The 57,671-nt window shown below is 72.3% G+C and carries 44 protein-coding genes and 1 pseudogene (1 of these 45 running past the window's edge); 24 read left to right on the top strand and 21 right to left on the bottom strand.

What is annotated here, in order from left to right; genetic code table 11:
* A protein-coding gene (locus AB0F04_RS34800) for a glycoside hydrolase family 18 protein (protein WP_362049439.1) crosses the window boundary here: on the bottom strand, positions 1-1,033 show its 5' portion. It extends 227 nt beyond the left edge of the window; only the first 1,033 of its 1,260 coding nucleotides appear in the window; its start codon is at positions 1,031-1,033; its stop codon lies beyond the left edge, outside the window.
* 332 nt (positions 1,034-1,365) lie between these two features.
* Between AB0F04_RS34800 and AB0F04_RS34795 the strand changes: the two genes are divergently transcribed.
* Complete coding sequence (locus AB0F04_RS34795) at positions 1,366-2,538, top strand: acyl-CoA dehydrogenase family protein (protein ID WP_362049436.1); 1,173 nt, start codon at positions 1,366-1,368, stop codon at positions 2,536-2,538.
* Positions 2,539-2,955: 417 nt separating this feature from the next.
* Here AB0F04_RS34795 and AB0F04_RS34790 read toward each other — a convergent pair whose 3' ends face one another.
* Positions 2,956-3,384 carry a hypothetical protein gene (locus tag AB0F04_RS34790; RefSeq protein ID WP_362049433.1) on the bottom strand — a complete coding sequence of 143 codons (429 nt, stop codon included), beginning with the start codon at positions 3,382-3,384 and terminating at the stop codon, positions 2,956-2,958.
* Positions 3,385-3,653: 269 nt separating this feature from the next.
* Here AB0F04_RS34790 and AB0F04_RS34785 point away from each other — a divergent pair, with 269 nt between their 5' ends.
* The 4 genes from AB0F04_RS34785 (at position 3,654) to fxsA (ending at position 7,787) form a co-directional block, all read left to right on the top strand.
* Positions 3,654-4,094, top strand: coding sequence for an Lrp/AsnC family transcriptional regulator (locus AB0F04_RS34785; protein WP_006136660.1), 441 nt, complete (start codon positions 3,654-3,656; stop codon positions 4,092-4,094).
* A gap of 95 nt (positions 4,095-4,189) precedes the next feature.
* Positions 4,190-5,791 carry an amidohydrolase gene (locus AB0F04_RS34780; RefSeq protein WP_362049430.1) on the top strand — a complete coding sequence of 534 codons (1,602 nt, stop codon included), beginning with the start codon at positions 4,190-4,192 and terminating at the stop codon, positions 5,789-5,791.
* 533 nt (positions 5,792-6,324) lie between these two features.
* Positions 6,325-7,128 carry a polyprenol monophosphomannose synthase gene (locus AB0F04_RS34775; protein WP_362049427.1) on the top strand — a complete coding sequence of 268 codons (804 nt, stop codon included), beginning with the start codon at positions 6,325-6,327 and terminating at the stop codon, positions 7,126-7,128.
* An 83-nt stretch (positions 7,129-7,211) separates the two neighbouring features.
* Positions 7,212-7,787, top strand: a complete 576-nt coding sequence (gene fxsA, locus AB0F04_RS34770; RefSeq protein ID WP_362049424.1) for an FxsA family membrane protein — start codon at positions 7,212-7,214, stop codon at positions 7,785-7,787.
* Between the two features lie 149 nt (positions 7,788-7,936).
* Here the strand turns inward: fxsA and AB0F04_RS34765 are convergent, their stop codons facing one another.
* From AB0F04_RS34765 to AB0F04_RS34750, 4 genes are all read right to left on the bottom strand, one after another.
* Positions 7,937-8,311, bottom strand: coding sequence for an RNA polymerase-binding protein RbpA (locus tag AB0F04_RS34765; RefSeq protein ID WP_361932691.1), 375 nt, complete (start codon positions 8,309-8,311; stop codon positions 7,937-7,939).
* Between the two features lie 266 nt (positions 8,312-8,577).
* Positions 8,578-9,924, bottom strand: a complete 1,347-nt coding sequence (locus tag AB0F04_RS34760) for an MFS transporter (protein ID WP_362049421.1) — start codon at positions 9,922-9,924, stop codon at positions 8,578-8,580.
* A gap of 47 nt (positions 9,925-9,971) precedes the next feature.
* Positions 9,972-10,739 carry a glycerophosphodiester phosphodiesterase gene (locus AB0F04_RS34755; protein WP_362049418.1) on the bottom strand — a complete coding sequence of 256 codons (768 nt, stop codon included), beginning with the start codon at positions 10,737-10,739 and terminating at the stop codon, positions 9,972-9,974.
* Positions 10,736-11,389 carry a hypothetical protein gene (locus AB0F04_RS34750; protein ID WP_362049415.1) on the bottom strand — a complete coding sequence of 218 codons (654 nt, stop codon included), beginning with the start codon at positions 11,387-11,389 and terminating at the stop codon, positions 10,736-10,738. The genes AB0F04_RS34755 and AB0F04_RS34750 overlap by 4 nt, the downstream gene beginning before the upstream one ends.
* Positions 11,390-11,488: 99 nt before the next feature.
* Here AB0F04_RS34750 and AB0F04_RS34745 point away from each other — a divergent pair, with 99 nt between their 5' ends.
* Positions 11,489-12,988, top strand: a complete 1,500-nt coding sequence (locus AB0F04_RS34745) for a PLP-dependent aminotransferase family protein (RefSeq protein WP_362049412.1) — start codon at positions 11,489-11,491, stop codon at positions 12,986-12,988.
* A gap of 91 nt (positions 12,989-13,079) precedes the next feature.
* Here the strand turns inward: AB0F04_RS34745 and AB0F04_RS34740 are convergent, their stop codons facing one another.
* On the bottom strand, positions 13,080-14,873 hold the full coding sequence (locus AB0F04_RS34740) for a hypothetical protein (protein ID WP_362049409.1): 1,794 nt from the start codon (positions 14,871-14,873) through the stop codon (positions 13,080-13,082).
* Positions 14,874-14,925: 52 nt separating this feature from the next.
* On the bottom strand, positions 14,926-15,120 hold the full coding sequence (locus AB0F04_RS34735; protein ID WP_030843336.1) for a hypothetical protein: 195 nt from the start codon (positions 15,118-15,120) through the stop codon (positions 14,926-14,928).
* A 297-nt stretch (positions 15,121-15,417) separates the two neighbouring features.
* On the opposite strand from AB0F04_RS34735, the gene AB0F04_RS34730 reads away from it, so the two are divergent.
* The 5 genes from AB0F04_RS34730 (at position 15,418) to AB0F04_RS34710 (ending at position 21,038) form a co-directional block, all read left to right on the top strand.
* Entirely contained in the window at positions 15,418-15,810 is a 393-nt protein-coding gene (locus tag AB0F04_RS34730; RefSeq protein WP_362049406.1) for an ankyrin repeat domain-containing protein, read from the top strand.
* 300 nt (positions 15,811-16,110) lie between these two features.
* Entirely contained in the window at positions 16,111-17,529 is a 1,419-nt protein-coding gene (locus AB0F04_RS34725; protein ID WP_362049403.1) for a HEAT repeat domain-containing protein, read from the top strand.
* 196 nt (positions 17,530-17,725) lie between these two features.
* Positions 17,726-18,853, top strand: coding sequence for a glycosyltransferase family 1 protein (locus AB0F04_RS34720; protein WP_362049400.1), 1,128 nt, complete (start codon positions 17,726-17,728; stop codon positions 18,851-18,853).
* Between the two features lie 83 nt (positions 18,854-18,936).
* Entirely contained in the window at positions 18,937-20,130 is a 1,194-nt protein-coding gene (locus AB0F04_RS34715) for a glycosyltransferase (protein WP_362049561.1), read from the top strand.
* A gap of 23 nt (positions 20,131-20,153) precedes the next feature.
* The gene (locus AB0F04_RS34710; protein ID WP_362049397.1) at positions 20,154-21,038 is read left to right on the top strand and encodes an SGNH/GDSL hydrolase family protein; all 885 of its coding nucleotides are present in this window, start codon (positions 20,154-20,156) and stop codon (positions 21,036-21,038) included.
* 145 nt (positions 21,039-21,183) lie between these two features.
* Here the strand turns inward: AB0F04_RS34710 and AB0F04_RS34705 are convergent, their stop codons facing one another.
* The 5 genes from AB0F04_RS34705 to AB0F04_RS34685 are packed head-to-tail and all read right to left on the bottom strand — an operon-like array spanning position 21,184 to position 25,572.
* Positions 21,184-22,053, bottom strand: a complete 870-nt coding sequence (locus AB0F04_RS34705; protein ID WP_362049394.1) for a biotin-dependent carboxyltransferase family protein — start codon at positions 22,051-22,053, stop codon at positions 21,184-21,186.
* Positions 22,050-22,676, bottom strand: coding sequence for an allophanate hydrolase subunit 1 (locus tag AB0F04_RS34700; RefSeq protein ID WP_362049391.1), 627 nt, complete (start codon positions 22,674-22,676; stop codon positions 22,050-22,052). The genes AB0F04_RS34705 and AB0F04_RS34700 overlap by 4 nt, the downstream gene beginning before the upstream one ends.
* A complete protein-coding gene (locus tag AB0F04_RS34695) occupies positions 22,673-23,431 on the bottom strand; it encodes a 5-oxoprolinase subunit PxpA (RefSeq protein WP_362049389.1) in 759 nt (252 codons plus the stop codon). Before AB0F04_RS34695 ends, AB0F04_RS34700 begins: the two co-directional genes overlap by 4 nt.
* A gap of 15 nt (positions 23,432-23,446) precedes the next feature.
* Positions 23,447-24,274 carry a putative hydro-lyase gene (locus AB0F04_RS34690; RefSeq protein WP_362049386.1) on the bottom strand — a complete coding sequence of 276 codons (828 nt, stop codon included), beginning with the start codon at positions 24,272-24,274 and terminating at the stop codon, positions 23,447-23,449.
* A complete protein-coding gene (locus AB0F04_RS34685; protein ID WP_362049383.1) occupies positions 24,271-25,572 on the bottom strand; it encodes an MFS transporter in 1,302 nt (433 codons plus the stop codon). The genes AB0F04_RS34690 and AB0F04_RS34685 overlap by 4 nt, the downstream gene beginning before the upstream one ends.
* Before the next feature lie 183 nt (positions 25,573-25,755).
* On the opposite strand from AB0F04_RS34685, the gene AB0F04_RS34680 reads away from it, so the two are divergent.
* The 4 genes from AB0F04_RS34680 to AB0F04_RS34665 all read left to right on the top strand — a co-directional run bounded on the left by AB0F04_RS34680 (position 25,756) and on the right by AB0F04_RS34665 (position 33,717).
* Entirely contained in the window at positions 25,756-26,451 is a 696-nt protein-coding gene (locus AB0F04_RS34680; protein ID WP_362049380.1) for a GntR family transcriptional regulator, read from the top strand.
* Positions 26,452-26,520: 69 nt separating this feature from the next.
* Positions 26,521-28,047: a hypothetical protein gene (locus AB0F04_RS34675; RefSeq protein ID WP_362049377.1), complete on the top strand. Its 1,527-nt coding sequence runs from the start codon at positions 26,521-26,523 to the stop codon at positions 28,045-28,047.
* Positions 28,048-28,156: 109 nt separating this feature from the next.
* Positions 28,157-29,038: a hypothetical protein gene (locus AB0F04_RS34670; RefSeq protein ID WP_362049375.1), complete on the top strand. Its 882-nt coding sequence runs from the start codon at positions 28,157-28,159 to the stop codon at positions 29,036-29,038.
* A 35-nt stretch (positions 29,039-29,073) separates the two neighbouring features.
* Complete coding sequence (locus AB0F04_RS34665) at positions 29,074-33,717, top strand: hypothetical protein (RefSeq protein ID WP_362049372.1); 4,644 nt, start codon at positions 29,074-29,076, stop codon at positions 33,715-33,717.
* Between the two features lie 43 nt (positions 33,718-33,760).
* Here AB0F04_RS34665 and AB0F04_RS34660 read toward each other — a convergent pair whose 3' ends face one another.
* Complete coding sequence (locus tag AB0F04_RS34660) at positions 33,761-35,323, bottom strand: amino acid permease (RefSeq protein WP_362049369.1); 1,563 nt, start codon at positions 35,321-35,323, stop codon at positions 33,761-33,763.
* 115 nt (positions 35,324-35,438) lie between these two features.
* Positions 35,439-36,020 carry a hypothetical protein gene (locus AB0F04_RS34655; protein WP_362049366.1) on the bottom strand — a complete coding sequence of 194 codons (582 nt, stop codon included), beginning with the start codon at positions 36,018-36,020 and terminating at the stop codon, positions 35,439-35,441.
* A gap of 400 nt (positions 36,021-36,420) precedes the next feature.
* Between AB0F04_RS34655 and AB0F04_RS34650 the strand changes: the two genes are divergently transcribed.
* Genes AB0F04_RS34650 through AB0F04_RS34630 form a run of 5 tightly spaced genes read left to right on the top strand, consistent with a single transcriptional unit; the run spans position 36,421 to position 44,643 of the window.
* Positions 36,421-39,501, top strand: a complete 3,081-nt coding sequence (locus tag AB0F04_RS34650) for a nitrate- and nitrite sensing domain-containing protein (protein ID WP_362049363.1) — start codon at positions 36,421-36,423, stop codon at positions 39,499-39,501.
* Positions 39,498-39,932 (top strand): roadblock/LC7 domain-containing protein, encoded by a 435-nt coding sequence (locus AB0F04_RS34645; protein ID WP_362049360.1) that lies wholly within the window; start codon positions 39,498-39,500, stop codon positions 39,930-39,932. The genes AB0F04_RS34650 and AB0F04_RS34645 overlap by 4 nt, the downstream gene beginning before the upstream one ends.
* A gap of 9 nt (positions 39,933-39,941) precedes the next feature.
* Entirely contained in the window at positions 39,942-40,337 is a 396-nt protein-coding gene (locus tag AB0F04_RS34640) for a DUF742 domain-containing protein (RefSeq protein WP_104778870.1), read from the top strand.
* Positions 40,338-40,361: 24 nt separating this feature from the next.
* On the top strand, positions 40,362-44,057 hold the full coding sequence (locus AB0F04_RS34635) for a hydantoinase B/oxoprolinase family protein (RefSeq protein ID WP_362049357.1): 3,696 nt from the start codon (positions 40,362-40,364) through the stop codon (positions 44,055-44,057).
* Positions 44,038-44,643: an ATP/GTP-binding protein gene (locus AB0F04_RS34630; RefSeq protein WP_362049354.1), complete on the top strand. Its 606-nt coding sequence runs from the start codon at positions 44,038-44,040 to the stop codon at positions 44,641-44,643. The genes AB0F04_RS34635 and AB0F04_RS34630 overlap by 20 nt, the downstream gene beginning before the upstream one ends.
* Positions 44,644-44,730: 87 nt before the next feature.
* Here the strand turns inward: AB0F04_RS34630 and glpK are convergent, their stop codons facing one another.
* From glpK to AB0F04_RS34615, 3 genes and pseudogenes are all read right to left on the bottom strand, one after another.
* Positions 44,731-46,251: a glycerol kinase GlpK gene (gene glpK / locus AB0F04_RS34625; protein WP_362049350.1), complete on the bottom strand. Its 1,521-nt coding sequence runs from the start codon at positions 46,249-46,251 to the stop codon at positions 44,731-44,733.
* 19 nt (positions 46,252-46,270) lie between these two features.
* Positions 46,271-47,068: an MIP/aquaporin family protein gene (locus AB0F04_RS34620; RefSeq protein WP_362049347.1), complete on the bottom strand. Its 798-nt coding sequence runs from the start codon at positions 47,066-47,068 to the stop codon at positions 46,271-46,273.
* A 751-nt stretch (positions 47,069-47,819) separates the two neighbouring features.
* Positions 47,820-48,151, bottom strand: a pseudogene (locus tag AB0F04_RS34615) (diguanylate cyclase); the annotation flags it as partial.
* A 90-nt stretch (positions 48,152-48,241) separates the two neighbouring features.
* Here AB0F04_RS34615 and AB0F04_RS34610 point away from each other — a divergent pair.
* Together AB0F04_RS34610 and AB0F04_RS34605 are read left to right on the top strand one after the other, a co-directional pair.
* Positions 48,242-48,790, top strand: coding sequence for a M15 family metallopeptidase (locus AB0F04_RS34610; RefSeq protein WP_362049344.1), 549 nt, complete (start codon positions 48,242-48,244; stop codon positions 48,788-48,790).
* Positions 48,791-48,837: 47 nt separating this feature from the next.
* On the top strand, positions 48,838-49,374 hold the full coding sequence (locus AB0F04_RS34605; RefSeq protein WP_362049341.1) for an NUDIX domain-containing protein: 537 nt from the start codon (positions 48,838-48,840) through the stop codon (positions 49,372-49,374).
* A 28-nt stretch (positions 49,375-49,402) separates the two neighbouring features.
* Here the strand turns inward: AB0F04_RS34605 and AB0F04_RS34600 are convergent, their stop codons facing one another.
* The gene (locus AB0F04_RS34600; protein ID WP_362049339.1) at positions 49,403-51,769 is read right to left on the bottom strand and encodes a glycoside hydrolase family 31 protein; all 2,367 of its coding nucleotides are present in this window, start codon (positions 51,767-51,769) and stop codon (positions 49,403-49,405) included.
* A gap of 211 nt (positions 51,770-51,980) precedes the next feature.
* Between AB0F04_RS34600 and AB0F04_RS34595 the strand changes: the two genes are divergently transcribed.
* Together AB0F04_RS34595 and AB0F04_RS34590 are read left to right on the top strand one after the other, a co-directional pair.
* Positions 51,981-53,948, top strand: coding sequence for an acetoacetate--CoA ligase (locus AB0F04_RS34595; RefSeq protein WP_362049336.1), 1,968 nt, complete (start codon positions 51,981-51,983; stop codon positions 53,946-53,948).
* Between the two features lie 157 nt (positions 53,949-54,105).
* A complete protein-coding gene (locus AB0F04_RS34590; protein ID WP_362049333.1) occupies positions 54,106-54,996 on the top strand; it encodes a hypothetical protein in 891 nt (296 codons plus the stop codon).
* Positions 54,997-55,063: 67 nt separating this feature from the next.
* Here AB0F04_RS34590 and ptsP read toward each other — a convergent pair whose 3' ends face one another.
* Positions 55,064-56,734 carry a phosphoenolpyruvate--protein phosphotransferase gene (ptsP, locus tag AB0F04_RS34585; RefSeq protein ID WP_362049330.1) on the bottom strand — a complete coding sequence of 557 codons (1,671 nt, stop codon included), beginning with the start codon at positions 56,732-56,734 and terminating at the stop codon, positions 55,064-55,066.
* A gap of 78 nt (positions 56,735-56,812) precedes the next feature.
* The gene (locus AB0F04_RS34580) at positions 56,813-57,262 is read right to left on the bottom strand and encodes a PTS glucose transporter subunit IIA (RefSeq protein ID WP_362049327.1); all 450 of its coding nucleotides are present in this window, start codon (positions 57,260-57,262) and stop codon (positions 56,813-56,815) included.
* Between the last annotated feature and the right edge of the window lie 409 nt (positions 57,263-57,671).

The following is a 57,671-nucleotide window of genomic DNA, read 5'->3' as shown; positions in this document are numbered from 1 at the left end:
CGTACGTGCCCGCCGCCGGGCCCGTGGCGGTGCCACCGGGAGCCGTCCGGGTGACGCCGGTCCAGCCGCGGCCGTAGAAGCCGATGCCGAGCAGCAGCTTCGAGGCGGGGATGCCGAGGCCCTTGAGCTTGGCGATGGTCGCCGAGCTGTGGTTGTCCGCCTTCGGGATGCCCGAGTACGACGTCAGGGGTGAGTGCGGGGCCGTTGGTCCGGCGGCGTCCCAGGCGCCGAAGAAGTCGTACGTCATCGGGTTGTACCAGTCGACGTACGGGGCGGCGCCCGCGTAGTCGGCCGCGTCGATCTTGCCGCCCGGGGTGGCGTCGGCGGTGATCGCCGCGGTGACCAGGTTCTTCGTGCCGAACTTGGCCCGCAGCGCCTGCATGAGGTTCCGGAAGGCCGCCCTGCCGCTGGTGTCACAGGTGGCGCCGCAGGTGTTCGGGTACTCCCAGTCGATGTCGATGCCGTCGAAGACGTCGGCCCACTGGGAGTTCTCGACCAGGTCGTAGCAGGACTGCGCGAAGGCGGCCGGGTTCCTCGCGGCCTCGCCGAAGCCGCCGGACCAGGTCCAGCCGCCGAAGGACCACAGGACCTTGAGGTTCGGGTGCTTCTGCTTCAGCTTGCGCAGCTGGTTGAAGGTGCCGCGCAGCGGCTGGTCCCAGGTGTCGGCCCTGCCGTCGACGGACTCGGCGGCGGTGTAGGCCCGGTCGGTGGCGGCGTAGCCGTCGCCCATGGCGCACTTGCCGCCGGTGACGTTGCCGAAGGCGTAGTTGATGTGGGTGAGCCTGCCGGCCGATCCGGACGTCTCGATGTTCTTGACGTAGTACTTGCGGTCGTAGGTGCCCCATTCGGTGAAGTACCCGATGACCTTGGATCCGGCGGCTTGGGCCCGGGGAGCGGCCTTCGACGCTGCGGCGGCCTCCTGAGCCGAGGCCGCCGCGGGGGCGGAGGTGCCGGCCAGCAGACCGGCACCGAGGGCGGCGCAACAGGCCGCGGACAGGATGGTCCGGAAGCGGGAACGGTGGGGGGTGGGCATCCGGTGTCTCCTCGTGGGGAGAGGGGAACGCGCGCCGATTGGCATGAACGCGGTAAATCGGTGGAGCGAAACAGTAGGAGGACTAGACCAGTCGGGTCAATGGTGCGGACCAATTTCGCCGCCCCGGGCGCGCTCGGCCCTTTCTTGAAGTAAGCGGTCGTTAACTGGTGACTCGATGCCTCCGATCGGGCATACTCACAGCGCACAGCCGCTGGTCAGCAGCTTCCGAGACCCGGGACTGCAAGCATCGGCAAGGCACCAGAACGACCCGGCGGCGCCGCCCCCACTCATGGGCCCGTCCGCCAGTGCCCGACAGGGAGGAGAGCGTCGCCATGCCCGACCGCGCCCCGCAGCCGGTGGACCGACAACTGCCCACGGAGGAGGCCCGGGACCTGATCTCGCTCGTGCGGGACATCGCACAGCAGGAGATCACCCCGAAGGCGGCCGAGGAGGAGGACGCCGGCCGCTTCCCGCGCGAGCTGTTCACGCTGCTCTCCCGCTCCGGACTGCTCGGCCTGCCCTACGACTCCGAGTACGGAGGCGGCGACCAGCCCTACGAGGTCTACCTCCAGGTCCTGGAGGAGCTCGCCGCGGCCCGTCTCACCGTCGGGCTCGGCGTCAGCGTGCACTCCCTGGCCTCCTACGCCCTCGCCGCCTACGGCTCCAAGGAGCAGCAGGTCGAGCACCTGCCGGCGATGCTCGGCGGCGGTCTGCTCGGCGCCTACTGCCTCTCCGAGCCGCACTCCGGATCGGACGCGGCCGCCCTGCGCACCAAGGCCGTGCGGGACGGTGACGGCTGGGTGATCACCGGCACCAAGGCCTGGATCACCCACGGCGGGATCGCCGACTTCTACACGGTCATGGCCCGCACCGGCGAGGAGGGCCCGCGCGGGATCACGGCCTTCCTGGTGCCGGGCGACGCGGAGGGCCTGAGCGCCGCCGTGCCCGAGAAGAAGATGGGCATGAAGGGCTCGCCCACCGCGCAGGTGCACTTCGACGGCGTCCGGGTGTCCGACGCCCGGCGCATCGGCGAGGAGGGGCAGGGCTTCGCGATCGCCTTGTCGTCGCTCGACTCGGGGCGGCTCGGCATCTCGGCGTGCGCGATCGGAGTGGCACAGGCCGCGCTCGACGAGGCGGTGGCGTACGCGGCCGAGAGGCGCCAGTTCGGCAAGCCGATCGCCGACTTCCAGGGGCTGCGGTTCATGCTCGCCGACATGGCGACGCAGATCGAGGCGGGCCGTGCGCTCTACCTCGCGGCGGCACGGCTCAAGGACGCCGGCCGGCCGTTCGCGAAGCAGGCCGCCATGGCCAAGCTGCACTGCACCGACACGGCGATGCGGGTCACCACCGACGCCGTGCAGGTCCTCGGCGGCTACGGCTACACCGCCGACTTCCCGGCCGAGCGCTACATGCGCGAGGCCAAGGTGCTGCAGATCGTGGAGGGCACCAATCAGATCCAGCGGATGGTCATCGCCCGCCATCTCGTGGGTCCAGAGGGACGCTGAACTGGTCGAGGCCCCGCCACGGAGCCGCGAGCCGCATCCACTCGGGGTCGTGCCGGCCCGGCAGGGTGCGGCCGCCCTCGGCCCAGGTCCGCATCAAGTCGCGGTAGATCGGCGGGTCCTGATAGCGGGGCGGAGCCGGCCGAACCGATTCTGCGGGCGGCGGGACGTACAGGAGGCGCTGACGCCCGGTCGCTGAGGAGATGGGGGTCATACCAGGGCAACGCGGCAACACCAGGGCAGGTCACCGGGGCGTGGAATAGGGCGTGCGTTCAGAGGCGTCCGGATCCCCGCGGCAAACGGTCGGATCGAAGCGGGCGGTGCCGTGTGCCGGGGCGCACCGAACCCGCACCACGGCGGTCTGCCGAGCCGCGGTGCGGGTTCGGTCGCGCAACGGGAGCGAGCGGGAAAGGGCGGTCCTCAGGCCGCGCGGCGCATGACCGGGACCCTGATGGGGCGCGAGCCCGGGCCGCCGACGTGCGAGAAGGGCTGGGTCCGCCAGTCGAGGCCCTGAGGGAGCGTCAACAGCAGGGCGGTGTCCTGCTCCTGGGGTTCCACGGACTCGTCCGCGGGGCGGGCGTCCGTGGCGCTGCGGCCGGTGCCGGCGCAGACCGTCAGTCCGAAGGGGTTCCACGGCGAGGCGCACAGCGCGTGCTCCGGCAGAACCTCCTCGTCCGCCAGCAGGGCGATGGGCTGCGCGCAGTCCGGGCAGACGACCCGGAACATCTCGAACGTGTCGTAGGCGTCGAGTTCCTCGTCGAAGGCGTCGCGTTCGACGCCCTCCGGCTCGGGCTCGACGACGAGCTGCCGCTTGGGTGCGGTGCGACCAGGGCGCTTAAGACTCTGCATTGGGTTCTCCCCCTCGGGCTGGGCCGTATCAGGCACTGCGGCCTCGACCACAGCAAGCACTTCCCGTCCCCCCTGGGCGGTAATCACGAGAACATCACGGAGGCTGTTCGAGCCCTGTGGCGTTCGTCACATACCCCGCCCGGGTGTCCGCTGCGGTGCGTTTGTCCCCCGGACGGCCGACCGCCGGCTCGCGGACACATCACGAACCGGCCATGGCCTGGGCTGCTCAGGTATCGGAGGAGATCAACCGCCCTGTAGGTTCTTGCCCCATGGAGGAGCTGGACCGACAGATCGTGCAGCTGCTCGTCAAGGACGGGCGGATGAGCTACACCGACCTGGGCAAGGCCACGGGGCTGTCCACGTCGGCCGTGCATCAGCGGGTGCGACGGCTGGAGCAGCGGGGCGTCATCCGGGGCTATGCCGCGGTCGTCGACCCGGAGGCCGTCGGGCTGCCGATGACGGCGTTCATCTCGGTGAAACCGTTCGATCCCAGTGCGCCGGACGACATCGCGGACCGGCTGGCCGGCGTGCCCGAGATCGAGGCCTGCCACAGTGTCGCGGGCGACGAGAACTACATCCTGAAGGTGCGGGTGGCGACGCCCCACGAGCTGGAGGAGCTGCTCGCGCGGGTGCGGTCGCTGGCGGGGGTGTCGACACGGACGACTGTCGTTCTGTCCACGCCGTACGAGGCGCGACCGCCGCGGATCTGACCGTCTGTTGCCGGGTGCGGGTCGTGCGGGGCTGATCGCGCGCTGCCCGCGCCCCTGGTGCGGGCAGCGCCCTCGCCCCTGTGAGACTGTGCTCCATGAGTGAGTCCACCACCCCGCCCAAGACCGTCCTCCTCCGTCGCGGAGAGGTCCACAGCCCTGCCGACCCCTTCGCCACCGCGATGGTCGTGGAACGCGGGCAGGTCGCCTGGGTGGGGTCCGAGGGAGCCGCCGACGCCTTCGCCGACGGGGTCGACGAGGTGGTCGACCTCGACGGGGCACTGGTCACCCCCGCATTCACCGATGCGCATGTGCACACGACCGCGACAGGACTCGCCCTGACCGGGCTCGATCTGTCGGGCGCCCCCTCCCTCGAAGCGGCCCTCTCCCGGGTACGCGACTTCGCCGCCGCGCGGCCCGCTGACCGCGTCCTGCTCGGGCACGGGTGGGACGCCGCCCGCTGGCCCGGAGGCCGGCCCCCGACGCGCGCCGAACTCGACGAGGCCGCCGGGCACCGGCCCCTCTACCTCAGCCGGATCGACGTCCACTCGGCGGTCGTCACCACGGCCCTGCTCGACCTGGTCCCCGACGCCCCCCGGGTGGACGGCCCGCTCACCGCCGACGCCCACCACGCCGTGCGCGCGGCCGCGTTCGCCGCCGTCACGCCGCAGCAGCGCGGCGACGCCCAGCGCGCCGCGCTCGCACACGCCGTCTCGCTCGGGATCGGCACGCTCCACGAGTGCGCCGGGCCGGAGATCTCCTCGGAGGACGACTTCACCGGCCTGCTGCGCCTCACGGGGGAGAAGCCCGGGCCGCGGGTCGTCGGCTACTGGGCCGAGCAGGACGTCGCCAAGGCACGGGCGCTGGGCGCGGCCGGCGCCGCGGGAGACCTGTTCGTCGACGGCGCCCTCGGCTCGCACACGGCCTGTCTGCACCAGCCCTACGCCGACGCCGCGCACACCGGCATCGCCTACCTGGATGCCGACGCGATCACGGCACACGTCGTGGCCTGCACCGAGGCGGGCCTGCAGGCCGGTTTCCACGCCATCGGCGACGCGGCCGTGGACGCCGTGGTGGATGGGGTGCGCGCCGCCGCCGAGAAGCTCGGGCTCGGCCGGATCCGAGCCGCCCGGCACCGCGTCGAGCACGCCGAGATGCTCACCCCCGAGAGTGTCGCCGCCTTCGCCGAACTCGGCCTCACGGCATCGGTGCAGCCCGCCTTCGACGCCCTGTGGGGCGGTGAGGAGGGCATGTACGCGCAGCGCCTGGGCACCGAACGGGCCCGCGGCCTGAACCCCTACGCGGCCCTGCTGCGCGCCGGTGTCCCGCTCGCCTTCGGCTCCGACAGCCCGGTGACCCCGCTCGACCCGTGGGGCACGGTCCGGGCTGCCGCCTTCCACCGCACGCCGGAGCACCGCGTCTCCGTGCGCGCCGCGTTCACGGCGCACACGCGCGGCGGCTGGCGGGCCGTGGGACGGGACGACGCGGGCGTTCTGGTCCCGGGCGCTCCCGCCGACTACGCCGTCTGGCGCACCGGCGAACTCGTCGTCCAGGCCCCGGACGACCGCGTCGCCCGCTGGTCGACGGACCCCCGCTCCGGCACCCCTGGTCTCCCCGACCTCACTCCGGGCCACGACCTGCCCGTCTGTCTGCGCACCGTGGTGGGCGGGCGCACGGTCTTCGTACGGCCGGGCGAGTGATCTACGGGGGTGGCGCGCATCGAGTCATGCGCCGCACCCCCGGGGTGCGACCTGCGTATCCTCGGCGCTGACCAGGGCTTTGCCGCGATATGCGCAGGTCGGACGGCTGTTGACAGGCGGCCGCAGGGGGCCGGTAGGTTCGGCCGAGTCCACCAGCGGACGCCCGACCGGGGAACGTCCGAGCACTCGCCGCGGCGCCGCCGGGTCAGGGACGGTGTGCCGCACCGGGCACCGCCACTGGGAGCCAGGCTCAGGCCGGCGCAGCGCCGAGGGAACGTTCCGGCCGGTCGGGGAGGTGCGACCCGGGTGGGGCCCGCGCGTTCAGTAGACAACGGCTTTCGGTCGATCCGCAGCCAGCGGATCCCAGGTCGGCCCGAAGGGCGCCGGGCCCCCATCCGCCGCATCCGCGCACCCGCGGGCGCGCTCTTACCCCCGTCTTCCGGATTCGGCACCACTATTCGAACGTCCTGTCACGTCACCGCAGGCCGCGCCCACTATGGTGGACCTCTGCGTATGAACATGAAGGGGCAGCAGTGAACGACGGCGACGGAACCCTCGCGGCAGAAGCCGGGGTGAGGAAGTTCGGCCCGCTCGGCACGGCCTTGGTGATCATCCCGACCTACAACGAGGCGGAGAACATCAAGAGCATCGTCGGCCGGGTACGCGAGGCCGTCCCCGAGGCGCACGTACTCGTGGCCGACGACAACAGCCCGGACGGCACGGGCAAGCTGGCCGACGAGCTGGCCGTCGAGGACGACCAGGTCCACGTGCTGCACCGCAAGGGCAAGGAAGGCCTGGGCGCCGCCTACCTCGCGGGCTTCCGCTGGGGCCTGGAGCGCGACTACGGCGTGCTGATCGAGATGGACGCCGACGGCTCCCACCAGCCCGAGGAACTGCCCCGTCTGCTCACCGCCCTCAAGAGCGCCGACCTGGTGCTGGGCTCGCGCTGGGTGCCGGGCGGCCGCGTGGTGAACTGGCCGAAGTCCCGCGAAGTGATCTCCCGGGGCGGCAGCCTCTACTCCCGGCTGGCGCTCGATCTGCCGCTGCGCGACATCACCGGCGGCTACCGGGCGTTCCGCCGCGAGACCCTGGAGGGCCTCGGCCTCGAGGAGGTCGCCTCCCAGGGGTACTGCTTCCAGGTCGACCTCGCCCGCCGCGCCGTCAAGGCCGGCTACCACGTGATCGAGGTGCCCATCACGTTCGTCGAGCGCGAACTCGGCGACTCCAAGATGAGCCGCGACATCCTCGTCGAGGCGCTGTGGCGCGTCACGGCGTGGGGCGTGGGGGAGCGGGTCGGCAAGGTCACCGGGCGCGGCGGCAAGTCCTCGAAGGCGTGAGGCCGCCCGCCGGGCGGCCGCTCACAGAAACAGCTGATGGCGGCCTTATCCCGCGCTGAGCCGGGGCCAGGCACACTGGAGGCATGACGACTGGCGCTCAGACCCCGCTGCCCCCTGCCCGGCCCAAGCGCTCCCGGTTGCGGACGTTCCTGCCGCTGGGCGTCGCCGCGTGGCTCGTGCTGGAGATCTGGCTGCTCACCCTGGTCGCGGGCGCGAGCAGCGGGCTGGTGGTCTTCCTCGTTCTGCTCGCGGGGCTCGTCCTGGGCTCGGTCGTCATCAAGCGGGCCGGACGGCGGGCCTTCCGCAAGCTCTCCGAGGCGGTGCAACAGCAGCAGAGCGGTGCGATGCCCGAAGCGGCCCGGTCCAACAGCGAGGGCAACGGCCTGATGATGCTGGGCGGCCTGCTCCTCATGATTCCCGGCCTGGTGTCGGACGCGGTGGGCCTGCTCCTGCTGCTGCCGCCGGTCCAGAAGATCGTGAGCCGCTCGGCGGAGCGCACCTTCGAGCGCAAACTCCGGGAAGCCGGCGCGGGCACCCTGGGCGGTGCCTTCCAGCAGGCCCGTATGCACCGTCCCGACGGCAAGGTCGTCCAGGGCGAGGTCGTCAGGGACGAACCGCAGGACGCCCCGCAGCCGCCGCGCCCGCCGCTGACGCACTGAGCCCGTCCGGCCGGGAAGCGCGGAGCCGAGTGGCGTTCCCCGGCCCGCGCGCCCGGGCCCCGGACACGCACGAGACCGCGGGCACCGTACGTGAGGTACGGCGCCCGCGGTCTCGTGATGCGCTGTTGTTCGGGCCAGGCCCTGGGGGACTAGGCCGACTTGCGGCTGTCACGGGGATGAACAGCGATGTTCATCGCTCCGGAACGCAGAACCGCCAGGCGCTCCTCGAGGACCTCTTCGAGTTCCTCACGGGTGCGCCGCTCCATCAGCATGTCCCAGTGCGTACGCGCGGGCTTGCCCTTCTTCTCTTCAGGGATATCGCCGTCCACGAGGAGTGCCTGGGCCCCACAGACCTTGCACTCCCACTCCGGCGGGATCTCCGCCTCGACCGAGAAGGGCATCTCGAACCGGTGCCCCTTCTCGCATGCGTACTCCACGGCCTGGCGCGGGGCCAGGTCGATGCCGCGGTCCGTCTCGTAGCTGGTCACCACGAGGCGCGTGCCGCGAAGAGCTCGCTCACTCATGAATCGTGCCTCCCGGGCTTGTCGCCCACAGGACAGGTGTCGCTGTCGTCGTCATCCGGTCAACGTCCGGTCGGCAATAAAGATTCCCGTTCCGGGTCCCGTTCCGGGTCATGCGTCGCCGTCGTAGCCGCCCTTGTTGTACCCACCAGCGCCCGGTTTGTCACATCTGATAACAGATATAACCCAGCGTTTCGGCATCTTTGACGCGCAGTAACGGTACGCCTGGCAGGCCAAACGCGTACACTACAGCCCTTTCGCTCCGAGTGCTAAATCCTGTCAGGAACCGGATTCCCCGCTTCGGCGATCGCACGCCGTACCGGCACCCGGGCGAGCAGGGCGAACCCGAGGACGAAGAAGGCCACCAGCGAGATGATCGCGTCCCGGTAGCTCCCCGTCAGCTGGTAGGTCACTCCGAACAGCAGCGGCCCGAGCCAGCTCATACCGCGGTCGCTCATCTCGTACGCCGAGAAGTATTCGGCCTCTTTGCCCGGCGGGATCAGATGGGAGAACAGGGACCGGGACAGTGCCTGGCTGCCACCGAGCACCAGGCCGATCCCTGCGGCCAGGGCGAAGAACCACACCGGCGCCCCGGCCGGCAGGAAGTACCCCGCCGCCAGCGTCACCGTCCAGGCGACCAGCGAGCCCTGGATCGTGCGCTTGGCCCCGTACACCCGGGCCAGCCGGCCCATGGTCAGCGCGCCCGCCACCGCCAGCACCTGCACCAGCAGGACGGCGCCGATGAGCGTGGACTGCCCGAGGCCCAGTTCCTCGGATCCGTAGACCGAGGCTTGGGAGATCACCGTCTGGATGCCGTCGTTGTAGACGAGGTACGCGAGCAGGAAGGCGAGCGTCAGTGGATGGCGGCGCATGTCGCGGACGGTCGCCGCCAGCTGCCGGAAGCCGGGGAGGGCGGTCTCCCGCCCGGCGGTTGCGCGATCGCGCAACCGGCGCAGCGGGACGATGGCGAACGCACCCCACCACAGGCCGGCCGACGCCAGGCAGATGCGGACCGCCGTGCTCTCGGAGAGGCCGAAATCCTCGTGCCCGGTGTAGAGGACGAGATTCGCGACGAGGACCAGCGAGCCCGCCGCGTAGCCGAAGGCCCAGCCGCGGGAGGACACCGCGTCCCGCTGCTCGGGCGGGGCGATCTGCGGCAGGTAGGAGTTGTAGAGCATCATCGCCACGGACTGCGCGGCGTTGGCGACGACCAGCAGGGCACCGCCCAGCAGATAGCGGTCGCCGTCCAGGAAGAACATGGCCGCCGTGGCCGTGGCGCCGGTGTAGGCCGCGGCCGACAGGAGGGGCTTCTTGCGGCCGGTGCGGTCGGCCGTGGCGCCGACCAGCGGCATCACCAGGACGGCCACGATCACCGACAGGGACACCGAGTACGCGAAGAAGGACCCGGCCCGCACGGGGATGCCCAGGGGGTGGACGTAGCCCTCGGCGTCCGCCGCCGACTCGGCGACCGAGGTCAGGTACGGACCGAGGAACACGGTGAGCACGCTCGTCGAGTAGACGGAGCAGGCCCAGTCGTAGAAGTACCAGCCGCGCTGTTCGCGTCTCAGCTCCGCGGCCCCGTCGGCCGGCGGTGTCCGCACGGTGTCGTCGCCCACCCGTGCCCTCGCTTCCCCGTGAACGCGCGGAGGGAGGGGCCCGGGTCTCAGACCCAGATGCCGCGGTCCTCCATGACCTTGCGCAGTGTGTCGATGTGATCGGTCATGATGCCATCCACGCCCAGGTGGAGGAGCCGGTGCATCGTCTCGGCGTCGTTGACGGTCCACACGTGCACCTGGAGCCCGCGTGCGTGGGCGGTCTGCAGGAAGCGCCGGTCCACGACCTGGATGCCGGACTGGATCTCGGGAACCTGCGCCGCCACCGCCGAGCGGCGCACCGCGGCCGGCAGCCCCCAGGAGCGCAGCCGCAGGTTGAGCACGCCCCGGGTGCCGTACGACGTGGCCAGGCGCGGACCGGCCAGCCGCTGGGCGCGCACCACCCGCGCATCGGAGAACGAGCCGAGACACACCCGGTCCCAGGAGTTCGTCCGCCCGATCAGGTCGAGGAAGGGCAGCAGGGCGCCCTCCGTCTTGACGTCCACGTTCCAGCGCACGTCGGGGAAGGTCTCCAGGAGCTCCTCGAAGAGAGGGAGCGGTTCCCGGCCCGCCACACGGGCCTGCCGCACCTCGTACCACGGCAGGTCGGCGATCCGGCCCCCGCCGTCCGTCACCCGGTCGAGCGTCGCGTCGTGGAAGGCGACGAGCTTGTCGTCCGCCGTGGTGTGGACGTCGGTCTCGATGTACCGGTAACCCGCATCGACCGCGCGCCGGAACTGCCGCACGGTGTTCTCCAGACCGTCTGCGGCCCCGCCCCGGTGGGCGAAGGCGATAGGGCCGGGATGGTCGAGGTAGGGATGGCGTATCCGCGGGGTCACGAACGCAGTATCGCCCCTCGGGGTTGACCGGTGGCAACGGCCGTGCTGACGCCGGATGCCGGGGGGACGGCGAACACCCGCAGGAACATCTGGGCGAGCGGGCCGATCGCCAGGGCGTACAGGAGGGTGCCGATGCCGACGGTGCCGCCCAGGGCGAAGCCGGTCGCCACGACCGCGAGCTCGATCCCGGTGCGGACCAGGCGGATCGAGACGCCCGTGAGCTGGTGCAGACCCGTCATGAGCCCGTCGCGCGGGCCCGGTCCGAAGCGGGCCGCGATGTACAGGCCGGTGGCCGCGCCGTTCAGGACGATTCCCCCGGCCATCAGCGCGACGCGCGGCGCCGGCCCGTGCGCGTCGGGCACCAGCGCCAGCGTCGCGTCCATCGCCATGCCGATGACCAGCACGTTGGAGATTGTGCCCAGGCCCGGCCGCTGCCGCAGCGGGATCCACGCGAGGAGCACCACCGCGCCCACCAGCGTCAGCACGACACCGATCGACAGACCGGTCCGCTCGGCGAGGCCCTGGTGCAGCACGTTCCACGGCTCCAGTCCGAGACCCGAGCGCACGAGCAGCGCCGAACTCGCGCCGTAGAGCGCGAGGCCCGCGTAGAGCTGGACGAGCCGACGGGCGAGGCGCCCCTGCGTGGCCATGTTGTGCCCCCAGTGGTGGTAGTGGACTGCTGCATGACACCCTGTGGCTTGGATGGAGAGGCCATCCATGGCCAATCTGGGGAAGGTGGACTGATTTCGATGGCGGAATGGACCTCGGCCGTGGGTGCGGCACAGCTTGCGCGGCTCCTCAGCTCACAGCAGGACCGCCCGGCGGGACCGGGGACGCGCCGGCCGCCGGCCTACCGCGCGCTCGCCGACGGCATTCGTCTGCTGGTGCTCGAGGGCCGCGTTCCGGTGGCGGCCCGGCTGCCCGCCGAACGCGAACTCGCCCTCTCCCTGTCCGTCAGCCGCACGACGGTCGCCGCCGCGTACGAGGCGCTGCGCAGCGAGGGATTCCTGGAGTCCCGGCGCGGTGCGGGGAGCTGGACCGCCGTACCGGCCGGGAACCCGCTGCCCGCGCGCGGCCTCGAGCCCCTGCCGCCGGAGGCTCTCGGCTCGCTGATCGACCTCGGCTGCGCCGCACTCCCCGCTCCCGAGCCCTGGCTCACCCGGGCCGTTCAGGGCGCCCTGGAGGAACTGCCGCCCTACGCGCACACGCACGGCGACTACCCCGCTGGTCTGCCCGCGCTGCGGGCGATGATCGCCGAGCGCTACACCGCCCGCGGGATCCCGACCATGCCCGAACAGATCATGGTGACGACCGGCGCGATGGGCGCGATCGACGCCATCTGCCATCTGTTCGCCGGGCGGGGCGAGCGCATCGCCGTCGAGTCGCCCTCGTACGCCAACATCCTCCAGCTGATGCGGGAGGCCGGGGCGCGGCTGGTCCCCGTCGCCATGGCCGAGGGGCTCACCGGGTGGGACATGGACCGCTGGCGGCAGGTGCTGCGGGACGCCGCCCCGCGCATCGCCTACGTCGTCGCCGACTTCCACAACCCGACCGGGGCGCTCGCGGACGACGACCAGCGGCGGCGGCTGGTGGACGCGGCACGCTCCGCCGGGACCGTGCTGATCGCCGACGAGACGATGAGCGAGTTGTGGCTCGACCCCGAGGTGCGGATGCCGCGGCCGGTGTGCGCGTTCGACCCGGCCGGGTCCACGGTGATCACGGTCGGGTCGGCGAGCAAGGCCTTCTGGGCCGGGATGCGGATCGGATGGGTGCGGGCCGCCCCGGACGTGATCCGCAGTCTGGTCGCCGCCCGTGCCTACGCCGATCTCGGGACACCGGTGCTGGAGCAGCTGGCGGTGAACTGGCTCTTCGGCACCGGGGGCTGGGAGCAGGCCGTGGAGGTGCGGCGGGAGCAGGCCCGGGCGAACCGCGACGAGCTGGTGGCCGCGGTGCGGCGGGAGCTGCCCACGTGGGAGTTCGAGGTGCCCCGGGGCGGGCTGACGCTCTGGGTGCGGACCGGTGGCCTGTCCGGGTCGCGGCTGGCCGAGGCGGGGGAGCGCGTGGGAGTGCGCGTGCCGTCCGGGCCGCGGTTCGGGGTGGACGGGGCGTTCGAGGGGTATGTGCGGCTGCCGTTCACGGTGGGCGGGGCGGTGGCCGAGGAGGCGGCCGTGCGGCTGGCCGCGGCGGCGGGACTGGTGGAGAGCGGTGCGGTGGGGAGCGCGGAGCCGCCGCGTACGTTCGTGGCGTAGGACGGACGGAGCCGCGGACGGGGCGGGCCGGGCGTGGCGGACCGGGCGGCGCCGCTGGGGGCTGTGCACCCCGGCGGCACGCGGTCCGCGGCTACGTCTCCTTGGTCAGGACCGGCACCGGGTCCGGCAGGGGCTCCTTGGTGAGGGCCGGTACCGGGTCCGGCAGGGGCTCCTTGGTGAGGGCCGGTACCGGGTCCGGCAGGGGCTCTTTCGCGGGGACCGGTACGGGGTCCTTCACGGGCTCCTTGGGCAGGACCGGCGCCGCCTCCTGAGAGGGCGCTTCCGTCGGCGCAGGCTCCGGTTCTTCCTCCGTCGGCCCCTGTGCCCGTTCGCCCTGCGACGGGTCCTCCTCCGGGATCGTCTCGCCGTCCGCCGGGGCCGTGCGCGGCGGGAGGAGGTCCAGGACCGCCTCGCAGAGGGCGTCGGGAGTGGCGTCGTCGTAGGGGTTCGGCGTGGCCGGGACCTGGAGGCGGTGGACCGGCCCCGTGCCCAGGCGGGCGTATCCGCGGCCCGGTGGGAGCTCGTCGATCAAGGTGGTGTGCGGGCGCGCGCCCAGGACGGACTCGAGCTGGTCCGCCGAGGCCGGGCCCAGGACCACACGGGCGCGGGTGTGCTGGCGCACCGGATCGCTCAGGGCGTCCACGCTGTCCAGCTGGTCGGCCACGACCACCGTCACGTTCGCCGGGCGGCCGTGCCGGAGGGGGACCTGGAGGAGGGACTGCGGGTCCTTCCGGCCGTCGGCGGCGGCGAGGTGGGTGAACGCCGTCGGGCGGTCCAGGAGGATCCACAGCGGGCGCTTGGTGTCGTCGGGCGGCGGATCGCCCGCCTGGTGCGCGCGGTTGGCGGCGACGAGGCGGCGCTCGGTCTCGGTCGCCGCCCACTCCAGGCTGGCCGTGACCCCGGCCAGCCCCGCCTCGACGGCCAGGACGCCGTCCCGGCCGGTCAGGCAGGCGTACTCGCCGGTGCCCCCGCCGTCGACGATCACCACGTCGCCGTGGAGCAGGGCCTGCAGAGCGATGGACCGCAACAGGGTGGAGGTGCCGCTGCCCGGCTGGCCGAGCGCGAGCAGGTGCGGCTCCGTGGAGCGCAGGCCGGTGCGCCAGACGACCGGCGGCACGTCCCGCTGCCGCTCCCCACTGGTGACGGGAAGCGTGCGCTGGACCCGGGTGGGGTCGGTGAACCCCAGGACGGTCTCGCCGGGGATGGTGACGAAACGCTGGGCGGCGATGTCCACGGGCAGCGGCAGGAGCACACCGACCGTCAACTGGTTGCCCTCCTCGTCCCACATGAAGTGGTATTCGCGGCCCCGGCCGGACTTGGCCGCGAGGAGGTGCTCGATCCGGGCGCGGGCCTCGGGCTCGCCGTCGGTGAAGTACGCCGGGTAGCGCACCACCAGCTGCGAGATCCGGCCGCCGCCGTCGAAGGCGTAGGTGGGGAAGACCTTGTCCCACGCGCCACCGTGGGAGTACAGCGGCTCGGGGTCCTCGGCGGCGGAGAAGTAGGGCACGAGTGCCTCGTACAGCGACTTCAGCCGCTGGGTCTGCGACTCGTCGGGCCCGTCCGACGCCGCTGCCGAGCGCTCCCTGCCCTGCCAGGCCGCCGCCGTCATCAGCGTGACGGCGGCGAGCAGCGGTCCGTACGGCACGAGCGCCACGACCAGGATGACGGAGGCCACCAGGAACAGCAGCGCCCCTCGTCGCTCCTTGGGGGTCTCGGTCCATCTGCGCCGCCCGGCCGCTGCCAGCCGGCGCAGACCCCGCGTGATCGTGATCAGCGGGTGGAGGACGTCGGTGGCACTGTCGGCGGCCGTCCGGGCCAGCTCCCGGCTACGGGCGAGCTGCGCGCTGCCGTTGCTCAGAATGCGGGGGAGGGGGCGCCGGGCCACTGCTGCCTCCAGAGAGTGCGGACGGGCGGGAAGCGTGCGGGGATCGGGGGCGTCAGAACTTGATTCCGCCGAGGAGGCTCGCCAGGCTCTCGCCGCCCGCCTTGATGCTCGGGGCGATGGCGGTGCTCGCCAGGTAGAAGCCGAACAGCATGGCGACCACGGCATGCGACGCCTTCAGCCCGTCCTTGCGGAAGAAGATGAAGACGACGATGCCGAGCAGGACCACGCCTGAGATGGAGAGGATCATTTGAGATCTCCTGGTTCGCGGGGACAGTCACCATGAGTACTTCCAGGCTCACAGCTTGTATCCATACGATAAAAGGTGCAACTGGGTGAAATTCGTACGATTCACCCTGCGTGGTGGGGTGGCCCCGGGTCGGGCGGGGCCGCGGTGTCGCGGTTGTCCCGTTCTGCGCTGATCTTTACCGCAGGCAGATCGGGTCATGTGCGGCGCCAGCCAGTACCCTGGCGATTCACTCGTACGGCTGCGCCCTCGCAGGCGTACGCACCGGAGGCGATACGTAGTGGAGAGGCGGTCCGTCCGATGACCGAAGTTCCCGACCCCGAGGTCGTGGAGCTGGCGACCAAGATCTTCGATCTGGCCCGGCGGGGACGGACCGAGCCGCTCGTGGCCTATGTGGACGCGGGTGTTCCGGCCAACCTCACCAATGATCGCGGCGACTCGCTGGTGATGCTCGCCGCCTACCACGGCCACTCCGAGGCCGTTCGCGCCCTGCTCGACCGCGGCGCCGAGGCCGACCGCGTCAACGACCGAGGCCAGACCCCGCTCGCCGGGGCGGTCTTCAAGGGTGAGACGGACGTGATCAAGGCCCTCCTGGAGGGCGGGGCCGACCCGTCCGCCGGCACGCCGTCGGCGGTCGACACCGCCCGGATGTTCGGCCGGACGGAACTGCTCGAACTGTTCGGCGAGCGCTGAGCCGACCGGTCTGACCTGGAACGACAACGAAAACGGGGGAGGCGGTAAAGGGCCGCCGAAATTTCGGTCGCGGCAGACGGAAGTGCCGAGTCATCATGACGACGTGGTTCACGGACGTGATGGTTGGGCAGGTTTTGCCGCACCGCGCGGGCCGTGACGCGGTCCGCAAGGGCCACCGACGAGAGGCAGAGGAAGATGGTCTACAGCAAGCAGGAAACGGCGGGCGCCCCGACGTGTTGTCACGCGGCCAGGTAGTACACGTCCCCGGTTGCGTCGACGCTTGATGTGAGGCTGTTTCCCATGTTCGATCCGGTCATAGCGCCCAGCGGTACGCTGCTCGGCCTGCTTCAGCGGGGCCGCGGCGACGGCACGCTGCACGCGCTCACTGCCCCGCGCCACGAGGCGCTGGCGGCGTTGAACCATTGCGTGCTGCGCGATCCCCGCCACGACTGGCAGGTGGAGAACCGCTCCCTCTACTACGCCCGCCTCTACCTCGACCTGAACGGCGAGCTGGACGAGGTCGAGGCCCATCTCTTCGGCGCCGAGGACGTCCTCGACAGCGACGAGTCACGCACCGGGCTCGCCCTGGCCGTCCTCGGGCACCTCGCCTCCTACGGCAGGCGGGACGCGCTCGAACTGCTGCGCAGGTACGCCGCCCACGGCTCCAACTGGGCCTGGGCCCTCGACGAGCTGGCCCTCAGGGACGACGACGCGGGCCTGCGGGCCCTCGCCGCTCCCGTCCTCGCCCGGTTCCCGGCCGATCCTGAGGGCGATGCGGAGCTGGCCGCCACCGTGCGGGACGCCTTCGAGCCCCGGCCCTGGCGCCTGTGGGCGGAGGACCCGCGCGAATCCGTCGCCACCCGTGTGCGTGCCGCTCACGAGACGGGCTCCTTCGACCGCTGGCAGCGGCAGATGCGGCCCTCGGGCCCCCGCCCGGGCTGGAGCGTGCAGGCCGTTTTCGAATGGGCCCAGCAGGGCATCGAGCGGGGAGCCGCCCTCCATGTGCCGGCCGCCCGCTGTCTCAGCGCCGTGGCCGGGCCCGAGGACCGGGCCGAGATCGTCCGGGCGGCCGAGGGCGGCACCGACGGAGCCCGGTGCACGGCCCTCAGGTACCTCGCCGACGGCGACGATCCCGACGCCCTCGATCTGATCGAGGGCGCCGTGGCCACCGGCTCGACGCTCGTCGTGGACGCGGCCGTCGACGCCTTCGAACGGATGCGCTCGCCGGCCGCCGTGGACCGGGCGCGCGGCTGGGCCCGGCGCCCCGACGTGCTGGGCGCCGCCGCCGGACGGGTCCTCGCCTGCCGGGGCGGGGTCCAGGACCGGGATCCGGTCCTCGCGGCGCTGCGCGAGGCCGTCCGGGGCGAAGGCCCCGACGCGCCGACCCTGTGGACCCTCGTGGACGGCGCCGGACGGCTCGGCATCGCCTGCGCCGCCCCCGTACTGCGCCACGTCTACCGCGAGACGGCCTCCTCCCATCTGCGTGGCCGGGCCGCCCGGGCCCTCGCCGCCACCGACCCCTCCTTCGCCACCGGCTTCGCCGTCGAGTGCCTGTGGGACTGCGAGGAGACCACCCGGGAGATCGCCGCCCGGCACGCCGAGACCGGGGACACCCGCGTCGTCGAGCGACTGCGCCGGCTCGCCGCCGACCCGGCCGAGGAGGCCGAGGTGCAGACGGCCGTACGCAGCAGGATCGGTCCCGGGGAGACCGCGGTGTAACCGCTGGACGCCCCCCTCTCGACGGAATGCCGGGGCGGATTCACGCGTCCAGGGTGAACGGTGGACGACCCGCGGGTCAGGAGGACATGGACGCCGCCTGACCTGCGCGGATGGGCCTCAGAACGCTCATGGGACGTTCCCCGCCCGGAAAGATCCACGTTGACGCGGCCACGTCCGGCACGGCGACAACACCGGTATGCGTGTCGTCATAGTGTCCGAATCCTTTCCCCCCGATGTGAACGGTGTGGCCCACTGCGCGCTCCAGACCGCCCGGCACCTCGTCGATCGCGGTCACGCCCCCGTCGTCGTCGCCCCGGCCCCCGCGCCGGGGAACAAGCCCGACGCCTTCGCGCCGTGCCCCGTCGTCCACGTCCCCTCCCTCCCGCTCCCCGGCTACCCCCAGGTCCGCGTCGCCCTCCCCAGCCGCCGCCTGGCCGCCACCCTCGTCGAGCACCGTGCCGATGTGGTCCACCTCGCCAGTCCCTTCGTGCTCGGCGTGCGGGGCATGGCCGCCGCCGCACGCCTCGGCATCCCCGCCGTCGCCGTCTACCAGACCGACCTGGCCGGATACGCCCGTACGTACATGGGCGCCGGGGAATCCGCCGCCTGGCGGCGCATCCGTGCCGTGCACGGCGCCGCCGACCTCACCCTCGCGCCCTCCAGCTCGGCCCTGCACGACCTGGAGAGCCACGGGGTGCCCCGGGTCCGGCTGTGGCCGCGCGGCGTGGACACCGAGCGGTTCCGGCCGGAGAGGCGCGACGAGGCCCTGCGCCGCGCACTCGCCCCGAACGGCGAGCTGATCGTCGGCTATGTCGGCAGACTCGCACCCGAGAAGCAGGTCGAACTCCTCGCCGGTGCCTGCGGCCTGCAGGGTGTCCGGGTCGTGGTCGTCGGCGACGGCCCCAGCCGGCCGGGTCTGGAGCAGGCGCTGCCCGGCGCCGTCTTCCTCGGCCGGCGCACCGGTGACGACCTCGCCCGGGTCTTCGCCTCGTTCGACGTCTTCGCGCACACGGGCCCCTTCGAGACCTTCTGCCAGACGGTCCAGGAGGCCATGGCCAGCGGCCTGCCCGTGGTGGCGCCCGCCGCGGGCGGCCCGCTCGACCTGGTCGCGCACGGGCACACCGGGCTGCTGGTCCCGCCCGGGGACGCGACCGCCGTCCGTGACGCGGTACGGTCCCTGGCCGCCGACGCCGCGCTGCGGGCCGCCTACGGCACCGCCGGGCGCGCCACCGTCGAGGGCCGCACCTGGGCGGCCGTGGGCGACCAGCTGATAGGGCACTACGCGCAGGTGCTCGCCGGACGCCGGACGGCGGTGGCGGCATGAACGGCACCCGTACCTTCGGTGGCGGCATGGGCGGCTCCTGTTCCGGCGGTGGCGGCATGGGCGGCTCTTACGGCGGTGGCGGCATGAGCGGCTCCCGTTCCGGCGGTGACCGCCGGTCGCTGCGGATCGTCCGGCTCGCCAACTTCGTCGCCCCCTCGTCCGGGGGACTGCGCACCGCGCTGCGCGAGCTCGGCAAGGGCTTCAAGGCGGCTGGGCACGACCCCGTCCTCGTGGTCCCCGGTGAGCGGATGAGCGACCGCGAGACCGAGCAGGGGCGGGTGATCACGCTCCCCGGGCCGCTGCTGCCCGGCACCGGCGGATACCGCGTCCTCACCGACAGGCGACGGGTGGCCCGGCTCCTGGAGGAGCTCGCACCGGACCGGCTGGAGGTGTCCGACCGGACGACCCTGCGCTGGACCGGCAGGTGGGCCCGGCGCGCCCGGGTCCCGGCCGTGATGGTCTCCCACGAGTCGGCCGACGGGGTGCTGCGCACCTGGGGTCTGCCCGAAGGGGCCGCCCGGCGTGCCGCCGACGCCCTCAACGTCCGCACGGCGCACACCTACGCGCGCGTGGTGTGCACCACCGAGTTCGCCGAGCGGGAGTTCGTGCGGATCGGGGTCCGCAACGTCGTCCGGGCACCGCTCGGCGTCGACCTGGTCCAGCGGCACCCGGCGCTGCGCGACCCGGAGGTGCGGGCCCGGCACGCGCACGAGGACGAGACGCTGCTCGTGATGTGCTCGCGGCTGTCCGTGGAGAAGCGGCCCGGCACCGCGCTGGACACCTTGCAGACGCTGCGGCGGCGCGGGCGCCGTGCCGTGCTGGTGGTGGCCGGGGACGGCCCACTGCGCACCCGGCTCGAACAGCGGGCACGTGAGAGCGGTCTGCCGGTCACCTTCCTCGGGCACGTCTGCGACCACCGGCTGCTCGGCGCACTCCAGGCGTCCGCCGACGTGGTGCTGGCACCGGGGCCCGCCGAGACCTTCGGGCTGGCCGCGCTGGAGGCCATGGCCTGCGGCACGCCCGTGGTGGCGAGCGCCTCGTCCGCGCTGTCCGAGGTGATCGGCTCCGCCGGGGCTGTCGCCGCCGACCACGGCGGCGCCTTCGCGGACGCCGTGGACCTGCTGCTGGAAGGCCGGGAGGCGGACCGGCGCGAGGCGGCACGCGCGCGTGCGGAGTGCTTCGGGTGGGACGCGGCGGTCGACGCGTTCCTCGCCGCGCACGACGCGGCCGTCCCGGTGCGTCCGGCCCGGCCGTTCGCGCCCGGGGGCGTGGCGTGAGACCCCCGCGGCGCGAGGGGACGATGAGGTTCGTGGCCCTCGGGGACTCACTCACGGAAGGCGTGGGGGATCCCGCCGGTGACGGGGCGTGGCGTGGCTGGGCCGCGCTGCTCGCGGAAGGGCTCGGCGGGCAGCGGGCCGTGTTCACCAACCTCGCGGTGAGCGGGTCACAGACCCGGGACGTCCTGGAGCGGCAACTGCCGGCCGCGCTGGAGCTGCGGCCGGACCTGGTGTCCGTCGTCGTCGGCGTCAACGACACCCTGCGCTGCACCTTCGACATCGGGGCCGTGGCGGCGCGGCTCGACCGGGTGTACGCGGCCTGCAGCGGGCGGGGCGCTGTCCTGCTCACCGCCTGCCTGCCCGACCCGGGCACCATGCTCGGCCTGCCCGGCGCCCTCGCCCGGCCACTGGCCCGGCGGCAACGGGCCGTGAACGCGGTGGTGCACGCCCTGTCCCAGCGGTACGGGGCGCTGCACCTGCACGCGTGCGAGGGCGACTGGGTCACCGACCGTGCCCTGTGGAGCGCGGACCGGCTGCACCCGGGCGAACGCGGGCATCGGCAACTCGCCCTGCGCTTCCACGCGCTGCTCGCCGAGCGAGGTCTCGCCACGGGCTCCGCGCCCTCGGCCGAGCCCGAGTTCGCCGCCCCGACCAGGGCGGCGAGCCTGTGGTGGCTGGCCACGGCCGGTACCGGCTGGGTGGCCCGCCGGTGCACCGATCTGCTGCCTCAGCTTCTGACCCTGGCCGCCGACGAGCTCCGGCACCGCGCCCGGGGGACGAGCGCCAGGCTCGATCTGCGGGCCTCGGCCGCGGTGTCCGCCGCACTGGCGGGCCTGTCGACGGCCCCCGCCGGGCCGGCGGGGGCCGGCCGATCCGTTGACCGGCAGGATGCGACCGCTCGGCTGTGACCGGTCCGGACGGTTCGGCGTCGGTGTACGGCCGGTCAGCCGCGACCGGTCGGAGTTCGGGGGGCGGGGCGCGGCCGGTCAGCTGTGACCGGTTCGGACGGTCCGGCGTCGGTGTGCGGCCGGTCAGCCGCGACCGGCCCTGGGTTCAGCGGCGGCGCACGGGCACGAAGCGGACCGGCGTGCCGGGAACCGTCTGGGCTGCGGCCGGGAGGTCTGCCGTGCGGACCACGGCGATCACCGGATAGCCCCCGGTGGTGGGATGGTCCGCCAGGAACACCACCGGTCTGCCGTCCGGCGGCACCTGCACGGCGCCCAGCACCATGCCCTCGCTGGGCAGTTCGCCAGGCCGGGCCCGCTCCAGGGCGGGTCCCTCCGTGCGCAGCCCGATGCGGTTGCTCGCGGAGGACACCCTGAACGCGCTGGAGGTGAAGGTGCGGACGGCCTGCGGCGTGAACCAGCCGTCGCGCGGGCCGAGCGTCACCCGCAGCACCAGCTCGGCCGGGGGCGCCGGCTGGGGGCCGACGTCCACGCGGGCGGGCGCACCCACCGGCCGGCCCAGGGGCAGTACCGTTCCGTCCGCGAGCGGAGGGGGGCCGAGCCCCGACAGCAGGTCCGTCGACCGGCTGCCCAGCACCGGCTCGACCGCGATGCCCCCGGCGAACCCCACGTACGCGCGCACGCCCGACACCGCGGGCCCGACGTCCAGCAGCGCACCCGCGGGCACCCGCACCGGCGCACCCCAGGCCGCGGGCCGCCCCTCCACCGTGACCCGGCAGGGCGCGCCCGCGACCGCCACGGTGACGGCCGAGCGGGGGCGTACGGCACAGCCGTTGAGAGTCGTCTCCAGCACGGCCCTCCCCGGCGGATTGCCGACGAGCCGGTTGACGAGGTCCGCGGCGGGCCGGTCCAGCGCCCCCGAGCGGGGAACGCCGAGATGGGCATGGCCGGGGCGTCCCGCGTCCTGCACCGTGGTGAGGGCCCCGGCGCGGACGACGGCGAGCGCTCGGTCCGTCATGACCCCGCCCCGGGGGCGAAGGGCACGAACCGCACGCGCGTGCCCGGCGACAGCAGCGCGGCCGGTACGCGCGCGTGGTCCCACAGGACGACGTCCGTCGTGCCGATCAGCTGCCAGCCGCCGGGCGACGAGCGCGGGTAGACGCCCGTGTAGGGGCCCGCCAGCGCGACCGACCCCGCCGGGACGGCCGTGCGTGGGGTGGCCCGGCGGGGGACGTCGTAACGCGGCGGCAGCCCGGTGAGGTAGCCGAAGCCGGGTGCGAAGCCACAGAAGGCGACCCGGAACTCCGTCTCCGCGTGGATGCGGGCGACCTCCCTCTCCGGAACGCCCCAGTGCGCAGCGACGTCGCCCAGGTCCGGGCCGTTGTAGCGCAACGGGATCTCCACGACCGCACCCGCGCGTGGGGGAGCGGACGGCAGCTCCGCCGCGGTCAGTTCGGCGGCCAGCCGGGCGGGGGCGTCGAGGCCGTCGAGGAGGACCGTGCGGGCCGCGGGCACGATCTCGCGGGCGGAGAGAGTTCCCTCCGCGCGGCGCCGCAGCAGCTCCGCGTGCAGGGCCTGGGCCTCGTCGTCCGAGGCGACCTCGACGAGTAGGGCGTCCTCGCCGACGGGCAGCACCTTCATGCGAAGGCCTCCACCCGGACCCCGCAGGCCGCCAGGCGCTCGCGGAGCCGACGCGCCAGGTCCACGGCGCCCGGTGTGTCGCCGTGCAGGCACAGCGAACGCGCGCGCACCTCGATGCGCGTCCCCGAGTGGGAGACGACCTCGCCGGAACGGGCCAGTCCGACGGAGCGTTCCACGACGGCGTCGGGGTCAGTGACCACGGCGCCCTCCTGGGTGCGCGGCACCAGGGTGCCCGCGTCGGTGTAGGCCCGGTCCGCGAACGCCTCGGTGACGACCGGCAGACCGGCCTTCCCGGCGAGCGTCAGCAGGCGCGAGCCGGGCAGTCCGAGCACGGGCAGCGCGGCGTCGACGAGGAGCACGCCGTCGACGACCGCGGCCGCCTGCTCCTCGTCGTGCACAACCCGGTTGTAGAGCGCGCCGTGCGGTTTCACGTAGGCCACGCGAGCGCCCGCCGCCCGCGCGAAGACCTCCAACGCGCCGATCTGGTAGGCCACTTCGGCCGCCAGCTCGGCGGGCGGCACGTCCATCGCGCGCCGCCCGAACCCGGCCAGGTCCCGGTAGGACACCTGGGCGCCGATCCGGACCCCACGCTCGGCTGCCAGCTCGCACACCCGGCGCATCGTGACCGCGTCCCCGGCGTGGAAGCCGCACGCCACGTTGGCGCTGGTGACGACGGACAGTAGCTGTTCGTCGTCGGTGAGCCGCCAGGGGCCGAAGCCCTCGCCGAGGTCGGCGTTCAGGTCGATCGAGGTCATGTGCCGTGTCTCCTGTCAGGCCACGCGGTACTGCTCGTCGCGGGCGTCGGTGAGGAACATCTGCCCGGGGGCGTGTGTGAGGGCGAACGGCGGACGCGACGCCGTCACGGCCACCTGCGGGGTCACTCCACACGCCCAGAAGACCGGGATGTCGTCCGGCTGGGTGTCCACCGGATCCCCGAAGTCGGGGCGGCCCAGGTCGGCGATGCCGAGCCCGGAGGGATCGCCGCAGTGCACGGGGCTGCCGTGCACCGCGGGCATGAGGCTGCTCTCCCGGATCGCCGCCGCCAGATGCCGGGGCGGCACCGGCCTCATCGACACCACCAGCGGCCCGTGCAGCCGCCCCGCCGGACGGCACTGCCGGCTTGTCACGTACATCGGGACGTTGCGGCCCTGCTCGACGTGGCGGATCGGCACGCCGGCCTCTCCCAGCGCCCACTCGAAGGTGAAGCTGCACCCGATGAGGAACGACACCAGGTCCTCCCGCCAGTACGCGCGCACGTCCGTCGGCTCGTCCACCAGCTCGCCGTCCCGCCACACCCGATAGCGCGGCAGGTCGGTGCGCAGGTCCGCGCCGTCGGCCAGCACGGTGCGCCAGGAGCCGGCGTCCGTGACGTCGAGGACCGGGCAGGGCTTGGGGTTGCGCTGGCAGAACAGCAGCATGTCGTAGGCCCAGTCGGCGGGCACCGAGATCAGGTTGACCTGGGTGTGGCCGGCCGAGACCCCCGCCGTGGGGCCCGTGAGGCCCTCCCGGAAACGGGCCCGGGCCGTGGCGGGGCTCCACGCGCGCGCGTGCTCGTCCACGAGGAGCAGCGGGCGGTCCTCCGTGCCGGCGCGGTTCACGCGAGCTCCTTCCCGCGCGTCTCGGGCAGCCCGAGCAGCGCCAGCGCCGCGATGCCGTAGCCGATCGCGCCGAAGACCAGCGCGCCGCCGACCCCCCAGCTGTCGGCCAGGAACCCGACCGTCGTCGGGAACACGGCACCCACCGCGCGGCCGGTGTTGTACGTGAAGCCCTGCCCCGTCCCGCGCACCGCCGTCGGGTACAGCTCGCTCAGGTAGGACCCGAAGCCGCTGAAGATCGCCGACATGCAGAACCCGAGCGGGAATCCGAGCACCAGGAGAAGGGTGTTGGCCCCGCTCGGGATGTTCGCGTAGGCCAGGATGCACAGCGCCGACAGCAGGGCGAAGAGCCAGATGTTGCGCCGCCGGCCCAGCTTGTCGGTGAGGTAGCCGCCGGTCAGGTAGCCGATGAAGGCGCCCGAGATGAGGAACGTCAGATAGCCGCCGGTGCCGACGACCGACAGGTCGCGCTCGGACTTCAGATACGTCGGCACCCAGGTGGCCAGCGTGTAGTAGCCGCCCTGGACACCGGTCGAGAGCAGTCCCGCGAAGAGGGTGATCCGCAGCAGGCCGGGCCTGAAGATCGCCGTGAACGAGCCCTTGTCGGAACTCCGTTCACGCGCCGCGGCTGCCTCGGGGGCGTCGTGCACACTGCGCCGCAGCCAGATGACGAGCAGTGCGGGCAGCGCCCCGGTCCAGAACATGACGCGCCAGGCCAGGTCGTCGCCGGCGACGGAGAAGACCAGGGTGTAGACGATCACCGCCAGGCCCCATCCGACGGCCCAGGAGCTCTGGATCGCGCCCAGCGTGCGCCCCCGGTTCTTGGCACTCGCGTACTCGGCGACCAGGATCGCGCCGACCGCCCACTCGCCGCCGAAGCCGAGGCCTTGGAGCGCGCGGAAGACCAGCAGCGTCTCGTAGTTGGGCGCGAAACCGCAGGCGACGGTGAACACCGCGTAGGTGATCACCGTGACCATCAGGGCCCGCACCCGGCCGACGCGGTCCGCGAGGACGCCCGCGAGGGCGCCGCCGACCGCGGAGACCACCAGTGTGACCGTGGTGAACAGACCGGTCTGACCGCTGTTCAGACCGAAGTAGGCGGACAGCGCGACCATGCTGAGCGGCAGCGTGAAGTAGTCGTACGAGTCCAGGGCATAGCCGCCGAAGGCACCGGCGAAGGCGCGGCGGCCGCGCGGGCCGAGGGCGCGCAGCCAGCCCAACGCCCCGTCGTCCTGGGTGTTTTCGGTGGTCGCGGGGCGTGTGTCGTCGGTCAGGGCCTCACGGGGAGGGGTCGTGCTCATGGGCACCTCGCAGAGGGAGGACGGAGGGTGCTTCGGAGTGAGCCGTGCCGTACGGAGGCGGTCGGGACCGTGGTGGGAAACGGCCCGCCGCGGCGACGCTGTGTGTAGCACCGTAGAGGATTGTTCAACGATCCCTCAATACCCATGTTGGTTCGTTCTTGTGATCTGCGATTGAATTCCGGCATGGCAGAGCAGCTGAAGGACCTCGCCGACGACCGGGCCCTCCTCGGGCGCACCAGCACCGCGGAAAGGGTCTCGGACATCCTCAGGAGCCGGATCGCCGAGGGCTACTTCCCGCCCGGCACCCGCCTGTCGGAGGACAGCATCGGCGGCGCGCTCGGCGTCTCACGCAACACGCTGCGCGAGGCGTTCCGCCTGCTCACGCACGAGCGCCTGCTCGTCCACGAACTGAACCGGGGCGTCTTCGTCCGGGTCCTGACCGTGGAGGACGTCGAGGACATCTACCGCACCCGGCGGCTCGTCGAGTGCGCCGTCGTTCGGGGCCTCGGCGAGCCGCCGTACGGCCTGGAGGGGCTCGCCGGGGCGGTCGCGCAAGGGCGGGCGGCGGCCCGGGAAGGTGACTGGAAAGCGGTGGGTACCGCGAACATCCACTTCCACCGGGAGCTGGTCGCCCTCGCCGCGAGCGAGCGCACCGCCGAGCTGATGCGCAGCGTCTTCGCCGAACTGCGGCTGGCCTTCCACGTGGTGGACGAACCACAGCGACTACACGAACCGTATATCGCACGAAATGTCGGAATTCTGGAGGCGCTTCAGGGTGGCGACCGCGAGGAGGCCGAGCGCCTGCTAGCCGGATACCTGGACGACTCCCTGGAGCGCGTGGTCGAGGTGTACCGGCGGCGGGTCGGCGAGGACGGCTGAGGGCCCCGGCCCGAGGGGCGCACCGCGTCGTTTGGGAGGTTGTCAGACCCAGGACCTAGTCTGTGCACCGTGACTTCGCCTGCATCGACGGACAGCGTTCCGCCCCAGCTCAGCGCGGGGCCGCGCCCCGCCCCGGGGCCGGCCGCCGACGAGGGCCTGGCGCGGCGCCTGCGCGCGCTCGCCTGCACCGCGCCGCTGCACGACCTGGACGCGCGCAAGGCCAACCTGGCCGGCGAGTACTCGGTGTACGGCATGGCGGAGGTCGCCCTCGCGGCCATCGACCTGGTCACCCTCAACATGGACTTCGACACCGGCGCGGACCACGACCAGATCGTCGCCCGCCTCATTCCGCGCATCGCCGCCCAGGCCGCACAGCGCCCCGCCGCCGAGCACGAGCGGGTGGCCCGCTGGGTCCTGGAGAACCTGATCAACGTCGGCAGCGTCGACCGCGGATTCCGCGCCGTGTACGGCACGTTCGGCGCGGACGGCACCTATGTGCGCCGCGACTACGACTTCAAGCTGATCGAGGAGGTCCCCGGCCCCGGCGGCACGGTCTACCTCCGCACGACGGACGAGGCGGTCAACGTCCTCGTCGGCGCCCTCGACACGGACGTCACCAGCGCGCAGATCGCCGCCGAGGTCAAGCTGGAGATCCTGATCAGCCGCGGCCGGCTCGCCGACGCCCAGCTCGCCGCCGAACAGGCCCGCTACCGGACCGTGCAGTACTCCGAGACCCTGCGCCGCGCCCTGGAGGCGACCCGGCGCAACGTGCGCGCGGTGGACTGGCTCTCCGCCGTGCCCGACATGATCGCCGAGGCCCTGGAGCACGTCGCCGACCGCTACCGCCACGAGAACGCGATCCTCACCAACATCCGCAAGGCCCGTGACGAGTCCGAGGACCCCGAGCACAAGCGCCGCACCGCCGAGCTCGTCGACATCGTCAAGGACTGCATCCGCCGACACACCCAGCTGCAGTCCCGGCTGCTGGAGGCCGGACCGCTGTTCCGCGCCGAACAGGACCGGCAGGCCTTCGCCACCCCCCTGACGACCTCGGGCATAGACCTCTACGGGCACCTCGTCTCGCCCGTGCTGCCCCTGCCGCTGGAGCAGGCCGTCCGCGTCACCGACGCCTTCTTCGGCCGCGGCACCGGGCTGCGCACGCCCGTGTCCGTCCGGGTCGGGGACCTGGTCGACCTGCTGCTGACGCCGCCGGTGGAGCGCGAGCACCTGGGCGCCGAGATGCCGGAGCCCGACCTGATCGCCACGCCCGACGACAGCCGGTTCACCGAGGAACAGCTGGCGGCGGCGCAGGAGCTGCTCGACCTGCCCGCGGACGCGCCGCGCCGGCTGTCGGGGCTGCTGGCCGACGCCCGGCGGCAGGACCCCGAGCTGCCGTACCTGGTGGCTCTGCTGGCGGTGCACGCCGCCAGCCCGCCGGTCGGCACGGCCTACCGCCAGGGCGAGCAGAAGCTGCTGTTCGCCGTGGACGACGGGACCGAGCTCGACGACCCGGAGTTCGGCGGGGCCGACCTCATCGTCGGGACGGCACTGCTGGACGCGGCGGGGATGGCTGCGGACAGGACGGAGGCCGCGTGATGCCTCCACCGTTGGCCGGCCGCGGCGCCGCCGTGGCCGGTCGCGCACTCTCCCGCGCCCCTGAGGGCGTTGTCCGCAATCTCGTCTACAAGGTCAAGGAGTTCACGTCGTGAGCGAGCACGTCGAGTGGGGCGACGCGGAGAGCCCGGCCCCGGCGGCCACCGCCGCCGTCACTCCCGCCGACGCCGCCGACGCGGCCCGGCTCGTGTCGTTCGGGCTGCAGCCCAAGCTGCAGCCCGCCCGCGACCAGGAGTACGCGGACCTGCTGCGGCGCTACCGCGAGGACCCGCCCTTCGCGCGGCTCGCGGACGCCGTGGCCACCGGCCTGGGGCTGATCGTGCTGGAGGTCTCCCCCCGCGCGGGCATGGCCGTCACCGCCGCCGAGGACTCGGTGTTCGCCGTCCGCATGGGCGACTACGCGCGTCGTACGTCCGCCGACGGCGGCGACCGGTTCCTGCACGGGCTCGCCCATCTCGCCGTCGCCGCCATGGCGTACCCGCGCCCCGAGGACCTCGCCGACGACGGCTACATCGGCCGGATCACGGTCAACGGCGTCGACGCCTTCGTCCGCCAGGCCTGCCGCCGGCTGGAGGAACGCGCCGAGGAGCAGGGCGAGAACACCGACCCGGCGACCGACGCGCCCGGCCTGGAGGCCGCCTGGCGGATCTGGGTCCGGCGCAGTGCGACCGGCGCAACGAAGGACGCCCGTCGCCTCGCCGGTTCGACCACCGGCATCGTCGCCAAGGCCGCCGCCTTCCTCACCGAATCCGGCTTCCTGCAGCGCACCGGCGACGACCACGGCGGCACGTACCGCACGACCGCCCGCTACCAGCTCCAGGTCCGCGACATGGCCGGCAGCGCCGCCCTGGCCGAACTGCTGGACCTGGGCGTCGTCCCGGTCACCGACGGCACGCCCACGCTCCTGCCCGCCGAGGAGGGCGACGACCTGGAGCTGGTCGCCGACGCCGGGCTGCCGTTCCACTCTTCCTGAACCCCCCACCTCACGAAGACTTACGAGAGTCCGCCATGTACGAGCTGTCCCGGGTCCGCCTCTACTCGATCGGACCCGCCGGTGCACGCTACGCCGACACCGTGCTTGACCTGCGCGGTGTGGGCGAGATCGTGCCCGACCCCGCGCCCGCCCAGGCGGAGTTCTTCGAGGAGGAGCCGGCCGGCCCGCCGCGCCGGCCCGCGCCCGCGGGCGTGCTCTTCCTGGAGAACGGCGGCGGCAAGTCGGTACTGCTCAAGCTGATCTTCTCCGTGATGCTGCCGGGCCACCGCAACACCCTCGGCGGCGCCAGCTCCGGCGTACTGCGCAAGTTCCTGCTCGCCGACGACTGCGGACACGTCGCGCTGGAGTGGCAGCACGTGCTGACCGGCGAGTGCGTCGTCGTCGGCAAGGTCAGCGAGTGGCGCGGGCGGCAGGTCTCCAACGACCCGCGGAAGTTCGCCGAGGCCTGGTACTCCTTCCGGCCCGGCCCCGGACTGAGCCTGGACAGCCTCCCCGTGGCGGAGGCCACCGTCGTACGGGCCCCGGCCGAGGGCCAGTCCGGTGCCCGCGGGCGGCGGCGCACCATGAAGGGCTTCCGCGACGCCCTCACGGAGTCGGGCAGGAACTATCCCCACCTCGAGGTGCACTGGGAGGAGACCCACGACCGCTGGATCGAGCACCTCGGCGACCTCGGCCTCGACCCCGAACTCTTCCGCTACCAGCGCGAGATGAACGCCGACGAAGGCGAGGCGGCCGGTCTCTTCGCCGTCAAGAAGGACGCCGACTTCACCGACCTGCTGCTGCGCGCCGTCACCGACACCCGCGACACCGACGGGCTCGCCGACCTGGTCAGCGGCTTCGGCAACAAGCTGGGCCGACGCGCCGAGCTGATCGCCGAACGCGACTTCACCGCCGGTTCCGTCGATCTCCTCGGACGGATCGTCGAGGCCGCCGAGGCCCGCTCACGCGCCCGTGACATCCACACCGCGGCCGAGCGCCGGACCCGGACCCTGGCCCGCCGGCTGTCCGCACGCGGCGTGCGGGAGCGGGTCCGGGCCGCCGACCTGGCCCAGCGGGTCACCGCCGCCGCGTACGCCGTCACCCACGCCGAGGCGGCCCGCGAGCGCAGCGCGCTGATCTCCGCCGAACTCGCCTACCGGCACGCCTCCCTGGCGCTGGCCGCGGCCGAGAAGTCCGCCGCCGCGCAGAAGCGCGAGCTCGCCGACGCCCGCACCCTGTACTCGGCCTGGCAGGCCGCCGAGGCCGTGCTGCGCCACCGCGCCGCCTCCGACCGCGTCACCCGCGTCTCCGCCGCGATCCAGGAGGCCGAGCGGGACGCCGCCCCCGCCCTGGCCGCCCGCTCCAAGGCCGCCGTCGACCTCGTACGGGCCCTGCACGCCGCCGCGGAGAAGGCGGAGAGCCACGCCAACGAGGAGGAGGAGCGCTCCGCCGCCCTCCAGGAGGTCAGCGACGCGGCCTACCGGGACTCCACCGCCGCCGCCACTCAGGCTCAGCGCGCCCGCAGCGAGATCGGGCACCTCAAGCAGCGCCTCGCCGAGGTCGAGCAGGAGACCGCCGAGGCGGTGCGCGCCGGGTGGCTCGACGACTCCGCGCCCGACGCCGACCCGGCCCGCGCTGCCCTGGCCGCCAGCGACGCCGAGAAGACCGCCGTCGCCGCCTGGGACGCGGCCCGTGAGGCGTCCCGCCGGGCCACGGAGCAGGCGCGCGAAGCCGCTGCCACCGAGAGCCGCGCGGAACTCACCGCGGCCCGAGCCGCCGACGCGGCCACGGCGGCGGAGCGGTCGTACGAGGCCGAGCGCCGCACCGCCGAGGCGCTCGCCGGGGAGGAGCGGCTGGCGGAACTGCTCAGCCTCACCCCGCAGACCCGCCCGGGCATCCCGCAGCCACGGCACGGCACGGACGGCGACCCGGCCCCGCAGCCGGCCGCCGGCGAGCAGGGGCTCACCGCGGAGGAACTCGACCGCTTCGCCGACGACCTGCGCGACCTGCTCGACGACGCCGTCGTCTCCGCCGAGCGGCAGCTGTTCGAGCTGCGTACGGCCGCCGCCGACGACTCCCGCATCCTCGGCGCGCTCGGCGACGGCGGGCTGCTGCCGCCCGGCCCGGACGTGCTCGCCACGGTCGAGTTCCTCGGGGAGCACGGCATCCCCGCGCTGCCCGGCTGGCGCTATCTCGCCCAGGCCGTCGACCCGGCCGACCACGCCCGCGTGCTGGCCGCCCGGCCCGAACTCGTCGACGGCGTGATCATCACCGACCCGGACTCCCACGCCCGGGCCCGTGAGGCCCTGGGTGACGCGGCTCTGCTGCCCCGCTCCGCCGTGGCGGTCGGCACCGCCGCCGCCCTGCTCGCCCCCACCCCGGCCCCGGACACCGACAGCGGCGACGTCTTCCTCGTGCCGCCGAACCCGGCCATGCACGACGAGCACGCCGCCGATGAGGAACGGCAGGCACTGCGCGCCCGGGCCACCCAGCGGGACGAGGAGATCCGCACCCTCGCCGCCCGGCTCGGCAAGGACCGTGAACTGGCCGCCCGGCTCGCCTCCTGGCGCACCGGCTGCCCCGCCGGCCGGCTGACCGAACTGGCCCGGGCGGCCCGCGACACCCACGAGTTCGCCGGGGAGTCGGAGGCAGAACTGGCCGAGGCCCGGACCCTGCGGGCAGAGGCCGACGAGGTCGCCACCGAGGCCGCGCGCGTCCGCGACGAGCGCCAGGAGGCCGCGCAGAAGGCCCGCCGCTCCGCCGACGCCCTCGCCGGCCTCGCCTTCCGGCTGCGCGAGCGGGCCGGCTGGCAGGTCAAGCTGCGCGAACTGGCCGACGAGGCGGCCGAGTCCGAGGCGAGCGCCCAGGCCTGCCTGGAGCGGGCCCGGGCCGCCGACGAGGACCGGCGTGCCGCACAGCGCGCCGCCGACGACACCCGCCGCACCGCACGCGCGCTGCGCGCCGAGCGCTCCGAGATCGCCGGCGCCCCCGACGACGTACCCGAGGACGAGGACCAGACGCCCAAGGCCTCCCTGCCCGCCCTGCGCGAGGCCTACCGGGCCGCGTCCCAGGTGTACGAGAAGGTCGGCGTCGGTGCCGACCTGCGCGCCGAGCAGGCCCGCGCCGAGAGCGACGAGAGCGCGGCCCGTGCGGAGCTGGACCGGCTGAGCAACAAGGTCCGCACGCGCGCGGAGCAGCTCCTCGAGTCACCCGACGGCTCCGACGGCCCCAGCCGCCAGGCCGCCGCCGCCCGCGCCGAGGAGCTGGTGCAGCTCCTGGAGCCCCGGATGTCGACCGCGAGCGAGCAGCTCGGACGGTTGCGCGGTGAGGCCGAACGGCTCGCCCCCGCCGACGACGGCGAGGCCCACACGGACCTTCCCGAGGACATCCGCCCGCGCGACGCCGAACACGCACAGACCCTGCTGCGCACCGCCACGGCCGAACTCGCCTCCCACACCGAGGCGCTGAACCAGGCACGCGAGGCACACGCCGAACTTCTCGACGCCCACCGCGCCGCCGAGGACGCGGCGAGCGGCTTCGACGAGATCGCCGCCATGCTCCGTGACCTGCTGCGCGAGCACACCGGCGAGGAGGAGCAGGAGGAGACCGAGGCGTACGCAGGCAGCCCGGAGGAGGCCCGGCAGACGGCCGCGGAGGCCCGGCGCTCGCTGCGCGGCTGCGCCGCCGACCTGTCCGCCGCCGAGGCCGCCGTCCGCGAGGCGAGCGACATCCTCGTCCGGCACGCCAACTCCACCCGCTACGAGCAGGTCCGCACCCCGGCCCGCCAGCAGATCCGCGAACTGCCCGCCTCCGCGCTGCCCGAGCACGCCCAGAAGTGGGCGGACGCCTTCGCACCCCGCCTGCGCGTCCTGACCGACGAACTGGAACAGCTGGAGCGCAACCGCGACTCGATCGTGGACCGGCTGCGCGGCCTGGTCGAGTCGGCCCTGGCCACCCTGCGTTCCGCCCAGCGGCTCTCGCGACTGCCGGAGGGCCTGGGCGAGTGGTCCGGGCAGGAGTTCCTGCGCATCCGCTTCGAGGAGCCCGACCAGGCCACCCTCACCGAGCGGCTCGGCGAGGTCATCGACGAGGCGACCCGTGCGGCCGTCAAGAAGAACTCCGACCTGCGCCGCGACGGCATGTCCCTGCTGCTGCGCGGTGTCGCCGCCGCCCTGCAGCCCAAGGGCGTCGCCGTCGAGATCCTCAAGCCGGACGCCGTGCTGCGGGCCGAGCGCGTACCCGTCGGGCAGATGGGCGACGTCTTCTCCGGCGGCCAGCTCCTGACCGCCGCCATCGCCCTCTACTGCACGATGGCCGCGCTGCGCTCCAACGACCGGGGCCGTGACAAGCACCGGCACGCCGGCACCCTCTTCCTCGACAACCCCATCGGCCGCGCCAACGCCACGTACCTGCTGGAACTCCAGCGGGCGGTGTCGGACGCCCTGGGGGTGCAGCTCCTGTACACCACGGGCCTGTTCGACACCACCGCGCTGGCCGAGTTCCCCCTCGTCATCCGCATGCGCAACGACGCCGACCTGAGGGCCGGCCTCAAGTACATCAGCGTCGAGGAACACCTCCGCCCGGGCCTGCCGCAGCAGCCCCAGGCGGGGGAGGCGGTCCACAGCGAGATCACGGCGACCAGGATGTACAAGCGCCCGGCGTCCACGACACCCCAGTGAGGTCGTCCCCGGCGCCCGGCGCTCATGGGTTGTCCTCCGGCCTTCAGTCGACCACCGGGGCGGCGGTGGGAGCGGTGTCCGGGGCCTCCGACCGGTGCTCGGCGAGCACTCCGGTCCGGTGCCGCTGGACGAACCAGTAGTAGGCGAAACCACCGCCCGCGATGACGGTGACGAAGAGCACCGCGCCCCAGCGCAGGTACCAGTGGTAGGGAGCCGAGGCGTTGTAGACCGCGGCCCGCGGCCAGATCAGGTTGAGCGTCATGGCAGCGCCCCACAGGACCGCGAGGACGTTGACCGGCAGGCCCCAGCGGCCCAGGGAGAACCGGCCCTCGCCCGCCGGCTGCCACTTCCCGCGCAGCCGCGCGACCAGCAGCGGCACTGTCACCCCCAGGTAGGCGAGGTAGATCATGATGATGCCGATGCTGGTGACGACGGTGAAGATCTGCGGCTGGCGGATGTTGACCACCAGGATCGCCAGCGCCAGGACTCCGATGATCACGGTCGGCAGGACCGGTGTCTGGAACCGCGGGTGGCACCGGGCCAGCTTCGAGGACGCCGGCAGGTTGTTGTCGCGGGCCATCGCGAACGCCAGCCGGACCGCCGCCGTGTGCACGGCCAGGGCGCACACCGTCGCCGCGATCAGCACGCACCACAGCATCGCCTTGCCGGCCGTCGGGCCGAGCACGTCCAGCACGATGTACTGCAGGCCGTCCGACGACAGCTTGTCGCCCTTCAGGCTGGACACGCTCATCAGCGCGAGCAGCAGGATCAGACCGCCCAGGACGAAAGAGGCCACGATCGCCCGGATGATGGCGCGGGGCGCGTTCCGGGTCGGGTCCAGGGACTCCTCACCGAGCGAGGCGGCCGTGTCGAAGCCGTACATGACGTACGCCGAGGCCAGCGAGGCCACCAGGAAGGCGCCCAGGTAGCCGTTCCCGTAACCCGCGCCGGTCCCGTGCGTCTCCATGACGACCTGCGGGCCACGCGTGATGTGGACCGCGAACAGGACGATCAGTACGACGGTGGCGATCAACTCGATGAACACGCCCGCCGTGTTGATGCGAGCCATCAGCTTGACGCCGAAGGCGTTCACGAGGGTCGTGAACAGGATCAACACCGCGGCCAGGATGACCGCGTTGGTCGCCACGTCGTACGTACCGGTGCCGTCCCCCACGAACTGGAAGAACGACGAGATCTGCGGCAGCGTCAGCTGGTAGGCCAGCGCGACGGCCGATATGGACACGATCGAGGCGATCAGCATCATCCAGCCCGCGAGCCAGCCCAGATGCGGATTGCCCGTCTTCTTGGACCAGTTGTAGACCGAGCCCGCCACGGGATAGCGGGCGGCGAGCTCCGCGAAACACAGCGCCACCATGAACTGGCCGGCGAAGACCATCGGCCACGACCACCAATAGGCCGGGCCGCCACTGCCGTAGCCGAAGTAGAACAGCTGGAAGGTGCCGGTCAGGATCGAGATGTAGCTGATCCCCGCGGCGAAGGTGTGGAAGTTGCCCAGGGTGCGCTTGAGTTCGGGTCTGTAGCCGAACTCGGTGAGTTCGGCGTCGTCCCGGCCCTGTGGGTCGGTCGACTCTGCGGTTGCTCTCATGGGCGGTTCCTCACGCGGTGTCTCAGGGTCGGTTCGATCAGTCGAACCAACCCTGAGGGGTGAGGCGGGTGTTGCGCCAGAGGTGTTTCGTCCCCGTCGCTGACACCGTCCTGCCTCACGAGTGGGACAACTGCCCGGCTCCACCCCGCCGGCGTATCCGCCCCTGCGCCCGCTCGGCGGCACGCTCCTGCCGTCGCGTCCGCCGTCGCTCGCGCCGCAGCGCCCGCGCCGTGCTGCTCGGCACGGACACCACGCCGTTGCGCTGGTTCCAGACCTGGCGGGTCACCCACACGTCGAGCGCTCCCCACGTGGCCGCGATCGTGCTGACCACACTGCTGATCACCATGGGGAACGCCAGCCACGACCCGGCCATCGTGCACAGGAACGCCACCATGGCCTGGATCAGGGTCACGGCTATGAGAAGGACCGCTCGCACGGCCGCCGTCCGCACCGGATCCGGCAACCGGCGCCGCCGCGCGGGCTCCTCGACCCACAGGGGCCGGTAGGACGGCCGCTCCGAAGCGCCGCGGCTCGCCCCGCGATGCACAACCCCCGTCTCGTGCGCCGGGGGCTCCACCGTGCCCCCGGGAATGTCCCGATCGGAAGCACCGGCAATCCGATGCCCTGTCAGCCGCGTCCCACCAGCCCTGGACGCACCGCGCCGTTCCGCCGTGCCCATCACCGTGTCACTCCCCACCGCCAGCAGTCCGCTCGCTCGCACCCGAAGACCCGTGCTTCCCAGTGGCTGCCCGGCTTGCGCTGCTTTACGCCGCCCAGGTGCCGGGCGCGGCTCCTGTGGCCGATTCCGCCCTCGTTCCCCGCAGAGAAGGACGAACGGCCTCTCACGAAGATTCCCGGAAATCGAAAAGTTTCAGCCAACCGCCCATGCGTCGCCCGCCGGTTACCCGCGCCGCCACCCTCGGTTTCGGGCAGACAACTCCCGCAATGCCCGGACAACTCGCCACGCTTCGCGGGTGGCGCGGAAGTTCAGGTTCCGGACCGGCTTTCGAGTTCCCTGTGGGTCGGTAGTAGGCTCGCGCCGTTTGTTGACGCACATGTGTACCCCCGGTAGCCGGGGGCCCGAGCTGGGGGAGGCCATGCGCTTTCGCGGGAAGTCCATCCGCCGGAAGATCGTGGCGCTGCTTCTCGTGCCGCTGGTGTCCCTGACTGCGATCTGGACCTTCGCCACCGTGCTCACGGGACGTGAGGCGAGCGACCTGTTCAACGTGTCGTCCGTGGTGGAGAAGATCGGCTACCCCATCGAGGACACCGTCCGCGTCCTGCAGGAAGAACGCCGCCAGACCCTCGTCCACCTCGCCGACCCCCGCGCCTCCGACGGCCTCGCCGCGCTCCGGCGCAGCCGGTCCGCCACCGACAAGGCCGTCAGCGGCATCCGCGAGAACGCCCGGAACCCCGACGTGCGGGACGCGATGGGCGCGGACACCGACGAGCGGCTGACAGCCGTCCTGGACGGCTTCGACGGCATCGAGTCGCTGCGCCGCAGCGTCGAGGACGGCACCGTCAACCGCACACAGGCCCTCGACCTCTACAACCGGCTGGTCGACCCCTGTTACGTCCTCCTCGCCAACCTGCACGTGGTCGACAACATCGAACTGGACAAGCAGTACCGCGCGCTGGTCAATCTCGCCCGCGCCCGCGAACTGCTCTCCCGTGAGGACGCCCTCCTCGGCTCCGCCCTGATCGTCGGCAGGATCTCCCACTCCGAAGAGCGGGACATCTCCGACCTCGTGGCCCAGCGCACCCTGATGTACGACGTCAACCTGCCGCTGCTCCCCGTGGCCGAGCGCGACCGCTACCAGAGCTTCTGGAAGAACGCTTCCTCCGCCCCCTTGCGCGTGGCCGAGGAAGCCGCCGTCTCCTCCGGAGCCGGCACCCCCCGCGGAGTCTCCGCGAAGAGCTGGGACAGCGCCGCCGGCAACGTGCTCGACGAGCTCGGCACCCTCAACGACCAGGCCAACGACCGCTATCAGGATCGCGTCCACCCCGTGGCCGTCGGCGTCATCGCCAAGGCGGTCATCGCCGGTGCCCTCGGCCTGATCGCGCTCCTGCTCTCCCTCTTCCTGTCCGTACGGGTCGGCCGCACCCTCATCCGCGATCTGCGACAGCTGCGTCTGGAGGCCCACGAGGCGTCCGGAGTGCGCCTGCCCAGTGTCATGCGCCGCCTCTCCGCGGGCGAGCAGGTCGATGTCGAGACCGAGGTCCCCCGCCTCGAATACGACAAGAACGAGATGGGCGAGGTCGGCCAGGCCCTCAACACGCTGCAGCGCGCGGCCGTCGAAGCCGCCGTCAAGCAGGCCGAGTTGCGCGCCGGTGTCTCCGAGGTCTTCGTCAATCTCGCGCGACGCAGCCAGGTCCTCCTCCACAAGCAGCTCACCCTCCTCGACGCCATGGAGCGCCGGACCGAGGACACCGAGGAACTCGCCGACCTGTTCCGCCTCGACCACCTCACCACCCGCATGCGCCGGCACGCCGAGGGCCTTGTGATCCTCTCCGGCGCCGCGCCCTCCCGCCAGTGGCGCAAGCCCGTCCAGCTCATGGACGTCGTCCGAGCCGCCGTCGCCGAGGTCGAGGACTACGAGCGCATCGAGGTCCGCCGCCTTCCCCGGAACGCCATCACCGGCCCGGCCGTCGCCGACCTCACGCATCTCGTGGCCGAACTCCTGGAGAACGCCACGGTCTTCTCGCCGCCGCACACCGCCGTGCAGGTCCTGGGCGAGCGGGTCGCCAACGGCTTCACCCTGGAGATTCACGACCGTGGCCTCGGCATGGCCGCGGAGGCTCTCCTGGACGCCAACCTCCGGCTCGCCGAGACACCGGAGTTCGAGCTCTCCGACACCGACCGGCTAGGCCTGTTCGTGGTCAGCCGGCTCGCCCAGCGCCAGAACGTCAGGGTCTCCCTGCAGCCCTCCCCGTACGGCGGCACGACCGCCGTGGTCTTCATCCCCGACACGCTGCTCACCGACGACGTCCCGGACACCAACGGAATCGGGTTCCGTCTCGACCGCCCCCAGCTGGCCCCCGACAACCAGCCGAAGGACGCCCGCCGCGCCGCGCTGTCCCACGCGCCCGCGCAGCGGCCCGGCCTGCCCGCCGCCCTGCTGGACGGGCCGGTCGAACTGGAGGCCCCCGTCGACCTGGACGCCATCGCGGGCTTCCCCGGCGCCATCGAGGACGAGGACAGCGAGCACGGCGGTCTGTTCCGCCCCCGCACTTCCCTCACCCGTGACCCGGACGACAGCACCGGCCGCCGCACCGATCCGCGCCGGCAGCCCGCCGACCCCCGTGGCGCAGAGGACCGGACCGATGGTGACGACGAGCTGGGCGCCCCGGTCGCGCTGCCCCGCCGCCACACCCCCAAGCTGGTCAGCTCGCACGGGCGCCCGGTGACGGACCAGCGGCCCAGGCGGGGCAGGACGGACGAGGCGACGACCCCCGCCGCCGGCCGAACCGATGCGAGCACCACGTCGGCGCTCCCGTCCCGGCACCGCGGCGAGGAGCCGGCGCCCGGCCGGGACACCGGCCGGCCGGGAACCGAACCGGCACCCGCGCTTCCGGCCCGGCACCGCACCGAGAACCCGTCGACCGGCGGCCGTCGTGGCGACGCCCCGCCGGACGCACCGCCGCCGCTGCCTGCCCGACGCCGGGGTACGGACTCGGGCCGCCGTGGCATCGGCGCGGTCGGCCGCGCCGAGGACCACGCGGACTCCCCGGCCTCACCGGGCGGCGCCGCGGGCGACCGGTCGGAGCCGTCCGCTCTGCCCAGGCGGACCCGCCGCGCGGAGATCGCCTCGAGCGGCCTGGAACGATCGGACCAGCGCTCCGGCTCCGCGCCGGCCGGCAGCGGCGGCACCCCGGGTACCGAGGCGGGCTCGGGCGCGGCGCCCCGGAGCACGGGCTCCACGCCACAATCCGGTTCCGGCACCGCCCCGCTGCCCCGGCGCGTCCGGCAGGCCAACCTGGCCCCGCAGCTGAAGCGGAGCTCGGAGCCGCGTGGCGACGACAGGGCCGAGCCCGTCGAGCGCGACGCCGAGGAAGTACGCAACCGCATGGCATCGCTCCAGCGTGGCTGGCAGCGCGGCCGTGAGGAGAACGCCGCGGGCGATGATGCCCACAGCGGCGCGGCACCACAAGGAACGACAGAGGGGGACGGTCGATGACCGCACCGAAGGCGACCGGCCACACCGCGACCAGCAGGGGGGAGCTGAACTGGCTCCTCGATGATCTGGTGGACCGTGTCGCGAGCATCCGCAAGGCCCTCGTGCTCTCCGGCGACGGTTTGCCGACGGGCTTGTCCAAGGACCTGACCAGGGAGGACAGCGAACACCTCGCTGCCGTCGCCTCGGGGTTCCACAGCCTGGCCAAGGGCGTGGGACGCCACTTCGAGGCCGGCAACGTCCGCCAGACGGTCGTCGAACTCGACGACGCCTTCCTTTTCGTGACGGCCGCCGGCGACGGCAGCTGCCTCGCCGTCCTCTCGGACGCCGACTCGGACGTCGGCCAGGTCGCCTACGAGATGACGCTCCTCGTGAAGCGGGTGGGCGTGCATCTGGCGGCCGCACCGCGCACCGATCTGCCCGCAGGCGGGTAGTGGGATGGCATGAGCGCTGACGGTCAGGGAAGAAGCCACTGGTTCGACGACGAAGCCGGACCGGTCGTCCGCCCGTACGCCATGACCCGCGGCCGCACCAGCAGTCAGGGCCAGCACCGCCTGGACCTGATCGCGGTCGTGGTCGCGGAGCCGCAGGCGGACGATCCGGAAGCCGACCACATGCTTTCCCCGGAGCATGTGGATATCGTCGAACTGTGCCGCGACATCCCGCAGTCGGTCGCCGAACTCGCAGCAGAACTCGACCTGCCGATCGGAGTGGTACGGGTCCTCGTCGGAGATCTCGTGGACGCGGAATTCGTCCATGTGAACCGGCCCGTGCCCCCTGCCGAGCTGCCGGACGAGAGTATTCTGCGCGACGTGATCAACGGCCTCCGGGCGCTGTGAGCAGCGCGGAAGCGGGGTACTGACGTGTCTGGCTGGCAGTTCTGGGTGGACCGCGGCGGCACCTTCACCGACGTCGTCGCCCGGCGCCCGGACGGCCGGCTGCTCACGCACAAGCTGCTCTCGGACAATCCCGCACGCTACGCCGACGCCGCGGTCGAGGGCGTCCGCACCCTGCTGGCAGACTCCGGCGCCCCCGTCGACAGCGTGCGCATGGGGACCACTGTCGCGACCAACGCCCTCCTGGAGCGCACGGGCGAGCGCACCCTCCTGCTCATCACCCGGGGCTTCCGTGACGCCCTGCGCATCGCCTACCAGAACCGCCCGGGCATCTTCGCCCGCCGCATCGACCTGCCGGAACTGCTGTACCAGCGGGTCGTCGAGATCGACGAGCGCATCGCCGCCGACGGCACCGTCCTGCGCGTCCCCGACCTGGAAGCCCTCACCGGGCCTCTCCAGGCGGCCTACGACGACGGGATCCGGGCCGTCGCCGTGGTCTGCATGCACAGCCATCTCCACCCGGCGCACGAACAGGCGGTCGGGGAGCTGGCCGCCCGCATCGGCTTTCCGCAGATCTCGCTCTCCAGCGAGACGAGTCCCCTGATGAAGCTCGTCCCCCGCGGGGACACCGCCGTCGTGGACGCCTACCTCTCGCCCGTGCTGCGCCGTTACGTCCGGCATGTCGCCGACGAGCTCGAAGGCGTACGGCTGATGTTCATGCAGTCCAACGGCGGCCTCACCGAGGCCGGGCAGTTCCGCGGGAAGGACGCCATCCTGTCCGGGCCGGCCGGCGGCATCGTCGGTATGGCCCGCATGTCCCAGCTCGCCGGCTTCGACCGCGTCATCGGCTTCGACATGGGCGGCACCTCCACCGACGTCTCCCACTTCGCGGGCGCCTACGAACGGGTCTTCACCAGCCGGATCGCGGGCGTCCGGCTGCGCGCCCCCATGCTCGACATCCACACCGTCGCGGCCGGCGGCGGGTCGGTCCTGCACTTCGACGGCTCCCGCTACCGCGTAGGGCCGGACTCGGCGGGCGCGGAGCCGGGCCCCGCCTGCTACCGCGGTGGCGGGCCGCTCGCCGTCACCGACGCCAACGTCATGCTCGGCCGGATTCAGCCCGCTCACTTCCCGCAGGTCTTCGGCCCGAACGGCGACGAGCCGCTCGACGGTGCGGTCGTCCGGGACCGCTTCACCGCCCTCGCCGGTCTGATCGGCGAGCGGACCGGCGACGACCGCACGCCGGAACAGGTCGCCGAGGGCTACCTGCAGATCGCCGTGGCCAACATCGCGTCCGCCGTGAAGCGGATCTCGGTCCAGAAGGGCCACGACGTCACCCGCTACGCCCTCACCACTTTCGGTGGCGCGGGAGGCCAGCACGCCTGCATGGTCGCCGACGCCCTCGGGATCCGCACCGTCCTCGTGCCGCCCATGGCCGGAGTCCTGTCCGCCCTCGGCATCGGACTCGCCGACACCACCGCCATGCGCGAGCAGTCCGTCGAAGCCCCCCTCGAACCCGCCTCCATGCCAGGCGTCCTCAAGACCGCCGAAGCCCTCGAAGCCGCCGCCCGCGCCGAACTCCTCGCCGAGGACGTCCCCGAGGAGCACATCCAGGTCACCCGGCGCGCGGAACTTCGCTACGACGGCACCGACACCACCCTCACCGTCAAGTTGACCGAGCCCGGCACGATGCGGCACGCCTTCGAAGAACGTCATCGCGCCACGTACTCCTTCACGCTCGACCGTCCGATCGTCGTCGAAGCGCTCTCCGTCGAGGCCACCGGCATCACCGCACCCCCCGATCTGTCCGCTCTCGCTCCCTGTGCAACCGACACAGCCTCCTCCGGTACCACAGGCGGCCGTCACTCCTCAGCGCCCCGGACCGTCCGTCTCCACACGGGCGGCACCTGGCGCGACGTGCCCCTGCGCCGCCGCGAGGAACTTCCCCCGGGCGACACGGTCACCGGCCCGGCGATCATCACCGAATCCGGCTCCACGACCGTCGTCGACGACGGCTGGTGGGCCGCGGCGGCCGACGACGGGCATCTGGTCATGGAACGCGCCGCGATTACGCAGAGTTCCGATCTCGGTACCGAAGTCGATCCGGTCCTGCTTGAGGTCTTCAACAACCTCTTCATGTCGATCGCCGAGCAGATGGGCGCCCGCCTCGAATCCACAGCCCAGTCCGTCAACATCAAGGAGCGCCTGGATTTCTCCTGCGCCCTCTTCGACCCGGACGGAAACCTGGTGGCCAACGCGCCGCACATCCCCGTCCACCTGGGCTCGATGGGCACGAGCGTCAAGGAGGTCATCCGCCGGCGCGCCCCCCGCATGCGCCCGGGCGACGCCTACGCGGTCAACGACCCGTACCACGGCGGCACCCACCTGCCGGACGTCACCGTGATCACCCCGGTCTTCGACACGACACCGGAAGCCGATACGGAGAGTGACACCGGGAAGGGTGAAGAGGGGAACCCGAAGATCCTCTTCTACGTCGCGTCCCGTGGCCACCACGCCGAGATCGGCGGCATCGCCCCCGGCTCCATGCCCGCCGACAGCCGCACCATCGAGGAGGAAGGCGTCCTCTTCGACAACTGGCTGCTCGCCGAGAACGGCCGCTTCCGCGAGAAGGAGACCCTCCGCCTGCTCACCGAGGCGCCGTACCCCTCCCGCAACCCGAAGACCAACCTCGCCGACCTGCGCGCCCAGATCGCCGCCAACCAGAAGGGCGTCGACGAAGTCGGCCGCATGATCCAGGACTACGGCCTCGACGTCGTCCAGGCCTACATGAGGCACGTCCAGGACAACGCCGAAGAAGCAGTACGCCGTGTCATCGACGCCCTCGACGACGGCGAGTACGCCTATGAGACCGATTCGGGAGCCGTCATCCGCGTCGCCGTGCGCGTGGACCGCGAGCACCGCGCCGCGACCATCGACTTCACCGGCACGTCCGGGCAGCTGCCGACCAATTTCAACGCGCCCTTCTCGGTGGTCAACGCCGCAGTCCTGTACGTCTTCCGCACTCTTGTCGCCGACGACATCCCCCTCAACGACGGTTGTCTGCGCCCCTTGAGCATCGTCGTCCCGCCCGGCTCCCTGCTCGCTCCCGAGCCGCCCGCCGCCGTCGTCGCGGGCAACGTGGAGACCTCCCAGGCCGTCACCGGCGCGCTCTACGCGGCGCTTGGCGTCCAGGCCGAAGGCTCCGGGACCATGAACAACGTCACCTTCGGCAACGAACGCCACCAGTACTACGAAACCGTCGCCTCAGGCTCCGGGGCGGGCGACGGTTTCCCGGGCGCACCCGTCGTCCAGACCCACATGACCAACTCACGCCTCACCGACCCCGAGGTCCTGGAGTGGCGACTGCCCGTGCGCCTCGAGGAGTTCGCCGTCCGGCGCGGCAGCGGCGGCGCCGGCCGGTGGCACGGCGGGGACGGCGCCGTACGCCGCATCCGCTTCCTCGAATCCATGACCGTCTCCACCCTGTCCCAGCACCGCAGAGTCGCCCCGTACGGCATGGCGGGCGGCGAGCCGGGCGCTCTCGGTGCCAACCGGGTGGAGCACGCCGACGGCACGGTGACCGAACTGGGTGGCAGCGATTCCGCGGACCTCATCAGCGGCGACGTACTCGTCATCGAAACCCCAGGCGGCGGAGGCTACGGCTCGCCGTCGCCCGACCCCCATCAAGCAGGAGAAGAGATCGATGATCTTCGGGCGTTCTGAGCGTGGCAAGCCTCCGGTCGAGCCCGTCACGCTCAAGATCCTCGTGGCCGGCGGCTTCGGCGTGGGCAAGACCACGCTCGTCGGCGCGGTGAGCGAGATCAGACCGCTGCGCACCGAGGAGCTGCTCACCGAGGCCGGGCGCCCGGTCGACGACACCAGCGGCGTGGAAGGCAAGCACACGACGACCGTCGCCATGGACTTCGGCCGCATCACCCTCCGCGAAGACCTCGTGCTGTACCTCTTCGGCACACCCGGCCAGGAGCGGTTCTGGTTCATGTGGGACGAACTCTCCGAGGGCGCGCTCGGTGCCGTCGTGCTGGCCGACACCCGCCGCCTGGAGGACTGCTTCGCCGCCGTCGACTACTTCGAACGGCGCTCGATCCCCTTCCTCGTCGGCGTCAACTGCTTCGAGGGCGCTCCCCGTTACCCGGTGGAGGACGTCCGCCAGGCTCTCGACCTGGACGAGGGCGTGCCGCTCCTGATGTGCGACGCCCGCGACCGGGAGTCGGTCAAGGAGGCCCTCATCGGCGTCGTCCAGCACGCCATGGCGCACACGGCCGGCCGCCGCGAGGCGGTCACCGGCTGACGCCGCCCCTCGGCAGCGGACACGGCCCGCACCCCCGCCGACGAGGGTACGGGCCGCAGCCGTGAGCGACGGTCCACGCGCGCGTGGTCAGCTGTCGCCGTCCTCCTCCCAGCCGAAGCTCTTCTCCACGGCCTTGCGCCAGTTGTGGTACTCGCGGTCGCGCACCGACGCCTCCATGTCCGGCGTCCACTCGACGTCCTTCTGCCAATGCGCCTTGAGCTCGTCCAGGTCGTTCCACACCCCGGTGGCCAGACCGGCCGCGTAGGCGGCGCCCAGACAGGTCGTCTCGGAGATCTTGGGCCGCACCACCGGGACGTCGAGCACGTCCGCCTGGTGCTGCATGAGGAGGTTGTTCTTTGTCATGCCGCCGTCGACCTTCAGGGTGGTGATGTGCACCCCGGAGTCCTGGTACATGGCGTCCACGACCTCGCGGGTCTGCCAGCTCGTCGCCTCCAGCACAGCCCGCGCGAGGTGCGCCTTGGTGACGTACCGGGTCAGACCGGTGACGACGCCCCGCGCGTCGGAGCGCCAGTAGGGGGCGAACAGGCCCGAGAACGCCGGAACGATGTACGCGCCGCCGTTGTCCTCCACACTCGCCGCGAGGGGCTCGATCTCGTCGGCCGTGCGGATGATGCCGAGCTGGTCCCGGAACCACTGGACCAGCGCGCCCGTGATGGCGATCGCGCCCTCCAGGCAGTAGACCGGCGCCTCGGTGCCGATCTTGTACCCCATCGTCGTCAGCAGTCCGCTCTTCGACGGCACCGGGCGGTCACCCGTGTTGAGCAGCAGGAAGCTTCCCGTGCCGTACGTGTTCTTGGCGGTGCCCACGTCGTAGCAGGCCTGCCCGAACACGGCCGCCTGCTGGTCGCCCAGCGCGGAGGCCACGGGTACGCCGGCGAGCTGGCCGACGGCGGTCCCGTACACCTCGGAGGAGGAGCGGATCTCGGGCAGCATGGCCTCGGGGATGTTCATCGCCGAGAGGATCGAGGGGTCCCACTGGAGGGTCTCCAGGTTCATCAGCATGGTGCGTCCGGCGTTGGTCACGTCGGTGACGTGCTGCCCGCCGTCCGTGCCGCCCGTGAGGTTCCAGATCAGCCAGGAGTCCATGGTGCCGAAGGCGATCTCGCCGCGTTCGGCACGGGTCCGGAGGTCGGGCACGTTGTCGAGCAGCCAGGCCGCCTTGGGTCCGGAGAAGTAGGTCGCCAGCGGCAGCCCCGTCTGCTCGCGGAAACGGTCCTGCCCGTCCGAGCCGCCCAGCTGGTTGCACAGGGCGGCCGTCCGCGTGTCCTGCCACACGATGGCGTTGTGCACCGGCTTGCCGGTCGCCCGGTCCCACAGGAGGGTCGTCTCGCGCTGATTGGTGATGCCCATCGCGCTCAGCTGGTCGGCTCTCAGACCGGCCTCGGCGAGTGCCCCCGCCACCACCGCCTGCACCTTCGACCAGATCTCGGTGGCGTCGTGCTCCACCCAGCCGGGTTTCGGGAAGATCTGGCGGTGCTCGCGCTGGTCCACGGCGACGATCGCGCCGTCCTGGTTGAAGACGATGCAGCGGCTCGACGTGGTGCCCTGGTCGATGGCTGCGACGTACTTCGCGGAGTTGTCCGTCATGGCTACCCCTTCGGCTGTGTCAGAAGGCTGCGTTGTAGATGACGCCACCCAGCAGTCCGCCGATCAGTGGTCCGACGACGGGGATCCACGAGTAGCCCCAGTCGGACGTGCCCTTGTTCGGGATCGGCAGGATGGAGTGGATGATGCGCGGGCCGAGGTCGCGCGCCGGGTTGATGGCGTACCCGGTGGGCCCGCCCAGGGACAGGCCGATGCCGACGACCAGGAGGGACACCAGCAGAATCGAAATGCCGGAGCCGTAGATTCCGGCCGCTTCTCCGGGAATCTGGCCGATGCCGACCCCTTGGACGACTCTGTTGTCACCCGCCAGGGCCAGGATGGGCAGCACCAGGGCGATGGTGGCGAGGATCTCCGTGATCAGGTTCGCGATCGGGTTCCGGATCTCGGGGATCGTGGAGAAGATCCCGAGCGTCGGAACGGGTTCGTCCGCCGTGCCCTCCGTGGTGCCCGTCTTCCGCACGTTCGCCGCGAACTGCGCGTAGTACACGAGGTAGCACAGGACCGCCCCGATCATGGCGCCGGTCATCTGGCCCAGGAGGTACACCCAGACCTTGCTCCACACCCCCGTGTCGACGGCCAGGCCGAAGGTGACGGCCGGATTGATGACCCCTCCGGAGAGGGGAGCGGCGGTGTACGCGCCCGCCAGCACGCCGAAACCCCAGCCGAAGGTGATCACGATCCACCCGGAGGCCCGGGCTTTCGAAAATCGGAGAGTGACGGCGGCACACACGCCGGCACCGAACAGGATCAGAATCGCCGTGCCGATCATCTCGCCGAAGAAAATGTCTCCGTTGGTCATGGCTGCTCCTCAGCCTTGGCCCGGGACGAGCCGCCCCGGTCCTCACCTGCAGGGTGCGTTTCCCGTGGCTACTTCAGCCGAAGGCAGGGAGACGTCCGCGCCCCGCCCGGCATCCGTGACGAGCGTGCCGTCGCAGCCGAATCGCCCTTGGGGGAATGAGCCTTTCGCAGGCGCACCCACGCGCCGCAGTGCCGGAATACGCCGAGTATGTACGGCGATGTCGACTGACACCGGAAGTGTTCACCGGCACCCAAGGGGCGTCAAGGTCGCCGACTGCAACGGTTGACGGCCGTCGGACGGTCACCGGGCTCGCGCCGGGCCGGCGGGCCGGTTGCTCGGTCCGGCGGCGCCCGGTCGGGTCGTTGTTCAGATCTGGTCCGGACCCGCGCGAGCCCGGATGAGCCGCGCGAGGCTTGGCTGACTGATGGTGTCCGGCCTGCGCTGGACCCCGCCGGGGGGCAAAAGACCAGCCGCACCTGACTCCTCGCTTGCTAGTGTCCAGGATTCACCTGACCTGGTGGTTTCTCAACCGCAGGAGATGCGCGGAGCCATGGCCGCCGCGGATGCGCCCTGACGCCCCGTGCCCGGCGCCGCCCCGGCCAGGCCGGGTCTCCCGCGGCTCGTCCCTCTCCCCGGAGCCTCGGACGCCCTGCCCGCCCCTGTCGACCGCCATCCCGCAGCTCTCCGAATGCGTCGCAGGCGCACAGGCGGATTGCCGTCGCAGGTGCAGCGCAGGCACCGGCGTCTGCTGCGAGCCCCGGCGCACCTCATGGCCCGGCACACCCGCCCGGGTCCAGCACCCAACTCGCCCCGTGCAGCGCTTCCGCCGCCTCCTTCAGCGGCGCCAGGCAGGTCTCGGCCCCCCGGGTGGCCGGCCGGACTGCCCGGCGTGCACAGCGGTGTCACGAGCGACAACCTGACCGGCCGGCCTCCCGCCGACCGGGGCGCGTCCAGCACCGAGGCGGCCGGCGGATCGAGCCGGTCCGGATCAGCGAGCACCAGGAAGTCGTCCCCGCCGACATGTCCCACGCGCGTGCCGCCCGTCGCGGCCCGTCGCAGCGCCTGGCCCACCGCCCGGCTCAGCCGGGCCGTCGCGTCGGCGCCCACCGTCCGTCCCGATCGGTTACACGCCGTGATGCTCAGGGCCGGTTGCCGTCCACTGTGGTAGGTGCCTTGATCGCCGCGGTCGCCGCCCTGCTGGCATCAACCACCCCCGCCCCGGCCGCCCCGGCCGCCACCGATCCCAAGGCGCCGAAGGACTTCGTGGCGCTGAGCAGTGGGGATCCGACCCTCCTTCAGGAGATGCGCTGCGTCACCCCGCACGACTTCGTGGGCGAGCGCGTCGACGGTTACAGGCAACCCCTCTGCGTCCTCACCCGCCCCGCCGCCGAAGCCCTCCACAAGGCCCAACGCAAGCTCCTGCACCAGGGCTGCACAACAAGGTCTAGGACTGCCACCGCCCCCAGCGCGCGGTTCCCGGACAACTCGATCGACATGGGGACCGGCTTCGACTGCTTCGACGACACCCTCTCGCACACGTCCGACCCGCACATCCAGGGCCGACAGCGCGCCAACCGGCTGCTCCTCAAGAACACCCTCGAGGGACTCGGCTTCGTGAACCCGCCGGAGGAATGGTGGCACTACACCTTCAAGCCCGAGGCGCATCCGGACACGTACTTCGACTTCCCTGTGTCCCGGACATCGCTCAGCGGTGCTCACTGAGCAGCCTGCTCATGGCGCACGCTCCGGGATCGGCTACAGTCCGCCGCGTGTCCGAAACTCAGCACTCCGCTTCCAACTCCGCACCGAACTCCCACTGTTCGAGCTGCGGCGCGCCCTACGGAGAGGGCATCACCGGCTGGCCCCGCACCTGCCCGGTGTGCGGGGCCGTGGCCTACCGCAACCCGCTCCCGGTCGCGGTGGCCCTCCAGCCCGTGTACGACACCAAGGGCACCGCCCTGGTCGTCATCACCCGAACCATCGCCCCCGCGCGCGGGGGCATCGCCCTGCCCGGCGGCTACATCGACGACCGCGAGGACTGGCGGCAGGCCGTCATACGCGAACTCCGGGAGGAAACCGGCATCGACGCGGCCGGCCGGGACGTACGTCTCGTCGACGCGATGAGCTCACCCGACGGGCACCTGCTGCTGTTCGGCCTCCTCCCGGAACGCCCGGCCGAGAGCCTGCCCTCCTCCACGGCCACGGACGAGACGGAGGGCTGGCACCTCCTGCGCCGGCCCGAGGAACTGGCGTTCCCCCTGCACACCATCGCCGTACGGGCCTGGTTCGAGGGCCGGTACATCTGACCTGGGACCTCCCAGGTCCCAGCGGAGTTCACGGCCCCTCGGTCCCGCGAACCCGTACCGGGTAGGGCGGCGCGCCACCGCCGTCCTCACCCACCCGCTCCACGACCACCCGGGAGCCCGTCCACCGAGCGGTGTACCGCTCGATCTCCGGCTCCTGCCACCCCTCGCCCCCGTCCGGCACGACGAGCCCGCCCCCGGCCCGTCCCCGGGCGGGCGCCCACACCTCCAACTCCAGCCCCCCGTCGTCCCCACGGACCGGAAGCACGGAACCCGCGCGCGCGAACACCGGGATGCGCGACAGGGGCGCGTCGACCAGCACCTGCCCCGGCCCCTCGTACGCCTGCCCCGTCGCGACGTCGTACCAGCGCCCCCGAGGCAACCGCACGGTCCGCCGGCCCACACCCGGATCCAGCACCGGCGCCACCAGCAGGGCGTCACCCAGCAGGAAGGCGTCCTCGCAGTCGCGCAGCGCCCGCTCCTCCGGCGCCGCCCACCACAGAGGCCGCACGTAGGGCGCTCCGGTACGCCGCGCCAGATGCGCCAGCGTCACGAAGTACGGCAGCAGCCGCCGGCGTTCGACGAGCGCCGCACGCGCGTGCTCCAGCACCTCCTCCCCGAACTCCCACGGTTCCCTGCGTCCCGCCCGCAGCCCCGCATGCGTACGGAACAGCGGCAGATACGCGCCCAGCTGGAACCACCGCAGATACAGCTCCGGGGACGGAACCCCGTCGAACCCCCCGACGTCCGGCCCCGAGTACGGGACGCCGCACAGCCCCAGCCCCATGACCAGCGCCAAGGACGCCCGCAGCCCCGGCCAGCCGGTGGCGACGTCCCCCGACCACGTCCCCCCGTAGCGCTGCATGCCGGCCCAGCCGGAACGGGAGAACAGGAACGGCCGCTCCTCGGGCGCCAGCCTCCGCAACCCTTCGAAACCCGCCCTGGCCATGCACAGCGCGTACACGTTGTGCGCCTCACGATGGTCACCGCCCCGCCCCTCCAGGCAGTGGCGAGCCGAGCGCGGCAGCGTCGACTCCCCGAAGGCGGTGAACGACGTGGGTTCGTTCATGTCGTGCCAGAAGCCCGAAAAGCCCTGGGCGAGCCGCTCCTCGTACAGAGCGCCCCACCACGCACGCACGCGCGCGTGCGTGAAGTCGGGGAAGACCACCTCCCCGGGCCACACGACACCCTCCACCACCTTCCCGGAGGCATACCGCACGAACGCGTCCTCGGCCACCCCGGAGTCGTACACGGCCCGGCCCGGCAGGGCCTGCACGCCCGGCCCGACGATCGACACCAGCCGGACGCCCTCCCGGCGGAGCTCCTCGGCCAGCACGGGCAGCTTCGGGAAGCGCTCCTGGTCGACGGTGAACACCTGACGCGCGTCGAGGTGGTCGATGTCCAGGTGCACGGCGTCCAGCGGCAGACCGTGCTCCAGATAGCCGGCGACGATCCGTCGCACCTCCTGCTCGCTGCCCGACCCCCACCGTGCGTGATGGTGCCCGAGGGCCCACACGGGCGGCAGCGCGGGCGCCCCGGTGAGCGACGCCCAGGCGAGCAGCACGCGCGCGGGGGTGCCCACCATCACCCAGCAGCGCAGGGGACCGCCGGCCATCCGCAGCTCGCTCGTCCCGGCACGGTCGTGCCCGGAACCCGCGCCCTCCTCGCCCTCGCACAGCGTCACCGTGCCGTCCCACGAGCTGTCGTGGAAGGCCAGATGCGTACCGCCGTCGGACACCACCAGCTGCACCGGCATCGTGATGTACAGCGGGTCGTCCCCGGGCGCGAAGGCGCGGCCCGGATCGGAGTTCCACAGCCGGTACGTCCCGTCCGGCAGCCGAGGGCCCGATGTACGCCCTCCGAGCCCGAAGAACCGTGCGTCGGCGCCCACCTCCGACCGCTGCGTCCACCGCGCCGGGCCGCCGCCGACCGGCTCCCACCACCGCGGGGGCAGATCCCGCCGCAGGGTGACCCCGCCCGGAGTCCGCACCTCCACCGCGCCGTGCCGCGAGACCACGACCGTCACCCGCTCGGCCACCACACGCCAGCCGCCGTCCTTGTCCGGCTCCAGGACAGCCCGCGGATCCGGTTCCGGAGAGCGTCCGGCCAGCGCGTAGGAGGGCTCGGGCCCCGCCCCGTCCCAGCCCCAGAACACCGCCCCGTTCACGGCGACCAGAATCCGCAGCTCCGACCGGCTGAACCGGATGACACCGCCCCCCGGCCCGGGCTCCGCGTCCGCCACGGGCCCGGGCACCCGCGCACGCTCCGCCCCCCGCGCCGGCAGCCCGGTGGCGTCGGCCCGGTGCCTGCGCCACGCTGCTCGTACGGTACGCACACCCTGCGCCGCCCCCAACGAAGCCACCGCTTTCACCGAACGCACCAGGTCACGACCGTTCATGCTGCTCACCCTGCCACTGACGGCCCCGCGCGGGCGTGTCGTTCAACTGCCGTTCACCCGTGCCAGGACCACATCTTCACGACACGGACTATGTGGGGCGCACCCTGGTGCCGAAGTCGATCACATGGCATTGTCCGTGCCAGCCGCTCACGCGCACACCCCAACCCGTGCGCGGAGGACGCACACGACGCGCACAGTCCGGGAGCCGACCATGTCGACCATCAGTCCCCAGCCGCTCTGGCAGCCCGACCCCGAGCGCATCGCCCGCGCGCGGATCACCAGGTTCCAGGCCTGGGCGGCCGAGCACCACGGCGCTCCCGCCGACGGCGGCTACCCGGCCCTGCAACGCTGGTCCGTCGACGAACTGGACACCTTCTGGAAGGCCGTCACCGAGTGGTTCGACGTCCGTTTCTCGCAGCCCTACGCGCGCGTGCTCGGCGACCGCTCGATGCCCGGCGCCGAGTGGTTCCCCGGCGCGACCCTGAACTACGCCGAACACGCGCTGCGCGCCTCCTCCACCCGCGCCGAGGAACCGGCCCTCCTGCACGTCGACGAGACCCACGAAGCACGCCCCGTCACCTGGGCCGAACTGCGCCGCCAGGTCGGCTCACTGGCCGCTGAACTGCGCGCCCTCGGCGTGCGCCCAGGCGACCGGGTCAGCGGCTATCTCCCGAACGTCCCGCAGGCGGTGGTCGCCCTCCTCGCCACGGCCGCAGTCGGCGGCGTCTGGACCTCCTGCGCGCCCGACTTCGGCGCCCGCAGCGTCCTCGACCGCTTCCAGCAGGTCGAACCCGTCGTGCTCTTCACCGTCGACGGCTACCGCTACGGCGGCAAGGAGCACGACCGACGCGAGGTCGTCGCCGAACTGCGCCGCGAACTCCCCACCCTGCGGGCTGTGATCCACATCCCGCTCCTCGGCACCGAGGCACCCGAGGGCGCCCTGGACTGGTCGGCCCTCACCTCCGCCGACACCGACCCCGTCTTCGAGCAGGTGCCCTTCGACCACCCCCTGTGGGTGCTCTACTCCTCCGGCACGACCGGACTGCCCAAAGCCATCGTCCAGTCCCAGGGCGGCATCCTCGTCGAGCACCTCAAGCAACTCGGCCTGCACTGCGACCTCGGCCCCGAGGGCCGCTTCTTCTGGTACACCTCGACCGGCTGGATGATGTGGAACTTCCTCGTCTCCGGCCTGCTCACCGGCACCACGATCGTCCTCTACGACGGCAGCCCCGGCTACCCCGACACCGGAGCCCAGTGGCGGATCGCCGAACGCACCAAGGCCACCCTCTACGGCACCTCCGCCGCCTACGTCATGGCCTGCCGCAAGGCCGACGTGCACCCGTCCCGGGACTTCGACCTCTCCTCCGTCCAGTGCGTCGCCACCACCGGCTCGCCCCTGCCCCCCGACGGATTCCGCTGGCTCCACGACGAGGTCCGCGACGACCTGTGGATCGCCTCCGTCAGCGGCGGCACCGACGTGTGCTCGTGCTTCGCCGGAGCCGTACCGACCCTTCCGGTCCACGTCGGCGAGCTCCAGGCCCCCTGCCTCGGTACCGACCTGCAGTCCTGGGACCCCGGCGGCAGCCCCCTCGTGGACGAGGTCGGCGAACTCGTCGTCACCAACCCCATGCCGTCGATGCCCATCCACTTCTGGAACGACCCCGACGGCAGCCGCTACCACGACAGCTACTTCGACACCTACCCCGGCGTGTGGCGGCACGGGGACTGGATCACCCTCACCTCCCGTGGATCCGTCGTCATCCACGGCCGCTCCGACTCCACGCTCAACCGCCAGGGCGTCCGCATGGGATCCGCCGACATCTACGAAGCCGTCGAGAGGCTCCCCGAGATCAAGGAATCCCTCGTCATCGGCATTGAGCAGCCCGACGGCGGCTACTGGATGCCCCTCTTCGTGCACCTGGCCCCCGGAGCCGTCCTCGACGAGGCCCTGCACAACCGCATCAAGCAGACGATCCGCGAACAACTGTCACCACGCCATGTCCCCGACGAGATCATCGAAGTACCCGGCGTCCCGCACACCCTCACCGGCAAGCGCATCGAGGTCCCCGTCAAGCGCCTCCTCCAGGGCACCCCTCTGGAGAAGGCGGTCAACCCCGGTTCCATCGACGACCTCGGCCTGCTGAACTTCTACGAGGATCTGGCCCGCAAGCGCGCCTGACGCCGCCACCCCCTCAGAGCGCGGGTCACCGCAGACACTCCGCCGTGACCTGCGCTCTCCGTCATCGATGCCCCGCACGATCACCAACCCCGGACCTCACTGTCAGTGGCGACGGTTACTGTGAGTGAGCATTGATCGACCGTGCACAGGGGGAACCATGACGCACACCGACAACCGGACCAAACGCCGCGTCCTGCACCGCGAGATCGCCGGCACCATCGGCCTGCTGACCGACGATCACGACTTCCGGGCCATGCGGCGCTACCGCAGCTTCACCTTCGACGACCACGCGACCTATCTGAAACACGTGGAGGCCCTGCTCAGGGCCAGGGCCCTGCAGGGCAGCCACACCACGGTGGCCCTCTTCGACCCCGAGGAGTACGCCGACTTCTGCACACGCAAGGACCTGGACCCCGACACCCCGTCGAGCCGATCACGCTTCACGGCACAGATCGCGGCGACAGGCCCGACCCTCCCCTACGACGGCCGGCCCCTTGCCGACCTGCTCCCGGCCCTCGTCGACGAGGCCGTCCGGCAGGCCACCTGGGAGTACGCGACCACCCTCCTCGCCCGCCTCGGCGCCTGCACCTCCTGCGGCGAGGACATCGGACGCGCCGCCTTCACCCGAGCCGCGGAGCTCCTCAGCCGCATCCTCGACACGGCGCCACCGGGCGACCGCCACCTCGTCTGCAGTGTCACAGGACCGCCCGAGACCCTCGTCGCCGCCCTCCACATCACCGGCGACCGGACCGCGCTGGAACTGGACGAAACGGAAGCCCTCGAATTCACCACGGTCCTGGCTCTCGGCCTGGTCACCGAAAGCCCCGGAGGACTCGTCGTCCGCGCCACCGCCCCGGGCACACCCGACCGCGTCTACGGCTGGCGCATGCGCTCCTACGGACTGGAACCGCTCACCGCGGGAGAGGTCTTCGACGCCTACTGCACCGACGTCGAATCCGGCGACCTGATCGCCCCCGAATCCAACGTCGACTACTGCGCACCACCCGACCTGGGGGAGGAGAACCCGGCTCAGGGGCACCGGCACTGAACGCGCGAGGGGCGCCCCACCTCAGTGGAGCGCCCCTCCCGGAAAACCGCCGAAGGTCCGGCCGGGCCTACTCGCCCGACAACACCGCCTGCGCCGCACTGCGTGCTTCCTCGGCACTGTCCGTCGCCCGCGCCGCCGCAGCGGCCCGCTCGCACTGCGCCAGCGTGTACTTCGCCAGCGTCGCCCGGACGTAAGGAATCGACGCGGCACCCATCGAGAGGGAGGTGACACCCAGACCGGTCAGCACACACGCGAGCAGAGGGTCGGACGCGGCCTCACCGCAGACTCCACAGCTCTTGCCCTCGGCCTTGGCCGCCTCGGCGGACAGCTCCACCAGGTCGAGCAGGGCGGGCTGCCAGGGGTCCTGCAGACGGGACACCGCACCCACCTGACGGTCGGCGGCAAAGGTGTACTGGGCGAGGTCGTTCGTCCCCAGCGACAGGAACTCGACCTCCTGGAGGACCGAGCGAGCCCGCAGCGCCGCCGAAGGGATCTCCACCATCGCGCCGAACTTGGCCCGCAGCCCGGCCTCACGGCAGGCGTCCGCGAAAGCCCGGGCATCCGTGCGGTCCGCCACCATCGGGGCCATGACCTCGAGGTAGACCGGCAGCCCCTCCGCGGCCTTGGCGAGCGCGGTGAGCTGGGTGCGCAGGACCTCCGGGTGGTCGAGCAGCGTCCGCAGACCCCTTACTCCGAGCGCCGGGTTCGGCTCGTCGGCCGGTGTGAGGAAGTCGAGCGGTTTGTCGGCACCCGCGTCCAGCACCCGCACCACGACACGCCCCTCGGGGAACGCCTCGAGCACCTGCCGGTACGCGGCGACCTGCTTCTCCTCCGAGGGGGCCTGCTTGCTGTCGTCCAGGAAGAGGAACTCGGTACGGAACAGACCCACGCCCTCGGCACCGGCCTCCACAGCGGCCGCCACGTCAGCGGGCCCACCGATGTTCGCCAGCAGCGGCACCTTGTGGCCGTCCGCTGTGGCACCGGGCCCGGTGGAGGCGGCCAACGCGGCCTTCCGCTCGGCGGCCGCCGCCTCCAGCTGTGCCTTCTTCTCGTCGCTCGGGTCCACGAAGATCTCCCCCGTGCTGCCGTCGACGGCGATCATCGTGCCTTCGGCGAGCTCACCGGCACCCGGCAGCGCCACCACGGCCGGCACCCCGAGCGCCCGGGCGAGAATCGCACTGTGGCTGGTCGGCCCGCCCTCTTCGGTCACGAAGCCGAGCACCAGAGTCGGGTCGAGCAGCGCGGTGTCGGCCGGCGCGAGGTCGCGGGCGACCAGGACATAGGGCTCGTCGCTGTCGGGAACGCCCGGCATCGGCACGCCCAGCAGCCGGGCGACGATACGGTTCCGGACGTCGTCGAGGTCGGCCACGCGACCGGCGAGGTACTCACCGGCCCCCGCCAGCAGCTCGCGGTAGGAGGCGAACGCGTCGTACACCCCGCGCTCCGCCGTGCTGCCGACGGCGATCCGCCGTTCCACATCGGCGAGCAGCTCCGGGTCCTGGGCCATCATGGCCTGCGCCTCGAGCACCGCCTGGGCTTCGCCACCGGCCAGGTTGCCCCGCGCCATCAGGTCCGCCGCCACCGCCTCGACGGCCTTGCGGGCGCGCCCCTGTTCACGCTCCGCCTCCTCCGCCGGTATCTGCTTCGCGGGCGGCTCGAGCACCGCCGTTCCCATGTGCCGAACCTCGCCGATGGCCACACCGTGGCTCACCCCGACGCCTCGCAGCGTTGTCTCCATCTCACCCGTCTCCGATAGAGCGGCGGACCCCGCCGCCGCGGTGGTTGTCGTACTCGCCGTCACAGGACGGCACTGGCGTCACTTCCAGAGGAAGAGACTGTCGCCGGCCTTCACATCACCGTTGTCGCGAAGATCGCAGAGAGCTTCGGCCGTGGCCTCCAACGCAACGACCGGGCAGACGGCGGACTTGCCGGCGGCCTCGACGGCTCCCGCGTTCCAGCGGATGACACCCTGCCCGCGCCTGACGGTGTCGCCCTTGTTCACGAGCAGCTCGAAACCCTCGCCGTTGAGCTGCACGGTGTCGATGCCGAGGTGGGTGAGCACACCGTGTCCGTCCTCGTCGACGACGACGAAGGCGTGCGGGTGCAGAGAGACGATGACGCCATCCACGGGCGAGACGGCCTCGGAAGGCTCACGGACGGGATCGATCGCTGTACCCGGGCCGACCATGGCCCCGGAGAAAACAGGATCCGGCACTGCCGCAAGTCCGATAACGCGTCCTGCGAGCGGGGACGTCACGGTGGTCATGGGAAGCCTCCCAGGGGTGGAGATCGATGGGGCCGCCCCTGTAGGTACCGGGCGGCACGCTGTTCAGCAGCGTATGTCACCTGAAGTGCCGGTTCCGCGTGAGCACTCCGGAGTGGTCTAGACCATACCCCACAGCGATTTGCACCGGCTCCGCGGTCGCGTGTACAGTCGTACTCCTGCTTGGGGCTGAGCGACGCAACCTTGCGTCCTGGCCGGGCAGCAACCAACTTGTCAGATCCTATCTCCGGATCGCTTTCTGCGTGCCTGCAGGACGGTGGTCGGAGGGCCGGAAAAACACTGATAGAGTTTGGAACACCGAAGGGAAGCCCGGAGGAAAGCCCGAGAGGGTGAGTACAAAGGAAGCGACCGTTCCTTGAGAACTCAACAGCGTGCCAAAAGTCAACGCCAG

Origin of the sequence: Streptomyces sp. NPDC029041 (assembly GCF_040637515.1) — a bacterium.
Lineage (GTDB): Bacteria > Actinomycetota > Actinomycetes > Streptomycetales > Streptomycetaceae > Streptomyces.
This window is presented reverse-complemented; position numbering and strand designations above follow the sequence as displayed.

Bases quoted from the DNA above. Each gene is read 5' to 3' on its own strand.
- AB0F04_RS34660 (WP_362049369.1), bottom strand. From the start codon at position 35,323: ATGAGAGCAACCGCAGAGTCGACCGACCCACAGGGCCGGGACGACGCC.
- AB0F04_RS34645 (WP_362049360.1), top strand. From the start codon at position 39,498: ATGACCGCACCGAAGGCGACCGGCCACACCGCGACCAGCAGGGGGGAG.
- AB0F04_RS34750 (WP_362049415.1), bottom strand. From the start codon at position 11,389: ATGGCCACGCAGGGGCGCCTCGCCCGTCGGCTCGTCCAGCTCTACGCG.
- AB0F04_RS34650 (WP_362049363.1), top strand. From the start codon at position 36,421: ATGCGCTTTCGCGGGAAGTCCATCCGCCGGAAGATCGTGGCGCTGCTT.
- glpK (WP_362049350.1), bottom strand. From the start codon at position 46,251: ATGACGGACAACTCCGCGAAGTACGTCGCAGCCATCGACCAGGGCACC.
- AB0F04_RS34715 (WP_362049561.1), top strand. From the start codon at position 18,937: ATGAGCGGCTCCCGTTCCGGCGGTGACCGCCGGTCGCTGCGGATCGTC.
- AB0F04_RS34600 (WP_362049339.1), bottom strand. From the start codon at position 51,769: ATGAACGGTCGTGACCTGGTGCGTTCGGTGAAAGCGGTGGCTTCGTTG.
- AB0F04_RS34725 (WP_362049403.1), top strand. From the start codon at position 16,111: ATGTTCGATCCGGTCATAGCGCCCAGCGGTACGCTGCTCGGCCTGCTT.
- AB0F04_RS34745 (WP_362049412.1), top strand. From the start codon at position 11,489: ATGGCGGAATGGACCTCGGCCGTGGGTGCGGCACAGCTTGCGCGGCTC.
- AB0F04_RS34700 (WP_362049391.1), bottom strand. From the start codon at position 22,676: ATGAAGGTGCTGCCCGTCGGCGAGGACGCCCTACTCGTCGAGGTCGCC.
- AB0F04_RS34630 (WP_362049354.1), top strand. From the start codon at position 44,038: ATGATCTTCGGGCGTTCTGAGCGTGGCAAGCCTCCGGTCGAGCCCGTC.
- AB0F04_RS34720 (WP_362049400.1), top strand. From the start codon at position 17,726: ATGCGTGTCGTCATAGTGTCCGAATCCTTTCCCCCCGATGTGAACGGT.
- AB0F04_RS34620 (WP_362049347.1), bottom strand. From the start codon at position 47,068: ATGACCAACGGAGACATTTTCTTCGGCGAGATGATCGGCACGGCGATT.
- AB0F04_RS34665 (WP_362049372.1), top strand. From the start codon at position 29,074: ATGTACGAGCTGTCCCGGGTCCGCCTCTACTCGATCGGACCCGCCGGT.
- AB0F04_RS34780 (WP_362049430.1), top strand. From the start codon at position 4,190: ATGAGTGAGTCCACCACCCCGCCCAAGACCGTCCTCCTCCGTCGCGGA.
- AB0F04_RS34790 (WP_362049433.1), bottom strand. From the start codon at position 3,384: ATGCAGAGTCTTAAGCGCCCTGGTCGCACCGCACCCAAGCGGCAGCTC.
- AB0F04_RS34680 (WP_362049380.1), top strand. From the start codon at position 25,756: ATGGCAGAGCAGCTGAAGGACCTCGCCGACGACCGGGCCCTCCTCGGG.
- AB0F04_RS34590 (WP_362049333.1), top strand. From the start codon at position 54,106: ATGACGCACACCGACAACCGGACCAAACGCCGCGTCCTGCACCGCGAG.
- AB0F04_RS34795 (WP_362049436.1), top strand. From the start codon at position 1,366: ATGCCCGACCGCGCCCCGCAGCCGGTGGACCGACAACTGCCCACGGAG.
- AB0F04_RS34710 (WP_362049397.1), top strand. From the start codon at position 20,154: ATGAGGTTCGTGGCCCTCGGGGACTCACTCACGGAAGGCGTGGGGGAT.
- AB0F04_RS34765 (WP_361932691.1), bottom strand. From the start codon at position 8,311: ATGAGTGAGCGAGCTCTTCGCGGCACGCGCCTCGTGGTGACCAGCTAC.
- AB0F04_RS34735 (WP_030843336.1), bottom strand. From the start codon at position 15,120: ATGATCCTCTCCATCTCAGGCGTGGTCCTGCTCGGCATCGTCGTCTTC.
- AB0F04_RS34705 (WP_362049394.1), bottom strand. From the start codon at position 22,053: ATGACGGACCGAGCGCTCGCCGTCGTCCGCGCCGGGGCCCTCACCACG.
- AB0F04_RS34640 (WP_104778870.1), top strand. From the start codon at position 39,942: ATGAGCGCTGACGGTCAGGGAAGAAGCCACTGGTTCGACGACGAAGCC.
- AB0F04_RS34785 (WP_006136660.1), top strand. From the start codon at position 3,654: ATGGAGGAGCTGGACCGACAGATCGTGCAGCTGCTCGTCAAGGACGGG.
- AB0F04_RS34580 (WP_362049327.1), bottom strand. From the start codon at position 57,262: ATGACCACCGTGACGTCCCCGCTCGCAGGACGCGTTATCGGACTTGCG.
- fxsA (WP_362049424.1), top strand. From the start codon at position 7,212: ATGACGACTGGCGCTCAGACCCCGCTGCCCCCTGCCCGGCCCAAGCGC.
- AB0F04_RS34730 (WP_362049406.1), top strand. From the start codon at position 15,418: ATGACCGAAGTTCCCGACCCCGAGGTCGTGGAGCTGGCGACCAAGATC.
- AB0F04_RS34695 (WP_362049389.1), bottom strand. From the start codon at position 23,431: ATGACCTCGATCGACCTGAACGCCGACCTCGGCGAGGGCTTCGGCCCC.
- AB0F04_RS34685 (WP_362049383.1), bottom strand. From the start codon at position 25,572: ATGAGCACGACCCCTCCCCGTGAGGCCCTGACCGACGACACACGCCCC.
- ptsP (WP_362049330.1), bottom strand. From the start codon at position 56,734: ATGGAGACAACGCTGCGAGGCGTCGGGGTGAGCCACGGTGTGGCCATC.
- AB0F04_RS34595 (WP_362049336.1), top strand. From the start codon at position 51,981: ATGTCGACCATCAGTCCCCAGCCGCTCTGGCAGCCCGACCCCGAGCGC.